Below are 57,671 nucleotides of genomic sequence, written 5' to 3'. Positions count from 1 at the left end.
AATTTTAGTTTTATTTTCTATCTCAAGAATTTCTTTATAAGGCCTATTTTTAAGTTTGATAAAATTCTTTGAAACAGAATTGTAAATTTGAAAAATACTTTTACTTTTTAACATTGCAGAACTTTCTGCTTGATTTTTCATCCAAATGCTTGGAGTTATAAAATAAATATTTTCATAATTTTTGAAAATATTTATTTTTTTGTTGAATAATATTTTTGCTCTATCTATCAACTCCGATTTTTGCAAAATCTGACATTGGCTACATTCAGTTTTGAATTTAGTACAGCCAAACGTGTAATGACAACCACCTGTAAATGTAAATAGATCATGTAAGATAAAGACGATTGGTTTTCCTGTTTGTGCCAAAAACTCCCAGCCTTCTACATTTAAAAATCCCCCTAACGCCCAATGAATATAAATTATGTCAGATTCTTGAACTAAAGGGTGATTAGAAATATTTGTTCCAAGCAAAGGAAATGTAAACCCTCCATAAGCAAAATTTATATTTCTGTTCAGAAAAGCTTGGATTTTTATATCAATTTCCGATTTAACCTTAGAATATTTTCCCTTTATCCCATGTATGCTATCATCTTTCAAATCCTTACTTCTATGCAAGGACAATATTTTTGAATCAATTCCATGAGATCTCATCAAATCATGTAAAGTCTTGGTATAATTACCAGAATTAGTCGTTGCATATTGAAGATGTAATATTTTCATTTATAAATATTTACTTTATCCAGATTCCTTTTTTCTTTTTTTCTATTATCATAAAGTATTGAAGCGGTGCCAATATAGCTCCATTAACATTTGCAATTATTGCAGCTACAAAAAGAGAATAAACCCCCCAATTCAATACATTGATAAAATATATCGCAACTACAACATACAAAAAAGGACTGAAAATACTTGACCAAAATTGTATTTTGAGTGCACTTATTCCATTTAAAAATGAAACATATGTGTTTCCGAAAAGAAACAAACTGAAAAAAGCCAACCCCCAAAGTGACAGTTCAAAATCAATTTCCAAAGTCCCTTCTCCTAACCATAAATCATAAACATGTTGGGCAAAGTAAAGCATAATCATACCTATTAAAACCAAGAACAAATTGAGATAATTGTACTTTTTCACACTATTTTTTATCCATTCAATATCTCTTTTCATGAACGCCTCCGTCGAGGCAGACCAAAAAGGTGTCAAAAATATTGCAAATGCCATATTTAGGACGCCGAAATAACGATAGACAATGTTGAAGGCTGTCACATCGGTCGTAGAAAAGTTTCTGGCTATTATGATATTTGCTGATTCATACTGTACAATTGCTGCTATCTGAATGATAAAAAACTTGCCCCCCAACTGAAACAAACTCTTGGCGTGCTTGAAATCCACTAAAGATAGACTGGGCTTGAAATCTTTATATTTCCCACTAAACAAAATGTAATTAGCTACCACCAACACCAATATTGGGCTTATACAAAGCGCCAAACCTAGGTTGATCAATGAACCTTCTGTAAATAGCACCAAAAGTATAATTGAAATCAAGGACATCAACTGACCAATAAGCTCAATAAAGCTGGCTTTCGCTGGTTGCTGGTCTGCTGTCAGAATTGAAGTTATCGTCTTCAGGATAAATTGTAGGCAGAAATATGTAAACACTATCACCACGAGCATAGATAGCTCTGATACCATTGCAGAATCTACTTTCAATATCGCGGTCCAGTCCAGAAAACTATTCGTGAACAGAAAAACCAGCCATACAGCGAAGAAAATAAGTGCCAAAGCTGCATATGTCGTAGACACATAGATTTTGGCCTGCTTGGTATCCCCTTCTGCCAAAGCTTCCGCAAATTTATTCCTGAGCCCTTGAGTAAGGCCAATATCAAAAAAAGCAAACCAACCGACTATGGAACTAAGTGTCAGCCAAATACCATATCTTGAAGGATTTACATAATCAATCGTTAGGGGAACCATCGCCAAGCTCATCAAAATGCTCGAACCCTTGATAAGTATGGATCCTATGATATTTTTCTTTGCTTTTACACTCCTAGCCTGCCCATTGTTGATATAAGCCAGTGCTTTCTGATATCCCAAACTAATTCTATGAATCATCTTATCTTAAATCAATTGATAGCTGGTGCATAATCATAACCATAGCCATATCCGTTGACTACATTTACTCCATTGAGGACGAGAACAGGGTTTTTTAATTTTTCTTTCACTCCATAATTTGAAAGAAAACCTAAATGTTCTGAGGTAGTATAATTTGATTTCAAAACATACAAAGTAACATCAGCATATTTGCTCAATGAAAATGCATCTGGAACCATCCCAACGGGAGATGAATCTATGATAACATAATCAAATTGTCCTTTTAATTCTTCGATCATTGTCCTCAATTTTGGTAAACTCATCACCTCTGCTGGGTTTGAGACAAGCTTTCCTGCTCCTATATACCAAAAGTTTTCTTGATTTGGGTGTTTCTTGATTACTTTACCCAAATCTGTACATTCTCCCGTAAGGTATTCTATGATTCCTTCATTTTCTTTTGGCATTTTCAAACTTTTCAGCAAAGAAGGTTTTCTCAAATCAAACTCCAATACAACCACTCTTTTACCAATCAAATTCAAGCTGGCTCCGAGATTCAGGCTACAGAAAGTCTTCCCCTCTCCTGCGACAGTTGAGGTTACCAAAATTACCCCCTCACTTCTTTCATCGTTCAAAGCAAAAATATTTGCCCTAAGCAACCTAAACTGCTCAGCGACAGGTGATTTTATATTCTTCGAAAAAACCATGTTTTCATCAAACTCGTTTATCGAAATTTCTGCTATTACGGGAAGTTTGGTCAAGTTCTCTGCTTCGGATTTACCTTCTATCTTATTATTGAAGAGATTCTTTACAAAAACATACATAAATGGAATCCCAAATCCCATTATAACCGCAAACATCATTATAATTATCCTGTTGGGTTTGACAGGACCATAAGAAGCTTTCGCTGTGTCAATTATTCTCAAAAAAGAATTAGAGGTAGCTGTCAATGACATTTGAGCTTCTTCATTCTTTTTGTTCAAATATTGAAATTGCTCAAGTTTGGTCAACCTAAGCCTGGTGATTTCCTGTAGCTCTCTTTCAATCTGGGGAATCCTTGAAGATCGTCCTTCGTATCTCGAAGAATTAGCCTCCAAATTTCTTACGGCAATCTGCAAACTAGATTTGAGATTGTTGAGGTTTTCATTGATTGATGCTTTTTGACTTGCAATCCTATCGTTGATTGATACTACCAAAGGACTCGTCGGCTGAACATCCCTCAAAAGCCTTTCTTTGTCTCTCTGTAGCGAGTTATAACTTTCTATTGCACTCACCAATGCCGCGTCATTTAAAGTCATTGCACTTGGGATTGTCCTAGTGTCATCATTCGCATTGTTTCTCAGCAAACCTTGGATAGACTCTACTACTTGGATCTGCGTTCTGTAATTGGATATTTGGTTTCTGTTTTCATTGGAACCTTCCAAATACAATCTTGCTTCCGTTCCTATATCACTTACTTGATTTTGACTTTTCAGTCTTTCAATACTATTTTCGATAGAATCTATTTCCATCGCCAATGCATCCAATTGCTTAGACAAAAAGGAGACAGCAGTATTTGCTGAATTATTTTTTTCTTCTTCAGTTTGGGAATTATATTTTTTGATTAAGTCATCTATGATTGCAACTCCTCTCTCAGGAATATTGTCCAAAGTTGAAATCTGCAGTACACTCGACTGCTTGTTGGTAGGCTCTACATTTAATCCTTGGCTATAATTCCTTGCCAAAGCTTCTGAACTATGAAAATAAATGCTAAAATCTTTGCTATCAAGTGAATCTACACTAACAGTATTATTAAGTTTTACCGAAAAATCCCCAAAATGGCCTGAGATCAAACTCCCAAATTTATAATCCTTTGTCTCACCACCGACTGTCAGTCTGAATTTTTCACGGTCAATAACCTTTATATTATATTCATCATCTTTCAGTTCATAACGCCATTCTCTATTGGCCCAATTGACTAACAGTGGGCTGTTGTCTTTAAAATACTCTACCTTCTTACCAATTGAGTTTTTGGAATATACAGAAACTAAAATATCCAAATCTTCGATAACACTCTTCATCAGCTGAACTGACTTGAATACTTCGATCTCGTTTTCGATTATTTTTGATGATCTAAAATTATCCAACTCTTGCATGAGAGGATTGTCAGAGAAATCGACTCCTTTCTCTCTATCCCTAATTACGACTTTACTTGATATTTGGTATTGTGGCGTAGTATATACCAAGTACAGGACTGCCAACATAACCGATATCAATACCCCGCTTATGAAGAACCACTTGTATTTCAAATAATGCCTGACAGTCTTTCTAGGATTAAGCCCATTTTCAAGACCAAAACCATCTAATAAAACATCCGATACTTTCATTGTTAATTGAATAAATTTTGGTAATTAAATATTACAGCAACCAAAACTGATGAAGCTACCGAAATCACGGTTATCAATGTTGTATTGTTTTTCGTATCTTTTATTTTCTGGCCGTCTGGCTCTACATAGACAATATCATTTTGCTCCAAATAATAATATGGTGAATTTAAAACATCCTTTTTGTTCAGATTGACACGGTATACGTTTCGCACACCATCCACTTCTCTCATCACTAGCACATTTTCTCGCTTTCCATATGGAGTAAGGTCTCCTGCTAGTCCCAAAGCCTCAAAAATATTGATCCGCTCAGATCCAACCAAAAAATTGGAAGGTCTATTCACTTCACCGATCACTGTCACCCTAAAGTTATTGATCATTAAATTGACACTTGGTTCTTTCACATGGGATTTCAAAAGAAATTTCATTTCCTCCCTTGCCTCTTCAAGATTAAGGCCGCCAAGTTTTATTTGTCCCAAAATCGGAAACTCAATAGTCCCGTCTCTATTGACTAAATATACATTCTGATCTCCAGTATCTGGTCTTGACTCCAAGCCATTTACAGTCTCTATGTTTTCGGTTACAACACCTCTATTAAAAAGTAAATTAGATTCAGCACTGGGACTGTTTACTGTTATTCTTAACCTATCATATGGCTTAATCTTAACCTCTGAAATCTCATCTACTTTCATTGAAAAATCCGAATTGGATTCTATATCACTGAAATAGGTAAGATTCCTCTTGGCACAACTGCTAATTAAAACCATCAATAATATCAATGGAAGAATTGTTCTTTTCATTTTACACCTAAATTATACCTGTAAGATTTAATATACTCTAATTATGATGTAAACGTAATACATTTAAATGTATTTAAAAAGCATTTCATTATATTTGTTTTGTCTGTCGAGGCAAGATTTCAATCTTTATTTAAAAAATCAATCTTATGTTGCTTGTACTATAAGAATGCTCTGTATACCTATTCGGACAACCAATCTCAATAAACTTACAGCCATCAAGTCAAGTCAACAATTGTCCGTACCAAATCAGTTTTTCTGAAAAGTATTTTGACTTTTAGCTCTTCTAAGAAAAATTAAATATATTCAAACTAAGTGAGCAAATTCATACGCAATGGTTTTGAGCAAAATCAGTCAAATACAAATAACAATTGATTTTAGAAGCATTTATCCTTATCATTCTTAAAAGAAGTCATCACCATAATCTTTCTATCGCTATAAGATATATTAACTATGCCCAACCTAGAAATCAACCAATTAATAGACCATACCTTCTCCCTTCAAAAATCCAAGTCAATTTCACTGAGAGAGAGCTCTTCACAACACAGAATCAAGCAACTTGAAAATCTTTCTGGATGGATTAAAAACCACCATGAGGACATCAGAAAGGCCATACATGCTGATTTTAAAAAGCCTTATCCGGAGATTGATATTACGGAGATTTTTGTAGTCACTTCCGAAATCAAAAATGCAATCAAAAACCTCCAGGACTGGATGAAACCCAAAAAAGTATCAACACCACTGACACTCTTGGGTACTTCTTCTTATATACAGTATGAACCGAAAGGTACTTCATTGATAATTGCTCCATGGAACTATCCTTTCAATCTGGCTATTGGCCCTTTGATATCTGCATTGGCTGCTGGATGTAATGCCATCATCAAGCCTTCTGAAATGACTCCCCATGCGTCAGCATTGATCAGAAGAATGATAGAAGAATTGTTTGAACCTGACACAGTAGCTGTTTTTGAAGGGGATCTTGAAGTATCTCAACATTTACTTTCTAAGCCTTTTGACCACATATTCTTCACTGGTAGTCCATCTGTCGGCAAAATCATCATGAAAGCCGCTGCAGAAAACCTAACTTCGGTAACTTTAGAATTAGGAGGCAAATCTCCTGCTATCATTGACAAAGATATTGATCTACAAGATGCCGCTGCCAAAGTTGCTTGGGGGAAATTTGTCAACTGTGGACAAACATGCATTGCACCTGATTATATCTTGGTTCATAGCGATGTACAAAGTGAGTTTGTAAATGCTCTTAGAAATGAACTGCACAAAATGTATGATCCTCACAAAAAAGGTATAGAAAACTCTAGCGACTATGCAAGGATTGTAAATGATAAACACCTCAACAGATTGTCATACCTTCTTTCTGATGCCATTTCTAAAGGAGCCAAAATTGATTTTGGAGGTAGAATCCTCCCGAAAGACAATTATTTTGAACCTACCCTATTGACAGCTATCACTGAAAACATGGATGTGTCACAAGAGGAGATTTTTGGCCCAATATTACCAATTATCGCATATAACAAAACCGATGATGCTATTTCTTATCTAAACAGTAGGCCAAAGCCTTTGGCATTATATGCATTCTCAAATAACCAAGAGGTGATTGATTCTATTTTATTGCAGACTTCCTCTGGAGGTGTAGTTGCCAATGATTGCGTAATTCATTTCCTTCACCACGACCTCCCGTTTGGTGGTGTCAATAATTCAGGAATAGGAAAAGCACATGGCCATCATGGCTTTTTAGCATTTAGCAATGAAAAAGCGATACTTAAACAAAGAAAAGGACTAACTTCCTCAAAATCTCTTTACCCACCTTACGGTTTTGCAGGAAAAAAAATTACTGAGGCACTCTTAAAATGGTTCTAAATGAAAAAACAATTATTGCCTATCATTATATTTCTATTTCTTGGAATCCAACCGATTTTCTCACAAGGAAAACTTAGGGACTATGGAATCGAAATCGGGGTAATGCAACCCGGAATCCAAAATTCCATCCTTGATGTGACTGGGATCAAAGTAGGACATGTTACAAAAATCGAGGGGGAAGCTATCCGCACCGGGGTTACGGCTATCCTTCCTCACCATGGAAATCTTTTTCAGCTCAAAACACCAGCAGCAGTTTTTGTAGGAAACGGATTTGGAAAATTAGCTGGATCTACACAAATCGAGGAATTGGGAAATATAGAATCCCCAATAATATTGACCAATACACTTAGTGTAGCAGCTGGAATCGAAGGAATAATCCAATACACACTCGCGCAAAAAGGAAATCAGGATGTCCAATCTGTCAATGCAATAGTCGGCGAGACAAATGATGGACTTCTCAATGACATTCGAGGAATGCATGTTTCCAAAACAGATGTACTCCAAGCCATCGAAAATGCAAATGATGAATTCCTAGCAGAAGGTAACGTTGGTGCAGGCACCGGAACTGTCTGCTTTGGATTCAAAGGTGGAATCGGAACTGCCTCACGAAAATTACCACCATCTTTGGGAGAATATACAGTTGGGGTTCTTGTTCAGACGAACTTTGGTGGTGTTTTGCAAATCAACGGCGCTCAAATAGGCAAAGAACTGGGCCAATATTCATTCAAAAACCAATTGGAATCTGCGGATGGATCATGCATGATCGTAGTCGCTACTGATGCTCCCGTAGGAGAAAGAAACCTCAAAAGAATCGCGCAAAGAGCAATGATGGGACTAGCCAAAACAGGTGGAATCGCATCCAATGGTTCTGGAGATTATGTCATAGCTTTTTCAAATTTTGAAGAAAACCTTATCCCACACCCACAAAAATCATTGACACTTTTGGAGCAAAAAGAACTTCGAAATGATGACATGACGGCTTTGTTTTTGGCAACCATTGAGGCTACCGAGGAAGCTATCTTGAATTCCCTTTTTGCAGCTGAAGACATGGAAGGCAAAGGAGGCAGATCCGTGAAGGCACTTCCATTAAAGGAAGTGATGAAAATTTTGAACAAATAGATCTTTCTGAAACAGTCTACTTCAACCTTATTTCTCTCATCTTTAAACAAAAAAATCACAACTCCTCTAATCTGTCAAGATATGATTCTGCCTGCTTGAGAATTGCATCCTTATCTTTCATTTTCGCCAAAGTCTTGTAAGCCATTCCTATTCGAGGATTTTTAGCTAATTTTTCTTCGTTTCTTGCATAAAAATGCCAGTACAGACTGTTAAAAGGACATGACTTATCGCCAACTTTCTGTGATTTCTTGTAAAAACAGGAACTACAATAATCACTCATTTTATCAATGTAATTGGCTGAAGATACATAGGGTTTTGTACCGACAATCCCTCCATCTGCATATTGGCTCATGCCTCTGGTGTTGGTGATTTCTACCCATTCGATCGCATCGATATAGATCCCTAGATACCATTCATCTACTTGGTCGGGATGAATCCCGGCAAGAAGCATAAAATTACCCGTCACCATTAGCCTTTGAATATGGTGCGCATATGCAGAATCCAAAGACTGGCCTATGGCATGTTTCAAGCAGTTCATCTTGGTCTTTCCTGTCCAAAAGTAGGATGGCAAATCCCTTTCGTGTCCGAAAAAATTAAGTTCTTTATAAGATGGCATTTTCGCCCAATAAACGCCTCTCATATACTCTCTCCACCCGATAATTTGTCTGACAAACCCTTCTACTTGTGCTATGGAAACACTTTCTTGATTTCCCAACCAGTACTTTTCCACTTTTTGGACTACCTCCAGTGGCGATATCATTTTGGTATTCAATGCAAAGCTCAGCCTACTATGAAAAAGAAATTTATCCCTTGTAAACATCGCATCCTGATACTCCCCAAAATTAGAAAGGAGTTTCTTGCAGAAATAATCAATTAAGCCCAAACCCTCAGCTCTTGTGACTGGCCAATCAAATTTATTTTCATCAATTTTCCCGATGGTTTTGATCTTGTTCTTTTCCAAGAGATCAACTATCCCTGACACATTCTTTCGGAAAATTTTCGGCTCAACCAACAGCAATGGATCCTTGAATTTATTTCTGTTATCATGGTCATAGTTCCATTTTCCAGTGATCGGTTCTTTTCCTTCCATCAATATATCATATTCCTTGCGCATCTCTCGATAGAAAGTCTCCATAAGGTAGGTTTTCTTTCCTTTGAAAAACTCCTCCAAATATCCTCTTTCAGTCAAAAAATGTTCAGAATCATAACTTTTGCTTTCAACTTTCAGTTCTTCGCAAAGTTTTGACAATTGTAAATCCAACCTGTACTCATCAGGCAATTGATATTCAAATCTCTCAAAACCCTCAGAATCTAATAGGTTCCTGATGTTTTCTGATAAATCCTGTTTGTTGTCTTTGTCCTCTAAACTCAAATAGATTACTCGGTGACCTTGCTCAGAGAGTAAATCGGAAAAATTTCTCATTGCCAGAAAAAAACCTACAACCTTCTGAATATGGTGAGTGACATAATCTGTCTCCTGTTTCATTTCCATCAAGACATATGTGATGTTGTCATTGACTTTATCATACCAAGAATGCTCGCTGTTCAGCTGATCTCCAAGTATCAGTCTCAAAGTTTTGGACATGGATTGTTAATTAGGTTGCTTTATTACTAAGTCCAAGAACCATCAATTTGTTTTTGAATGAAAAAAAATTACCCCTGAAAAAATTTTCAGGGGCAAGCCAATAAATTAAAAAACCTAACCTAACCTAACCTATGTTTTAATATTTGAAGCAAGGCATGCTGCTTGCTTTTCTTCCCTTTTGATTTGAGTCTCCTGCCAAAAATGAGAATCTCATCGAAATCTCATGTGCTCCACCTGTATTTGCTTGGCCCAATTTGGAAAGGGTGTAATCATAGCTATATCCTATGTCCAATCCAGAAGCCAGCGAAATACCAAACACACCTATTAAAGATTCGTTGTTTGGAAGCGCACTGCCAACTGCAGGTAAGCCCCTATACCACAACCCAAACACCAATGGCTGCAAATTCACTTGAGCTCCCAAATCCAGTTGATTGAATGGATCTTGTCTTTTATAATTGAAGGCTAAGACCAATTCTCTTGCTCCTTTTGAATTGTTGTAAAAATTTTGTGCTAGTCCATTTGCCAAATCAAATTTGACTCCGCCATGTGCTGAAAGTTTCATTGGTAGTTGGCTTAACTCACCTTGAATAAAAGACACATTTGGCTGCGTCACATGATGTGCAGAAACCCCTAACCAAACATGCTCATTATTGAATAAAACCCCAAAATTATAGTCTACAAATCTATGCTTGGCATCAGAGCCAAGATTTTCACCACTAAAATCCCCAATAATACCATCAGGATCTATTTGGCTTCCAAAAACCAAATTATCAAAATTAGCATCTCTGGAAACAAAGCTTGCTTGCCCTCCAAACCTTACAAAGCTTCTAAAACCCAATTGCAACCTGTAGGAATATGCAGCCCCGACTTCCATGGTACTGAGGTTTGCCATAGATTCTTGGGTTCCATTGACGATCAAGCCAATCCCACTATTCAAATTGAACAGGTAATGATCGATGTATGCAGCGTAAGAATTGAGTGTTTGTCCCATTCCAGGCCACTGATTCCTGTAATTCACCCCTATTCTTGTCATTTCAGATGACCCTGCAAATGCCGGGTTCAAGTAAATTGGAGCTGCATAGAATTGTGAATACTGCATATCCTGAGCGCTTGCTCCAAGCGTCAAAAATAAAATGGCGATGATAGTCAAGATAGTTTTCATAGGCTTATCTAATCAAGGCGACACCACCTGTTTTATTAATGATTTCCCCATCAGGAAGTGTGTATGTCACTTTGTAGACATAATTTCCCTGAGGCAATAAGCTCCCTTTGAAAAAACCATCCCAGCCGTTGATTTCAAGGCCTGCCTCTCCATAAATGTGTTCCCCCCAATGATTGAAAATATTCATTTCAAATGAAGATATACCTTTCATAACAGGGACAAATTTATCATTGAGGCCATCTCCATTTGGGCTGAATGCATTTGGCATTACCAATAGCTCCGTCTGTGCATCTACCTGGATAGAATTCACTTCCACCGTAGCACAACCGAAAATATTATAGGCAGTCAACTTAACATCAAACAACCCGGAATTTTCAAAAGTATGGACAGGAGATCTTTCTACACTGGTTGTCCCATCTCCGAAATCCCAATCCCAGGTGATAAACTCATCACCAATCTTGCTTTCAAATTGAACAGGATCATTTGTAAATACATCAGAATCTAAATGAAACTCCAATTTCCTATAACTAAAATCTAACCTTGAGAGAGGTGTAGACCCTGGAAAAATAACATCAACTTCTTCGGTTGTTTTACATCCATTTGCATCAGTAATTTCTACTGAAAGAAATCCACTTGAAAAAAAGTTTGTTTCCAACCCAATCTCACCAGTATTCCACTTGATACTGTATGGGGACTCACCACCTGAAATCAGAACCCAAGCACTGCCTTTGACCTCTCCTGTTGCACAATTGATATCCAATGTATTGTCTATTCTAGCTTTGAGCTTCTCTGATTCTTGAATCACAACCTCTTGCGATACCGTACAGCCGAAATCATCTTTGACAAACAAAGTATAAACACCTGCTTTTAAATTTTCTCTTTTCAAGACATCTTCTACACCATCAGACCAATTAACTTGGAATGGTGGCTGCCCTCCAATAATCGCCACTTCTATTGCCCCTTCATTTCCTCCATGACATCCTGGATGGATTACCTCCAACAACTCTAGTCTTAATGGCTCTGAAGTGCTTTTTTGGTTTACAACAAAACTCTTCCTAAGAGTACAGCCTTTTGAATCTTGAACATTGACCGTATATTCTCCTGCAGTTAGATTGAAAATGTCTTTTGTGATCTGACCGTTTGACCACTTGTAGGTAAATGGAGCTTGACCACCTGAGATATCAAGCTGAATACTCCCCTTTTGATCTTCCCCGCATCCCGAATCAAGTATATTTTCCGAAATATCAATGGGCTCGCTTTCTGATGTTATTCTAAATGAAAGGCTGGTACTACAATTAAAAACATCATAAACTGTCACCGAATAATCTCCTGCAGGTAGATTCCATGCTTCCATTTTATTTGTGAGGCCGTGACTCCATTCTACTTTATAAGGTTCTCCTCTCCCTATTTTCACATTGATCTTTGCCGAACCCAGATTATTATTTTCACAAGTACCATGAATAATATCAGCCATTTCAATAATCAAAGGAAATGGAGGCTGAATGACTATTCTTTCCGCATGCTCAGTACCTCTACTATCCTTTATATAGACAGTATAAGTCCCAGAAAGTAGCCCTTCTCGATTTTTTGTTGTTTCGTTATTGTTCCAGCGATATGTGTAAGGTTCAATACCTCCTTGCACGTCCAATACTATATTCCCCCTTTCTCCATGGCTACAGAGTGCCAATTTTCCAGATACATTGACTATTATATTTCCAACCGATGCCTCTGGACTGGTCAATTCTTTGGGGGGTTTACTTGTAAACAGGTGCGCTTCATTATCGGCCTGGGCAAGAATATCCAATGAAAATAATGCATGGAATGCCCCCAAAAGAACCAACAGGAAGGTTCCTTTCAAAAGGGTTACACCATATTTTCTTGAATTATTCTTCATCAGTAAACAAAACAGTTTTGGATTCTTTATTGGAATTTCAATCTGAAATTTTGCTATTCAAACACATAAATTTGTCTTACATTATTTAGAATAATATTTTATGTATTTTAAATTTATCAAAATGAAATTCTTTTAAAGAGCGATATATACTTAATAAAGAGAATTTTTTAAGCATATCCAAAATTTTAAAAAATATGAAGCACAAACATGACATCTAAAAAAAATACCATTTTTCTTATTTTAATTCAATGTTCAATAATTTAGTGAGGAGGTGCTTTTAATTGGTGGTTAAAATTATATTTCACTGAAAAAATAAAATAAAAAAACCCGATAAAATTATCGGGTCTTTATAAAGTAATTACTACTACTAGGGATTATAAATTTAGGATATTCACCCCAGACAAAGGTACTAATTATAACATTTTGTTCAAAAGATATAGCTTAAATAAATCAAACATATAACTGATGATAAGTAACTTATATTAGAGACCTATATCGATCTGGTGTTTCAATATATCTTCAAAAGTCTCCCGCTCCCTGATCAGATAATCTTTACCACCCAAGATCAAGACCTCAGCTGGTTTCAATCTAGAATTATAATTGGAAGCCATGCTAAAACCATAGGCACCTGCATTTCTTATTGCAATGATGTCTCCCTCTTTTACATCGTTCATTTTTCTATCGGCAGCTATTGTATCTGTCTCACAGATATAACCTACCACACTGTAGATATGTTGCTCTCCGGTTGGATTGGAGATATTTACCACACCATGATAAGCATCATACATCATTGGGCGAATCAAATGGTTCAGCCCAGAATCTACCCCTACAAAGGTGGAAGCAGGCGTTGATTTGATTACGTTGGTCCGTACAAGTAAATAGCCACTTTCACTTACTAAAAACTTACCCGGCTCAAACCACAATTCCAATTTTCGTCCGTATTCCAAGCAAAACTGCTTGAAAGCTGCGGAGACTTTTTGCCCAACATCCAGAATATTAGTTGAAATGTCTCCTTCCTTGTATGCTACTTTGAAACCTCCACCAAAGTCCAGGAATTTCAAATCCCTGAATTCTCTTGCTGCATCAAAGAGTATTTCTGCACCTTTAAGAAAAACCTCAGCCTCCAAAATATCCGAACCAGTATGGACATGAAGACCTATCACATTCAAGCCATATGCTTCAACTACTTTTAGGATATGCTTTAATTGAAGAATAGAAATACCAAATTTACTGTCGATGTGCCCTACTGAAATCTTAGCATTACCTCCAGCCATGATATGCGGATTGAGTCTAACGCATATTGGCACACTATTACCATAGACTTTACCAAAATGCTCCAGCATTGGGATATTGTCTATATTGATCATTACTCCTAGCTCTACAGCATCTTGAATTTCCTCAAAAGAGACACAGTTTGGGGTATACATAATCTCACTTGGCTCAAATCCCGCATGCATCCCAAGCTTTACTTCCTCAATAGAAACAGCATCGATCCCTGTTCCAGCCTTTTTCAGTAGCTTCAAAATATTTATGTTGGAAAGTGCCTTAGTTGCATATTTGATCTTTAGGTCAACACTCGAAAAAGCCTCTTGCAACAGCTTCACTTGACTCAAAATTTTCTCACCATCATAAACATACAAAGGTGTTCCATATTTTTTCGTCAGTTCGATCATTTCCAGACCTTGGATCTGATAGGATTGATTGTTTAGTTCCATAGCGATAATTTGAGTCGCAAAGATAAGAATTGAAAAACAAAAAAAAAGGAAGACAAAAGCCTTCCTTTTTCGGTATTATATTAAGCTTTCGCTTTATTTAAGAAACAATTAAACAACGATCAAAAATAGGAAAGGTTTTTCTCATTTATGCTTTTTTCACAATTAAATCGCTGTTAAAATATGTTAACCGTCCTTAAGACACGATTATAAACTTTAAATTTGCAACATGTCCAAATCAAAGATGAAGTTAATCATTGTGCTCATGACACTCGCAAGCTTTGGCTTGATCGGGTTTCAGTTTTATTGGGTGAGCAATGCACTTCGGATAAATGAAGAGAGATTTGAGCAAAATATCTATCAGGCATTAAATGCTACAATAGAACAAATAGACAAGGGCGAAACGAGTGATATATTCCTGAGCCACCTTGCGAAGGACACCTTACTACAGCAATCTTTATTTGAGAAAATAGACCCGATAGAGATTCAAGTACTTCAAAGACCGATCATGAGAAGAAGACCTTCGCTTGCGGACTCGGTGATGCAGCAGCCCATTCCTCAATTCAGTCAACGCTTCAAAAGGATTATTGAAGCTTCGGGATTTAGTATAGAGATTTTGGCTGATTTGGATAATTTTCTAAACAACCTCACGCCTGAGACTGCCTCTACTATTTTGACCCCGGATGAGATGCAAGTCCTTTTGCAGGAAAGAGAGAGACAATATGCTTATTTGAATCAAATTGAAATCACTTACAGGGGAAGAAGGCCTGCAAGAATCGAAATAGAAAGGGAGTATGAAATCCCAAAAGATTTTTTTGAAAAAATCAGACGAACCAACGAAAAAATCGAAGCCATGAATAGGGCAATGGAAGAGCTTTTGGAAGGACAAAAAGATGTCTTTAGTCGGATGGACACGAGCCAGGTTAGAAAATTTCTCACAGCCTCTCTCAGTGAAAGGGCGATAAACCAATCGTTTGACCTTGCCATTAGGAATGACCAAGGTGTAGTCATCCCTATCACACCAATCGATGATATCTTCAAACTTATCAAGGACGGACAGCAAGCTAGGTTGTTTCCAAGTGACATAGTAGGTAAGGAAAATTATCTCTTGATAAATTTTCCAAACAAGAGAATCTATGTCCTTCAACAAATCTGGTTGCCTGTATTGAGTTCGCTGGCATTTATTGGAATAATCATTTTCTGTTTTATCTATGCCATCAGAGTCATTATCAAACAAAAAAACCTGTCGGAAATCAAAAATGATTTTATCAACAACATGACACACGAGTTCAAAACGCCAATAGCTACAGTTAGCTTGGCGATAGAAGCTTTGCAAGATCCTGAACTCGCAAATAGAGATACTTTCCGAAACAGATACCTTAACATTATCAAAGATGAAAACAAACGACTTGGAGCACAAGTAGAAAAAGTACTTCAATCAGCTACATTAGACAAAAAAGACTTTAAACTAAAATTGGAATCTATTAATATCAAAGAGCTTTTGGAAGCAACCAAAAAACAATTTGAACTTCAAATAGAGAATAAAGAAGGGGAAATCAAGCTAGTTAATGATTTGAGAGACCCATATATGGAAGGGGATTATTTTCATATCTCACATATGATCAATAACCTCTTGGATAATGCCAATAAATATGCGAAAGACCATCCGATTATTTCAATCAAAACATGGGACAAAGGCGACTCAGTTTTTATTTCAATAGAAGATAATGGCATCGGAATGTCTAAAGAGGCCGTGAAAAAAATATTTGATAAATTTTATAGAGTACCTACAGGTAATCTTCATGATGTCAAAGGGTTTGGACTTGGACTTTCTTATGTAAAAACCATGCTAGAAGCACATCATGGAGAGATCCAAGTGAATAGCGAACCAGGAAAAGGAAGTATTTTCACCTTAAAACTACCAAAAAAACAATGAGCAAGCCTAAACTTTTGATCGTAGAAGATGACCCAAATTTGGGTGATATCCTCAATGAATACCTAACTATGAAAGGCTATGAGGCAACTCTATGCAGAGATGGAGACGAAGGATGGTCCAAGTTCAAAAAAGACAAATTCAACCTCTGCATCTTGGACATAATGATGCCAAAAAAAGATGGGTTTACTCTTGGGAAAGAAATCAAAAAAGTACAAGAAGACCTTCCAATCATCTATCTATCTGCAAAAAACCTTAAAGAGGATGTCATAGAAGGACTCAAAATCGGTGCTGATGATTACATCACTAAGCCGTTTAGCATGGAGGAGCTTTTGCTAAGAATCTCAGCAATCCTCAAAAGAACGCTAAAAAGCGAGGAGACAAATAATTTAAAGACGCTAACATTCGGAGACTTCACACTTCACTACGACGAGCAACAGATAGAAGGACCTTCAGGAAAACACAAATTGACTTCCAAGGAAAATGAATTGATAAGACTACTTGCTTCGGAAATGAACAAGCTGGTAAACAGAAGCCATGCCCTCAAGCAAATTTGGGGGGATGATAGCTATTTCAATGCTCGAAGTATGGATGTCTATTTGAGCAAAATCAGGAAAATACTGAAAGAAGATCCAAAAGTACAGATCATCACCATCCATGGCGAAGGTTTCAAAATGGTGGTGACTGAATGATCTCCATTTTGAACCGAAACAGTAAAAGGAAAAACTGCGAACCTTTTATATTTCTTTCAAGATTTTTTTTCTATTTAAAAAAGTCGAGAATACCTAATGCTGCCCTTCGAAGATAAGGAGTCTTAGAAGGGCAGCTTTTTTACTATCATATAGACAACAAGGGTTAATCTTCCTTACCAGCGCCTTTAAAATGGTCTTTTTTGTCAGCAAAAAGAACATTGAATGTCTGATTTGACTTCCTATACCCAAATCCAATAGTGACATAGTTTTAAGTTTAAATAAACAATTGTCTAATTCATACTGCCAAATTAGCAATCCCAAAGCAAAACACAAGTCAAACTATGCTTATTCTAAGGCAAGGTTTCATCTATCTAAGGGATTCTTAAGACAGAGGAAATTTAGAACAATATTTCACTCCAATGGAATGATATTTGTTATTCTATACGGAAATGTACAAAAACATGATTTTATAAAATTAAATTTTGATTATTATAAATTCATCTGTTTTTAAATCAATCTTCTCATCAAACCACCAATAACATGCAATCTCTAAAGCTTCTCATCAAATACGGTGGGAACGCAATGATCAACAAAGAACTCAAACAACAAATTGCACAGGCACTTTTTCTCCTCAAAAAAGCAGGACACCAGATCACCCTAGTCCATGGAGGAGGTCCATTTATTAATAATGCACTAGAAAAGGCAAAAATAGCCTCCGAGTTTATTGAAGGACAACGCCAAACTAGCCCTGAGGCTCTTGAAGAAATACAAAAAACCCTTATTGGAGAAGTCAATTCAGACTTAACACACCTTTTTTCACAGCACCAACTTTCAGCAGTAGGCCTATCTGGTCTAGACTGTGAAATGGTACGAGTAGAAAAGAAAAAACTCCAAAAAACTACCGAAAACGGAATAATCGACGAAATTGATCTCGGTAGGGTCGGACAGGTTAAGTCAGTTGATACCTCACTCATCAATACGCTTTTAAATCAAAATTTCACTCCAGTCATCGCTTGTCTCGGTGCAGACGAAGATGGTTTAGTGTATAATATCAACGCAGATGATTTTGCCGGAGAAATCGGCGCAGCCCTTGATGTTGATTACTATGTCTCTTTGACGGATGTAGATGGGCTCTATAGAAACTACCCCGACCCAGCATCTTTGATTTCAAATATTTCTTTGGAAGACCTTCCTAAATATTACGGATCAATAATCCAAGGTGGTATGATTCCAAAAATCCAATCTTGTGAACTTGCCCTGAAAAAAGGGGTTAAAAACGCCTTGATTCTCAATGGCACCAAACCCAAGCAACTATTGGATTTTTTCGAAAACAAACTTAAATCAGGAACAACAATTTCACAAAAATAAATGGAAAATAAAGACTTACATCTTATTGACAAACAATACTATCTACCGACTTTCAATAGAATCCCCATCACGTTTGTGAGGGGAAAAGGAAGTAGACTGTGGGACATTGAAGACAAAGAGTATATCGATATGCTTGCAGGAATCGCTGTGACAAATGTTGGACACTGTCATCCGAAAGTTGTAAAAGCAATTCAGGATCAAGCAGCGGAATTAATGCACATCAGCAATTTTTTCGTCAGCCCAATTCAAGTTGCCTTGTCGGAGTTGCTTGTCAAAATATCTGGCTTAGACAGGGTATTTTTCACCAATAGTGGTGCAGAATCTGTAGAAGGAGCAATCAAAATCGCAAGACGATATGCACACAGCATAGGAAGAGGAGGAAAAATCATCTCCATGAAAAACTCCTTTCATGGCAGAACACTCGCCACAATCGCTACAGGACAACCCAAATACCAAGAAGGTTTCGGTCCTATTCCACATGGCTTCTCACAAGTACCTTTCAATGATCTGGATGCAATCAAAGCAGAGATTTCTGATGAAGTGGCGGGAATCATCGTCGAACCAATACAAGGTGAAGGAGGAATTAGACTTGCTGACAAGACCTATCTGGAAGGCTTAAGGAAGATTTGTGATGAAAACAACATCGCTTTGATATTTGATGAGATCCAATCCGGAATCGGAAGAACTGGCAATTGGTTTGCCAAAGATCATTACGAAGTGCAGCCGGATATTCTAACTTCTGCCAAAGGGCTTGGAGGTGGAATGCCTATTGGAGCTTTCCTTTGCAATGAGAAAATCGCCGGAGCGATTCAATTCGGAGATCATGGAACTACTTTCGGAGGCAATCCTTTGGCTGCTTCCGCATCTATGGCTACGCTCAAAGTTATTGTAGAAGAAAATCTCACCAAAGCCGCAAAAGAGAAAGGCGAATGGCTGATAACTAAACTAAATCATCTTAAAGAAAAATATACCACTATCACTGAAGTCCGTGGAATGGGTCTTATGATAGGAATAGAACTTGATGAACCCGCTCTCCCATTCATGCAGCTCTTACTAAAAGAAGGATTTGTAGCCAATGCGACTGCTGTAAATGTTTTGCGCTTGGTACCTGCATTGAATATTAGCCAAGAGGAGCTAGAATCTTTCCTGCTTGCTTTGGAAAAGGTATTCATTATCAAAAAAGAAATGACAAATGCATAATAAGAAATATAGAATTGGAATAATTGGAGCAACAGGGTTTACTGGATCTGAATTGGCCCGATTACTCTGTCAGCACCCTGAGATTACGATCAAGCATATCACTTCAGAAACGCATAAAGGAAAGTTGTTTTCTGACCTGCATCCGCAGTTTCTTGGTATTCTGGATCAGCAATTGGAAAGTGCCGATGTAATAGAAAATTCAGAAGTGGATGTACTATTTTTGGCACTCCCACATGGGATTTCAATGGATTTTGTAAAGAAATGGGAACATAAAAATTGCAAAATCATCGATTTATCTGGTGATTTCAGACTTTCAAGTCCTGAAGTGTACAAATCTTGGTATCAAAAAGACCACGTATTCACTAAGGGTTTTGAAAACGCAGTCTATGGGCAACCAGAGCTGTTTTCAGATCAGATCAAAAATAGCACGCTAGTCGCCAACCCTGGCTGCTATCCAACAGCGTCTATCTTGAGTCTTGCACCACTTTTTCAAAGTGGCTTGATCGTAGAAGATTCTGTGATCATTGATGCCAAGTCTGGATTGACTGGAGCTGGTGTGAAAGCAAGCGATACCACACATTTTTCCAATGTAAATGAAAACTTCAAAGCTTACGGGCTTGGAGTACATAGACATACTGTGGAGATCGAGGAGCAATTTTCTATCCTCGGCAAACAAAACATCCAAGTCCAGTTCACTCCCCACTTATTGCCGGTAGATAGAGGAATTTTGGTGACAGCTTATGCTAAGACCAACCAAAAACTTGATCAAGAAAGCATCACCAAAATCTATCAAGATTTCTACAAAGAAAAGCCGTTTGTACGCTTACGCAAAATGGCTCCGGGAATCAAAGATGTCCGAGGAAGCCACTATTGTGATATATTCCCATTTTGGGATGAGCGTACCCAGAGGGTGATTGTCGTTTCGGCAATAGACAATTTACTGAAAGGTGCTGCAAGTCAAGCTGTGCACAATATGAACCTCATGCTAGGATTCGAAGAAAAAACAGGTTTGCAACAAATACCACTAAGACCTTAATAAAAAGTTATGATTAAGAATATTACAAATGTAAGAGGAATCAAATGCTGGGGTGCACACACTGGTGTGAAATCCATGCGAAGAGATTTGGCAATTATTTATTCTGAGGTTCCTGCTGCGGCTGCGGCCGTATTTACCCAAAACAAAGTGAGAGCAGAACCGGTAGAGATCAGTGAAAAAAACCTGATCAATAAACAAGCTCAAGTAATCGTATGTAACGCTGGAAATGCCAATGCATGTACTGGAGAACAAGGCCGATTGGGAGCTGAAGCTATGATGAAAGTCACTGCAGAACTACTTAATATACCAGAGGACGATGTGATTATTGCCTCCACAGGATTGATCGGAGAACGATTTCCTACCGAAGATGTGGTGGAAGGAATCAGAAATAATATCCACAAACTCAGTGATGAACCCAAAGCAGGTTCTTTTGTAGCAAATGCTATCCTTACTACAGACACTTTTGCAAAAGAGGGTTTTGTTGAGTTTGAGCATGACGGGAAAGAAATCAATATGGGAGGAGTAGCCAAAGGCTCTGGCATGATCCATCCAAATATGGCTACCATGCTGAATTTCATAGTTACTGATCTCAATATTGAAAAAAATCTCTTAGATCAAGCTTTGCGATATTGTGTAGATAGGACTTTCAATATGATCACCGTCGATGGAGACACCTCCACGAATGACATGGTAGCGATCATGGCCAATGGCATGGCGGAAAACAAGATAATCTTTACAGAAACCGATCCTGGATATATTATTTTTCGGGGAAAATTACTGGAATTGATGACGCATCTAGCCAAATTGATCGTGTCAGATGGTGAAGGTGCTTCAAAATTCATCGAATATAAAGTGACCAAAGCCAGAACAGAAGAGACAGCCAGAAAACTAGTAAGAGCAATTTCCGATTCTACCTTGGTGAAAACAGCCATGTTTGGTAGAGACCCAAATTGGGGAAGGATTATCGCGGCTTGTGGCAATGCAGGAATAAATTTCAATTACAAAAAAGTAAATCTATTTATCGGCGATTCGGAGCATTTGATCCAAGTATTGGAAAAAGGACAGCCCCTTCCTATAGATAAAAACTACATCAAAAAGCTACTAAGGGAATCTCAGATCAGAATCCACCTAGAAGTCAACAATGGAAGGGAAGAAGGCATGGGCTGGGGTTCTGACCTCACTACAGACTATGTACTCTTCAATTCTGTATATACGACATGATCAGACACTAGTACTATGTCAATCTAGAATTTACATATAAGTTTTATCTAGGTTCCCAGCAAGCATCTGGACAGCATGTTCAATATTAAGCGTTAAAACGTTAAGCGTGCCTCACGTTTAACGTTTTATCTCTTTAAAAAGCACTAGACTATCCAATCAAGGTAATTATCCTGATGGATCACCTGAAAATCCGCGTTTGGGTAAGCTTTGGTCCAAGCAGCTGGCGGTTTTACTTTTTTGCTTAGCTTATACTTAAACTCAACTCCACGAAGCAGATCACCGTCTTCTTCTACCCAATCAAGCTCTTGCTGATCATAAGTTCTCCAAAAGTAATTGTTGTAGTGAAGCAGATGATAGCTTTGGTATTTGAGCCTTTCGGAAGCTAAATAATTTCCCCATAACTCCCCCACATCCATCCTCATATCCAATTTATGGAAGTTTTGGATGATTGCATTTCTGATTCCGTTATCATAAAAATACCATCTACTGCTTTTGGAAACTTCCTTGCGAAGATTTTTGCTGAAACCTCCGACTTTATACAATACAAAAACCTTCGACAAAAGATCCAAGTAGCGCTCTACCGTGTTCTTTGACATTCCCAATTGTCGCCCAATCTCATCCAGAGAAACTTCTTTACCTACTTGGAAAGCTATCAACTTCAGTAATGAAAAAAGCTTGTCAGAACTCCTCAAGCCGTCATAGATTAAAATATCCTTCAGCAAATAATCATTCATGACTTCATTCAGATATGCTATTTTATCTTTCCAGTCAGGATATTGCTCCATTTCCGGATAAGACCCAAATATCAATCTTTCTTCCCTTTTGGCTACTGTTGAGCGAAAATCTTCCTGTTTTCCGATTTCCATTTGTGCCAAAGGGTAAAAGTAAAGTGTACTTTTCCTGCCAACCAATGGTTCTCCTACTTGATGATAGAGATCAAAAGCAGAAGATCCAGAAGCTACCACTTTGATACCATCAATGGCATCGACAATCAACTTTAAGATCATTCCAATATCAGGAATATGCTGTGCCTCGTCAATTATCAAATATTCTTTTCCATCCAAAAGCCGCTGGTAATTGGGTACAGACCTTTCTTTCAACAATGCCACATCCAAGACATCATCCCCGTTGAGGACAAGACATTTTTCTTTTGGTAGAGAATCCAAAAAGCTTTTGATAAACACAGTCTTTCCCACCCTTCTTGGGCCTATTAGTAATACGACCTTGTTGGGTCGAAGCTTTTTTTGAAACAATGGCAATATCGCTCTCGGATAATTCATTCAATAGACTGTTTATCAACACAAAGTAAGCTCAATTTTGAAAAATTAGCAAGTATGCTGACTAAATTTACATTAATTACGTCATAAAACTGACTGATTTTACATTAATTACGTCATCAATCTGACTGAATTTACATTAATTGAGTCATTTATATCTTTAGGAGTAAAGACATGTGATTACAAAATTCTCTTTAACCTCAAACCTTTAAAAGGATATAAAGTTACATATACATGATCGAACACTTTTTCTTTTGCCCATATTGCGGAGCAGAGATATCCATGTTACTGGATCAATCTGTCACAAAGCAACAATACATTGAAGATTGTGAGGTGTGTTGCAACCCAATAAATGTGGATTTTGTGGTAGAAGAAGGTGAGCTAGTTTATTTTGAAGCCAATTCAATAGAACAATAATGTTATTTCACGACCAAGAATCCCTTTCAGAAATATTTCATACCGTCAGGCATGAATTGCATAGAGGTGTTTTGGATAGCAAGCATCCCTTTAGATATGTTTCATTAGCGACACAGACCGACGAAGACCTAGATTTGAGATGTGTGGTATTAAGAGAAATAGATGATGATCTGAATTTTTACATATTCAGTGATGCTAGGACTAGAAAAGTGTTGCATGCTGACACAAATCCAAAAGTTGCATTGCTAATGTACCACCCTTCAAAACGAGTTCAGGTTAGGATCAAAGGATTGGCGACAATTCACAGAAAAGATGAATTAAGCAGTAAGATGTGGTCAAAAGTCCAAGGTGAGGCAAAAAAAGCATATACCCCACAGATTGCACCTGGAAGCAGAATAGCAAATCCAGAAGCCGCCCATCAATGGCCAGAAACCATGGATGACGAAAATTTCACCGTCATCAAGATCTCCCCATACTACATAGATGCCTTGCAACTCAATGCACAGGAGCACCTGCGTGTAGAATTTTCCAAATCAGAAGGAGAGTGGGACATGAATTGGATCGCTCCGTAAATAACTGTTTTCAAAACTTCATGAAATACCAACTTCCATTCGGGAGAACCTCCTTTAGTCGATGGTATCAGCCCAAGATTGTGAAGTCTGAGCCTTTTTTCAAGATCATTCGTTGACCTAACATAGTATCGATCAGTCTTGGTTGAAGATAAAACATATACAAAATACATTATTGAGAAAAAATAAAAACCTAACTATTTTAAAATAAGACAGTTAATGACTTAATTGTGGAGTCCCGAAGGATTTCGGGACGAACCGGCGGCCTCCCCGATGCCTATCGGGACGATCTAGCCAATTGACCTATTTTCTATAAGCCAAAGAATGTACTTTCTACTCTTCTTTTTTTTGATTTCCAGCTCTCTTTTCAAAGCCGTCGTCCTGTTAGCCAAAACTTCATGATAAACCAATTCCCAACTTGGAGAACCTGACTTTGTAGATGGCGTCAGGCCAAGATTGTGATGTCTGAGCCTTTTTTCAAGATCATTCGTTGACCCTACATAATAACGGTCGGTCTTGGCCGAATATAAAATATATACAAAATACATTATTGAGAAAAAAGTAAAAAAACTTAACTATCTTAAAACAAGAAAATTAAGCACTTAATTGTGGAGAATACCGGATTCGAACCGGTGGCCTCTACACTGCCAGTGTAGCGCTCTAGCCAACTGAGCTAATCCCCCTTTATTTTTATTAATTTAACGAGTAACCCGTGGTCTTCCCGACGCCTGTCGGGACGCTCTAGCCAACTGAGCTAATCCCCCTTCTTTATTTATATTAATTTAACGAATAACCCGTGATCTTCCCGACTCCTGTCGGGACGCTCTAGTCCCGAAGCATTTCGGGAAGCTAATCCCCCATTAATCGGAGTGCAAATATAGAAAGGCTTTTCTATTCACCAAAGGAAATATCTACTCGGCTGAATAATTTATCCTTGTCAGGATACTTCTACCCAAAGTCACTTCATCTGTATATTCCAATTCACCTCCCACAGGAATGCCTCTTGCAATCGTACTTACGGATACACCGAGCTCTTTGAGTTTTCTGGTGATAAAAAATGCAGTGGTATCACCTTCCATAGTTGTAGGCAATGCCAAAATTACTTCCTGCACTTTTTCTCCATCTTTGGGATTCTCGATTCTTTTCAGAAGTGATTCTATTTTCAATTCATCAGGCCCTATTCCTTGGATGGGGGAAATCACGCCCCCCAGCACATGGTATAATCCATTGTATTGGGATGTGTTTTCTATTGCCAATACATCTGGGATCTCTTCTACCAAGCAGATTATTCTTCGATCTCTCCTTTGACTGGTACAGATACTGCATTCCAATGCGTCAGAAACATTGTGGCATATCTCACAGTATTTGATCTCTGACCTCAGCTTCATAATAGAAGATGATAGGGATTCTGTAACCGATTCTTTCTGCTTTAGCAAATGTAATGCAAGCCTCAATGCAGTTTTCTTTCCAATACCTGGAAGTCGGCTGATCTCATTGACAGCATCTTCTATTAACTTTGAGGGAAAATTCACTTATCTGCAATTTAAAGAATGGCTGCTTGGATCCCTGCATCAAGGATCGCTTGACACATCGGTTTTAATTTTTCTTTGCTGCCTTTTTTGACAGCACATTTACCTTTGTAATGGATAATCAGCGTACATTGCTCTGCCTGCTCTGTGGTATGCTGGCAAACCTTTACCAAAATCTTGGTAACATGTTCGAATGTATTGAAATCATCATTGAATACAACAAGGTCACTCTCCTCAATATCTATCAAATCCTCGAGCAGAATTTCGACCTCGTCTAACTCCGGATGTGCTTGTGTTTGTTGATTCATTTTGCAAATTTAATTATTATAGACAATTTAGCATGCTAATTACCTAGATTCTCTATGGATTCAAATTTAGTTCTTATCGTCATAACATCATACTTTGGGCTGTTGTTTTTGATATCGTGGTTTACTTCAAGAAACATTTCCAAAGATACCTTTTTCACGGGAGACAGACAGTCCCCTTGGTTTTTGGTTGCTTTTGGGATGATCGGAGCCTCTCTTTCTGGGGTCACTTTTATCTCTGTGCCGGGTGAAGTAGGCAACAGCAACTTTTATTACTTCCAAGTAGTCATGGGTTACACCCTAGGGTATTTTGTAATTGCCAAAGTATTACTGCCTCTCTACTACAGACTAAACTTGGTCTCCATTTATGCCTATCTTGAAGACAGATTTGGGTTTTGGTCCTATAAATCTGGTGCATTTTTCTTTATACTTTCCCGTACATTAGGATCTTCAATAAGAGTCTTCTTGGTCGCTGGTGTACTTCAATTGATATTATTCGACCGTTGGGAAATTCCATTTTGGGTTTCTGTCTTGATCACCGTGTCTCTCATTTGGCTTTACACACATCGAGGTGGAATCAAAACTGTGGTATGGACCGATACCTTACAAACGTTCTTTATGCTTGCCGCAGTATTGACCAGCATCTATCTTATTGGAAAAGACTTGGGTATCGATACAATTTCGGAGTACATTGGGGTAATTGCTACTGATTCAAGATCAGAAATCTTCAACTGGAATTGGCAATCTGGCCAGAACTTCTTCAAGCAGTTTGTTTCTGGAGCATTTATCACAATCGTGATGACTGGTCTAGACCAAGATATGATGCAGAAAAACCTGACATGTAAGAATATCGGAGATGCACAGAAGAATATGCTTTGGTTTACAATAATATTGGTATTTGTAAACCTCTTGTTTCTTTCCTTAGGCATTCTGTTGTATCTGTATGCCGAAACCAATGGAATAGCTATTCCAACCAGAACAGATGATTTGTACCCATTTTTGGCGACTACAGAATTTACAGCTTTTGCAGGGATTGTATTTGTACTAGGGATCACTGCCGCAGCCTATTCCAGTGCTGATTCCACTTTGACGGCACTTACCACTTCATTTTGTTATGATTTCTTGGAAATTGAAAAAAAATACCCAAAAGCCCAACAAGTAAATTTGAGAAAGAAAGTGCATTTGGGGTTTACATTTCTGATGTTTCTCGTGATCATCATGTTTCGGTGGATCAATGACCAAAGTGTAATTAATGCAGTTTTTGTAATTGCAGGATACACATATGGCCCTTTACTCGGATTGTACGCCTTTGGCTTATTTACCAAACACCAAGTAAAGGACATTTTTGTGCCATTTCTTGCAGTTTCCGCACCAGTTCTTACATTCATCATCAGCCAAAATTCAGAAGCCCTTTTTTGGGGTTATAAATTTGGCTTTGAAGCACTCATTCTCAATGGAATATTGATGTTTATGGGACTCTATCTGATTAGAAAAAGATAATCAAATCTCCTGCTTTGCCAGCAAGTCATTGATTCTTTTCAACTTGTTGATATTGCTTTCCAATGTGTTGCTAGAACCATCCAAATCAACTAAGATAGATACAGAACCGCTGTTTTTTCTTGGATTCTCCGTAAAGGAAGAAACAGATGGTGTAACAGAAATCAATTCCTGTACATCTACTTCATATAGATTGGCAAGCTTGATAGCATCTTCCATTTTGAGATTAGATCTTCCTTGCTCATATCTTGAATATGCAGTGTAATCTCTTTTCCCTAAATACTCAGCGATATACTCCTGAGTATAACCTCTTAAAACCCTGTGTTTTCTAAGGTTCTCTGCGATGTGACTTTTTAATTCAGTTTCCATACTTATTTATCATTTGTGGTACTTTTTGCAAAAAGCATACTCAAAAATCAAAAACTGTAAAAAAATGTCGAAAAAAAAATAATTTTATATTTATTTTTCAATAAAACGGTCTTTTTTACTTATAAAAGGCACTTTGTTGGATCCCAAAAAACTTTGTCAAAATTAACAATTTTATCATTTTGTAGTAAAATCCCCTCTTTTTCTAGTAAGTCTTGCATTTGGTGGGGATATTGGAAATGATGTTTCCCCGTCAACATCCCATTTCTGTTGACCACCCTATGTGCCGGTATATCATTTTGTGAGTGGGAAGCATTCATTGCATACCCTACCATTCTAGCTCCGCTTTTTAACCCTAGATAATTTGCAATGGCTCCATAAGAAGTGACTCTACCATAAGGAATCAACCTTACGACCTGAAAAACTTGGTCAAAATAATTCTCACTTTTTGATTTCATCTATATATAACAACAAAGCTTCCTTTATGATCCTCTCTATTTTCTGTTCTTCAGAAGGTTTTGTATGGACTTTGATCTCAAATTTCTTACAATCTTTCAATAGATCTGATAAAATTACAGAAAGATTGAGCTGAGCCACATCATCAACTTTCTCCAATAAATAAGAAGATATCGCTTCCTCTATTTCATTTGTAGATAGAATAGTACCCAATGGAACTTCAAAGAATATTTGAACTTTCTTTTTTGAGGGGTTTTGATTGATAACTTGAGCAGAGAGCACTAGGTTATTTGGAATTATGATCAAGTCATCATTATCATTTTTCAAAACCAAATTAAGTAAAGTAATATCTGAAATTGTTCCAATATTATCACCTATTTTGATTTTGTCTCCCAAAGAAAATTGATCTGTAAACATGATGATCAAACCATTAATCATATTTGTCACATATTCTTTACTCAAGATTGCAATTGCTGCAGCTACTATCGTAAGACTGGTTAGAAATTCCAGTGGATTGATGGCAAAAAGGAACATGATTGCAATAATGAAGACAATAGCATTGAGAATGTTTGAAATCCAAGTAATTCCCAAAAGGAAATTTCCATGCACCCTATCCTCTTTGATTTTCCGCATGTAAAATCTAGCCGTTATCATTCTAGCAAGAGAAATAATCAAGTTAGACCCCAATAAAAATAGCAGTGAAGCAAACAATTGCTTGATAAAGTAATTATCTAAAACAAATGTCTGAAAGATGGGAATTAAAATTAATAATAGCAGAAAAATGGCCAATTTGATTAAAAACACCCTTCTCTTTTTATTTTCTATGACTTGGGCAGCTGATTTTTTTAAATTCATAAGGCTTTCGAGAAATTTACCTTTAATTTTAGATTATAATGCAAACATAATAATAAACTAGATATATGGATCGGAATATAATCATTACCGGAGGTGCCGGAAATCTTGGAAGTGCAGTTATTGAAAAATTCAAAAGAGAAGGGTATAAAATCATAGCTACGGTTCTTCCTGGTTCGGGTGACGAGATCGAAGAAGCAGATGATGTATATGAAGTCGATGTGACAGATGAAAAATCAGCCTCAGATTTTGCCAAAGAATATATCATGCAATATGGAGAAGTAGAAGCTATCATCTTACTGGTAGGTGGATACAGCGGCGGAAACATCGAAAACACTTCTACAGATGATATCAATAAAATGGTAAAACTGAATTTTTTCTCAACTTTCAACTTGGTAAAAAACTTCCTTCCAATGATGAAAAAAGCAAATAAAGGCAACTTCCTCTTCGTAGGAGCACGACCTGCACTTCAGCCAGAAGACGGCAAAGAAGTTGTGGCATACGCTTTGAGTAAAGGAATGGTGGTCAATCTAGCAGACTTTGTTGCAGAAGAATCCAAGGGCAGTAAAATAAGGTCACACATATTTGTACCCAGTATTATCGATACACCTGAGAATAGGGATTCTATGCCAGATGCCGATTTCTCTGAATGGGTTCATCCTTCGGAAATAGCAGAAGCTATGCATTATGCTGTAAACAACCCTGATCTGCGAAATATGACCTTTAAACTATATGGAGGTGTATAAAAAAACAATCATGAAAAAACTAAAAGTATTATTTGCCTTTCTTTTCTCAATCTCGGCAATCTTTTCCTTCGCACAAACAAATAAGGAAACACGGGATTTAAGGAATTTTTCGAGTGTCAAAGTTGCCAATTCAATCGAAGCAGAATTAGTAAAAGGCGACAAAAACTCCATTTCTATTGTCGCTTCAGGAGTGGAATTGGATAAAGTGGAGACGAATGTGTCAGAGGATGCGCTTGAAGTAAAACTCGGTAGGGGAAACTTTAGGTCAAGTTCTGTAAAAGTCACCATAACTTATATAGATATTGACGAAGTTCAAGCCACGACTAGCTCAAAGGTTTTTGTGAAAAATGAATTAGCTGGCAACCAAGTCTATCTATATGCGGCTTCCAATGCATACATTGAAGCTTCTGTTGAGGCTTCAAATCTATTTATAGAAGCTAATACCAATTCAAAAATTGCAGTAAAAGGATCAAGTGAGAACTTCGACCTTAAAGCATATACTAATGCGACAGTGGACGCTGCAAAACTTACCGTCACCCATTCTGAAGTGTTGGCCAATACTGCAGCCAAAGCTGAGTTTAATGTGACAGAATCTATCAAAGGCTCTGCTGCCACAGGTGCAAAAATCACATACACAGGAGACCCTACTTTGATAGATGTCAAAACAAATACTGGTGGAGACATCAAAAAGAAATGAGAAATTCACTCATCGTTTTAACCCTGATATTTTCACAGATTTTATTTGCAAATGCACAGTCTGAAGAAAATGAAGTAGAAATAGTAATTGCTTCTCTTTTTGAAGGAATGAAAACAAAAAATCAGGATCTTTTGGAAAAAGCTTTCTTAAAAGATGCTATTATGCAAACAACCATCGACGGATCTGACGGTGCGACTATTAGTAGCAATTCTGTCCAAGATTTTCTAAATAGAATTGCCACAACGCCGGACAATACCATCTTGGATGAGCAAATTCTTGACTATCAAATCAAGATAGATGGCAACATGGCTTCTGCATGGACTCCATACGAATTTTATGTCAATGAAGGATTTAGCCATTGTGGTGTCAACTCTTTCCAATTGATCAAAACATCAGAGGGTTGGAAAATCACATATATTATAGATACCAGACACAAAGTAGGGTGCAAATGATAAAAGAGGATATTTAATAAGTATTCTTAAAAAAAATTGAATGGCTACCTAATTTTACTGGGTAGCCATTTTTTCTTTAACTCAAAATTGATATTTACTTTTTTCATTCTCATTTTTACTATTCTTATATTCAGAATCATAACAATGCAAAAAACGATCATTGATATATTAAAAAGTCTACCTCTAGACGAGCCTCACATATTTAGGAAGGAAGATTTTGAAGGATGGCAAGCCAATGCTAACTATTCAAAGTTGGTTGTGTTGGAAGGAGCAGGTCGCAATATTAGCTTTGCATCTGGAAATGATTACCCAATAGAGGTAGTTCATCGCAATCATACAGCTGAATTTTGCGGGTATAAGGAGAGTTTTTTACAATTAGGCACTGACCTAATAGCAATGACCTTGCGTCAAGAGAAAGTACTGGAAATTGAATTACCCCATCCCAAGTCGGGCATAAAAAAACTATTCGTGTATCTAGATGATTTTAATCCTTAAACAATGAAAAAAATGTTTTTATCAATAGCTGTACTTGTCTTGTTAGCAACTGGGTTTTTTATTTATCAGCTCAACAAGCACAAAGTGGAAAACTCGATGTGGGAAAAATGGAACTTTCCCTATCTCGACCAGATCAATGATTCACGCACTTTCGAAGTTTCAGGATATGAATTTATCAAAATAACCGATCAAGATTTAGGGTTGAAAAACAGAATGTCAATATACCCCAGTGAAGATTGGAACAATAAAGAGATAAGTGATGACCCATATTTCTGGACACAGGAATCAAGGGTCTTTTATAATAAAGACAAAGCGCTATTTGGTGTAGGATTGAATTACGAAGAAGTTTGGATATTTTTTAATGCAAAGGGTGAGATTTTAGAGGATATTGCAGAAGAAGATTATCCAACCGAGAATTATCAATCTTGGGTAATGGTCAATAATCTGGATAATTATTACCGATTTGCCGATCAAAACACTGGTATTGATGTTGCTTTTTTTGCAAAGCAGCGGTACAACTGGTCACGACATAATCCGCTGGCGAATATTGGCAGCCCCACAGCCGGACATGGAAGCTATTGGTGGTGGTTTGGTAATGCCTTTATGAAAATACCATTAGAAAAAGAAGCCTTCGTGTTTAAAACTGATGGGCAAATGGTGGGCTACACCTCAGACACTCCAGACTATAAAGTGATGATCGATTTTTACAAAATTCCCAAGGAATATACCAATGGAAAAAAGGTTGTGCTAATCTATCAAGGGAAGTCTTTTGGAAATATGAATGATGGCCTTTTTATGATAAAAGAAAAAGATTAATATGATTAGCCGCAATGAATCCAGAAGGTAAACTTCAAATAAAATCATGCGGATAATCGATGTTGGCTACACTAGAGGGATACTCTGATGAATGGAGGTCATAGTATTTCAGGACAATATTTGAGTCTTGTTTTTCCAGACATCAGAATGACAATTTAGGATTAACAAAAAAAGCTACCCGAGAAATCAGGTAGCCATGTATTTAAAAAGGACTTATCAAACAGCCTTTTTTCGTTGAATCTACTATTTCAAATTTCCCGAAACAGGAAATTCGAAATTAAACCCCTTGTTATTTCGCTTGCGGAACAAAACTCATAAGCTCTTTTGCACCATCAAATAGTGTCAATTTATCTTTGGCTACTTTCATGTTTTTGGCTTGTGAAAGCAAAGAAACAAATTGATTTTCCCCATTTCCGTCTCCGCAGGCTTTTTTGGTCATTGCTCCTGGATCCAGATTCAAGGATGTTCCATCTAATTTAAAGTTTCCTGAGAAATTATTACATCCAGCAAAACCTGATAGTTTGCCTCCATCCATAAAATTCAAAAATGGAAGTCCCGCTGTAAATTTACTAGCATCTAAACCTCCACCCAAAATAGAGGACAATACCCAGTTATTTCCTGTTAGCATACTTAGCGGGTTCATTTTACTGATCGAATCACACGACGAAAATGATAAGAAGACAAGAAGGAACAATACATTCGATAATTTTTTCATGATTGAATAATTTAAATGGTCATTTTTATAAAAGAATTTAGTTAAATTGGTATTTACTTTTTGATCAGCTACTTTGAAGCCTACTTGTAAATTCATTGAAGTATTTAAAGCGTTTGGCTAAATCATTGGTAATTTGAAGTTGATAAAATAAAGAAGCTCGCACCAATTTAATAAAATTCTAAAATAAATCAGTCTTTTTTAAATTTTCCATTACTTACAACTTGAGCATAAGTTATAATAGACTTTTCGAAAAATAGAAAAATTACCATAATCAAGTCTCAAAATGATTTATTTTAGAACAATCTTTAAAATATAATTAACAAAACCAAATTTAAATCTGAAATAAGCAGTTACAATACGTAATAAAAGCAATGAAAAATTAATAAATCCTTAACAGATGAAGTGTTAATTTAAAAAAACAACAAATTTATTTTTGGTTTTTGGAAAAATGTAACTAGAATTGTGTCATCAAAAAATAACTCATGCATTTCTCGGCAAAAAACATATCCAAAACAGTAATTTCAGTAGCTTGTACTGAGGGTGACTGCATTTTTGGCATGAGCACATCTACTTTTACTACTACCACTACCACCATTACGGGTTAATCCCGTGATCCCTTATACATATAGCCCTTTCTATCAAGGTCCGATTTATTGGATCTTACTATCATATTATATTATTCATCATAAAGCAATCAATTTTTATGAAAATCTTAAAATTCGGAGGATCCTCAGTCGCAAACCAAGAGAATATCAAAAAGGTATTTGAAATCATTAGAAAAAGTCAATCAGAAGGAAATATAGCTGTAGTTTTCTCAGCATTCGGAGGCGTGACGGAAGTTTTGCTCAATAGTGCTGCTGCTGCAAAAAATGGTGATAAATCTTATACAGAAGATATTAAAGTACTGGAAGATCGTCACATAGAATTGGTAAGACAGCTTTTCCCGATTCATTTGCAATCTCCTGTTCTCACTTATGTAAAAGTCCGTTTCAATGAATTGGAAGACCTTTTTCACGGAATATTTTTAATAAAAGAATGTTCCCCTCGTACCTTGGACTATGTGGCAAGTTTTGGAGAAAGATTATCAGCATTCGTATTGGCAGAAGCACTCAAAGTAGAAGGCTTCAACTCAAAATATCTGGATGCAAGGGATGTCATCCGTACCAATGATAGATTTGGAAATGCCAAAGTTGATTTTCCTGCTACCAATGATTTGATCCTGGACTATTTCCATAACAATAACACTATCCAAATCATAACTGGATTTGTAGCATCTACTTCCAAAGGTGAAACCACGACTTTGGGAAGAAGTGGCTCTGATTACACCGCTTCTATCTTTGCCTCTGCCCTACATGCTGAGAGTTTGGAGATTTGGACAGATGTATCTGGAGTAATGACTTCTGATCCAAGGTTGGTATATACTGCATTCACTATTCCTCAATTGAGTTACAGTGAAGCGATGGAGCTGTCGCATTTTGGAGCCAAGGTGATTTTCCCTTCTACCATGATGCCTGCGATGAAAAAAGGGATTCCGATCTACATCAAAAACACTTTTGAACCTTCAAATCCTGGCACTTTGATCAATGGTGATGCTCCTTCGGGCAAGTTGATCAAGGGGATTTCTTCCATGTCTGACATATCCCTACTCAATATCCAAGGTGCAGGCATATTGGATGTGATAGATGTCAACAGAAGGATATTTACCGCTTTGGCAAGTGTGAACATCAATGTGATCTTGATCTCTCAGGCATCATCAGAGCAGATTACCTGTCTGGCAATCAGATCATTTGAAGTAACCTTGGCCAAAGAAGCAATAGAAAAGGAATTTTTCCATGAAATCAGAAATGGAGAAATCGATGTGGTCCATGTGATCTCTGACTTGGCAATCGTAGCCGTGGTGGGAGAAAATATGAAACAAAATCCAGGAGCAAGTGGAAGGATGTTCCAAGCTTTGGGAAGAAACAACGTGAACGTTTATGCTATTGCACAAGGAAGTTCTGAGTTGAATATTTCTGCTGTAGTGTCAAAATCCGATTTGCAAAAAGCACTCAATGCATTGCATGAAGCATTTTTCCTATCTGACAATAAAGTACTTCACGTATTCTTGGTTGGTGTAGGTCTGATTGGTCAGGCATTGACCAAAATGATCGCAACTCAGCAGCAAAAGCTCCAAAAAGAAAACCTACTTGACATACAAATTCACGGAATTGCCAATTCCAGGTTTATGGCATTCAATGAAGATGGATTCGATTTGAAAAATTGTCCCCTTCCTGAGAATGCTGATGGAGCTATGGAAATGGATTTGGATAAATTCATTACCCAAATGGAATCCATGAACTTCTCCAATTCAGTTTTTGTGGACTGTACTGCCAGCCAAGATGTGGCGGATTTCTATGAGAGAGTCTTGGAAGCAAAAGTGGCTATAGTCACACCTAACAAAAAGGCAAATTCAAGTTCATTGGAAAAATATAAGAACCTCAAGAAACTGGCTGGAAAAAGAAGTGTGAAGTTTCTTTATGAAACCAATGTAGCTGCCGGACTTCCAGTCATCAACACACTACAAGATCTCATGCTAAGTGGTGATAAAGTGATCAAAATTGAGGCTGTATTGAGTGGATCGATGAATTATATTTTCAGTGAATTGGAAAAAGGTGCTCCATTTAGTGAAGTGGTGAAACTTGCAAAAGAGAAAGGATACACAGAACCAGATCCTAGAGACGACTTGAGCGGAATGGATGTTGCCAGAAAAATATTGATCTTGGGAAGAGAAGCCGAGCAGGATTTGCATTTTGAAGACATCAGCATACAGAGTATGGTGCCAGAGGACTGTGTTGAAGCTAAATCTGTCGATGAATTCTTCCAAAAGCTTCAAGGTCATGATGGCGAATTTGCGCAGCTTCTTGCCGAAGCAGCAGAAAGAGGTGAAAAACTCCGCTTCATGGCAACCCTTGAAAATGGAAAAGCTAAAGTTGGCTTGAAATCACTGGATAATTCGCATCCATTCAGCACATTGAAGGGAAGTGATAATATGATTCTTTTCACAACTGAAAGGTACCATGATTTCCCAATGATCATCAGAGGTCCTGGAGCAGGTGCGGATGTGACTGCGGCAGGTGTATTTGCAGATGTTATCCGACTAGGAAATTATACAAGATCATGAAAAAATCGATAAGGGCATTTGCCCCAGCAACCGTCGCCAATGTTTCATGTGGTTTCGACATCTTAGGTTTCGCTATAGATGAATTGGGAGATCAGGTGGAAGTTTCCCTGTGTGAGACTCCCGGTCTTAGGGTAGTCAATATCGAAGGAGATGGAGGAAGATTGCCTTATGAAGCAGAAAAGAATACATGCACTGTAGCAATCCAAGCCATGTTGGATCAGTTGGATTATAAAAAAGGTATGGAAATATCTTTGTATAAAGGTCTTCCTCTTGGTTCTGGAATGGGCTCTTCGGCAGCCAGTGCAGCTGCAGCGCTCGTAGCTGCTAATGCACTCTTGGGTTATCCATTTGACAAAAAGCAACTGGTAGATTTTGCTGTCAAGGCAGAGCTAATCGCATGCGGGGCAGCACATGCTGACAATGTCGCACCTTCCTTGCTTGGAGGATTTGTATTGATCAGGGATTACGAACCACTCGATGTCATCAAACTCCCTGTTCCCAACGGGCTTTATTGTACACTTTTGCATCCCCATCTCGAACTCAACACATCTGATTCTAGATCTGTATTGAGAAAACAGATTTCCCTCAAAGATTCTACTATCCAGTCTGGAAATATTGCAGGTTTGATCGCAGGTTTGTTCCAAAAAGATTTCGATCTGATCAGCAGATCGCTTAAGGATGTTATTGCAGAACCAACAAGGGCACTTTTGATCCCAGGATTTTATGAATTGAGAGATGCCATCAAATCTATCGGAGCATTGGGTTCAGGAATCTCAGGCTCAGGCCCAACGATTTTCGTCCTGTCACCATCCAAAAAGATCGCTACAGCAGTAGGTACAAAAGGCAGCGAAGTTTTCAAAAAAATAGGGCTCGATGTGGATGTTTACATTTCTGAAGTCAATGACAGAGGCGCCTACGTAATTTGATACATCATAAAAAATCTGATTTTACAAAATCATGTCAATATTCAAAGCATTAACTCCAGTTTTATCCATTTCGATCCACCAGAAGCGGACAAGTTATTTATTGATACATGATACTTGTTGATATTAAACAAAAACTATAATTAACACTTGTAATTCGGGGTGGAACAAATACTGAAATTACTGGCGGAAAAGCATATATTCATAATAAAATCATCACAATGAATTTTTACAGTACAAATAACCCAGAGCATAGAGTAAGCCTCAAGGAAGCTGTGATCAAAGGTCTTGCACCCGATCAAGGGCTTTATATGCCAGAAAAAATCCCTACACTTCCTCAGGATTTTTTTGATAAGTTACCAGACCTTAGCTTTCAGGAAATTGGCTATGAAGTTATCACAGCATTGTTTGGTGAGGATTTGTCGGTGGAGCAGATCAAAGAACTCGTCGACCACACTTTAACCTTTGATGCTCCTTTGGTAAAAATTGAGGAGGGAGTCTATACTTTGGAATTATTTCATGGCCCAACATTGGCGTTCAAAGATTTTGGGGCTAGGTTCTGCTCAAAATTGATGTCGATTTTGATGGAAGGCGAAGACAGGCAAGTAAGAGTGCTTGTGGCCACTTCAGGTGATACAGGCAGTGCTGTCGCCAATGGTTTCTACAAAGTACCTGGAGTAGAAGTCATCATTCTCTATCCTAAGGGGAAAGTAAGTGAACTACAAGAAAAGCAATTTACCACGCTCGGAGAAAACATCTCAACTTTGGAAGTCGATGGTGTATTTGATGATTGTCAAAAAATGGTCAAAGAGGCATTTTTGGATAAGGAACTGAATGAAAAAATGCTCCTGACCTCAGCCAACTCTATCAATATAGCAAGATGGATTCCACAATGCCTGTATTATTTCTATGCTTATTCCAGACTTCCGAAAACTGACAAAAAGCTGGCGATATCTGTTCCTAGCGGGAATTTCGGGAATCTTGGCGCAGGAATCTTGGCTGAGAGAATGGGCTTACCTATTGACACTTTCATCGCTTCCACAAATGTAAACAGGGTCGTTCCCAATTATTTGGCAGGAAATCCATTTACTACCGAGTCCTCACTACAAACTATCAGCAATAGCATGGACGTAGGTAATCCCAGCAATTTCTACAGACTACTGGCATTGTTTGGCAATGATGAAGCACTTTTCAGGCAAAAGGTGAAGGGTTTTTACTTTGATGATCAAGATACTATCAATGGAATGAAAAATGTCAAACAAAACAGCAACTACATCATGGATCCGCATGGTGCAGTGGGATATTTGGGTTTAAGAAATTTCCGAAACATATCACCAGATGAATATGTGGGGATTTTCTTGGAAACCGCACATCCTGGCAAATTCAGAAATGTAGTAGAAGAAGTCTTGGAATTGAAGCTTGAACTCCCAGAAAGACTTGCAAAGTTTTTGGAAGGAGAAAAGAAAACTATAGCATTGAAAAATGATTATCAGGAGTTTAAGAAGTATCTCTGTAATTAGTTTTTCGTAAAATAAATAGGCTATCCAGATTTGGATAGCCTATTTATTTTAATTTTTTTTTTTAAACTCAACCAATCATCTGTTTTAAACTTTAATGTTAACTCTGAGCTCAAAAGAATCAATTCATCATTGACATCATAATGATTTTTTTCAATCAAAAACCTACCCGTGTCAAAGAAAATTGGAATTTTTAACTGAGATAGATATGGATTATTGAGGTACGTTTTAATACTTGGACTGATGATCACCAACGAACCATTTTCTAATTTTTCATCAGAGAGTTGCTTAAACAAAATATCCAAACACCCTTTGCAAGCAGATGGGTTGACCACCAAAATCCACTCTGAAGATTGAGGAATATCAAACTGCTCCTTAACAAAATCGAAATCATTCCGCTCTGGCTTAGTGCAAGCAGTCAAAAGCAAAACCATGCCCAACAATACCAGTACATTAATCTTCATAATCCAAACCTTCAAACCTGATAACATCATAAATGAGGTAGTTTTCATCAAAATCTATATTGTTTTGATTGTTCCTTGAAACATACAAACCTTTCCTTCCAACAAACAACTCTCTTTGATCTGCTGAGTAGTTCTTAAACAAAACTTCACCCCTGTATTCAAAATTAGAATCCAATACGAAGACTTTAAAGTCAGGTCTATTTGAGTATAACTGCAATAAGCTTAATTGATATAATTCAGGATTTGTAGGGAGTTCAAAAATTACGTAATAAACATTTCTGTATTTATCAAATACCATCCCTTTTATAACCCCATTTTCCAATCCTTTTATGACACCTTCATCCCCATAAGGCCTTTCTTGATATTTAGCAAATTCCATTTTTTCAGGGGTGTCAAGGTCTAATGTGCTTATAATTTTATTTTGGGATTTTGAAAAAACATTAATCCTAAGATCTCTACTAAAAACAGTAACTATAGAATCCCCTTTTGATATCAGGCTAAATTCAGGTGAAAATATTCCGCTATCCCAAAAACCAACTGGAAGTGAATAATTCAGCCATTTTATAGTCGATTTAACTAGATCATATTCAAATAAATGTTGGTATTTTGACACATCTTTTAAAGACGTTTCCCAATGTTTGGTGATAAAAGGGTAAGCTCCATAAATTTTTTGATTTTCAATAATCAATGGTCGATAATTGCTAGAGGAAATAGTTTGTACATACTGATCTGACCCTTCTATTTTAATATCTCTTGCCTTTTTGCCATTGATATCAAATATTGAAACAATCGCAGGAACAGATGTGATTAATACGGTATCTGCACTCTGAATAAAGAAACCATTTGATACTCCAACTTTATCAATACCATCAGATGACAATTTTATTTGATGAGCTTTCTTCTTTGTTTCCAGATTATAAATATTTATCCCAAAGGGAGTCCTGCCCATTGTTGCCACAAATCTACATGAGTCAGTTTCTAAAAGTTGCACACAATAATTAATTGGGGTAGAAACACTATCTAAGTCAATTTTGATTTGTTCTTCAATAGAATATTTCAAATTAATTACTTTTGTCTCCTTAGGACTACTACAGGCTACAAAAAAGAATAAAGCAATAATGAAAAGTAAGCTATTTGACATTGTATAAAATAATTGATTGCTAGATAAAATGATAATACTTGGCTTGATAGGCCCTTAATTTGTCTGTTACTTAACAAGGTAAATGAATTTCTAAAAATAGTCAATCAAAGAAAGAAAAGTAGGATTAACTTTGGTAAAGCATTTTTTAAAAAAGTAATATGATTATCCCCAATCATGCCACTAATCAATTAAACGATTGTTTTTTGGCAAACTGATACTAATAGATATTGGATATTTATTGATATTGGTTCGAAATCACAGGTTAATTCAATTATTTAGATTCTACTGGTATGAAAAAGGATATACATAAAAAGGAAAAATCAAATTTAGATTTTTCCTTTACATAATTCTAAAGAAAGCTGAACTTAAAACATGGATAAGCTTTAGTTTAAATATTTTTTACTCTCTAAGATTCTATGATTATAAAATTTTTTAACCTTAAATCATCTAACCCAGAATTAATTCAACACCTCTGAATGTGTTTTTGTGTCAGAAGTCTTTACTTTTCTTCTTGGATTTGGTTTTTTCTTTTTCATTTTGTTGATCCAAATCAGCGTCCCGGTGACAGGTAAGCTAGTGGCTATCAAACAAGCAATGAAATACAACAACTTTGAAAATTGCCCATAAACATCACCTAAATGTAGCGCTTTAATCGAACTGGAAACCCTCTCATTGAAAGGTTTGTCTCTAAAGATATCCTTCTCTATGACTTCCAAGTTGGCAGAATTCAAAACGACTTTGTCACCAGCAGATGGTGCAAAAAAACCTGTCCTTCCTTTTTGGATATTCACTGGATCTCCAGCTTTTTGTGGCAAATTCACTCTGTAATTCCCTTCATACTGTAAGTGATGGTCAACCACTGCTATGTAATCCATAATGGAATGAATTGGCACATTGACTTCTTCTTGGGTCGAATCTCCCTGTTTTCCATCATCAGCTCCCCTTTTTTGGCCTTCTCTTCCTTGCCCTCTTTCAGCACCTGGAGCAGGTCTTTCCTGGTAAGTGCCCAATGATTTTTGCAATGCTTCCCTATACCATGGAAATGACCAGAATGGGCCAGTGACACCCATCAAAAAAAGTATTATAATCGAATAAAAAGCCAAGGTATTGTGCAAATCATGGTTTGTCCGTTTCCAGCTTTTCCCAAATTTGACTTTCAATCCTTGTCGCCAATTTTTGATTCTTTGGGGAAACCAGATGATCATTCCCGTAATCACTCCGATGGTAAACAAAATAGTACATGCACCTGTAATATAACTCCCCAGAGTCCTGTTTGGCAAATCCCCAATCAATGGTTCCTCGATTTTGTCCAACAACAACCATCGGTGAAGACTAAACATATAACCCATGAATTCTGCCACCTGATTGGGCTCATCACTTTTGCCCAAGATTTGACCGGTGTAGGGATTTACAAAATAGGTTACTCCAAACCTACTATTGCCGCCTTCTGGCCTTGTATTTACTTGAAATGGTCGACTTGCAGATTTTTCAATGCTAATTCCTGTAATAGGTGCATCCGTCTCAGCTTTGACAAGTTCAATAACCTTGTCAGGACTGAGTTTTCTTGTATCCTGCGGCACTTCTACTTTATACAGATGTGATGCTCCCATCTCCCTGATTTCCGTATTATAAACATAAATAGTCCCTGTCAGGCAAACTACAAGAATTACCAACCCACTAATCAAGCCTGCCCATAAATGGACATCATTGAAGAATTTCCTGGTTTTCTGCCAGAGACCTTTTGTTTGATTTACATTTGCCATATTAGAATATTTATATGTTTCCTTTTTACTATTTGATAATATTGCCTAGTCTTAGAAATTGGACAAACTTTATCCTCTGATCTGTGAGTGCGACTCTCTACAACTATCTTGGTAAAATGTTCAATGTTAAGCGTTAAAACGTTAAAAGCACTTAACAATTAACGTTTTAACGCTTAACACTTTTTTATTTAGGCCACAGGTTAATATGGTTATTAGTTGTTAGTGCATCAATTGACTTAAAACAAATCAATTTGTTTGACTACTGATAAGTAAGCGGATATACACATTCTTTATAAAAGGATGCACTAACCAAAAACCTAATCAACCAATAACTCAATCAACTAATCTCTTGACAGTTGACTCTTTCCTTACGGCATCCACCATATTTTTGCAGTCAGCATTTCGTCATTTCCTTGGGCTACGACCTCTTCATTGTTTGTTCCTCTTTCTGTTTCTGGGTACATCAATCTCAAAGGTATTCCGGTCACGCCACTAGCTGCTGTTCTTGGATAATTTGGAATTCCCAACCTTCTGAAATCATTCCATGCTTCTATGCTGCTTACGCTGTTTAGTGCCAACCATTTCTGCTCTATGATTCTTTCTAGACGATTGGGACCTGAAGTGATCGCCACTGATTCTTGATCTAGGTAACTGCTCAATGCGGCTGCTGGGACTTTAGTGTAAGAAAATGACTGCGCAATTGCCTGATTGTACAGCAACGCTACATCTTGGGAAACCCAACCTCTGTGTGCAGCTTCAGCTTGCAAAAACAAACTTTCAAAATCACTCAGAATCACACTGGATTGATTCAGTGCATGAAAAATGCCAGTCGCTTGACCTCCATTTTCATTTGGTCCTCTAAATGCCGATGTTGCATTCCTTTCAAAGTCCGGATTTCCTGCTTCAGAATTTCCAAACACCACACCTTTGTAACTACCATCCACCGCTACATACAATCGCTCCAACCTTGGATCATTTTTACTTTCCAATTGACTTAGCAAGTAATTTGTAGGACGAATATTCTGGTAGTTGGCAGTAGTATTTCCCTGAACATCCCTATAGTAGGACGCCCAAAATGGATTCATTTTCCCATTGGAATTCAGATATCCTGGATTGACAGCGGCAGTTTCACCTGCTGACAAAAACCCACTTCCTTCTGCGCTTATTTTTTGGATTTCTGAAGAAATATAACCTGCATCAGCTTTTTCGCTTTGCCTAATCAAAGCCCTTAGCTTCAAGGTATTTCCAAATTTTGCCCAAAGCACTTTATCACCATTGAACAATACATCTCCGTGATTTTGGGGAATTACTCCAGAAGCTTTCACATCGTCAATCCCAGCTGAGATCAAATCGATAGATTTCTGATAGACAACATTTCCCGGTTCGTACTTAGGGTTGATTAATTCACTTCCCTGCGCAGCATCGTCAAAAGGGATATTGTTATACATATCTACCAATCTCAAAAACAGCATTCCCTGCATTATTTTCGAAGTGCCGGCATAAAATAATTGCCCATTCTCTTCGGCTTCTTCCTGAATCAATCTGAAGTAAAGGATGTTGTTGAAGCCATTTTCCCAAACAGGAATACCTTCTCTTTGACTTCTGATATTTTGGCCATTGTAGGTTTTCAAATCAAAAAACTGATTGATTCCTTCATTGTTCGTCCCCCAATAACCTCCCCAGAATGAACCTATTTGATTTAGTTGGAGTGTTTCCTGGTTGGCCACTGACACCAATGCCCCAGGTAGCTTAGCGCTCAGTGGAAGGTTGTCACCAATTGGGCTGTTAGGATTGCTATTCACGTCCAGAAATTCGTCGCAAGAAGACAGGGCAAATAGTGAAAGTGCAAAAAGGGTATTTAAAATATATCTTTTCATTTTTGAATTCGATTGGAGATTTATAATGTTAGAAAGAAGCATTCACAGTGAAGCCAATTGTTCGCATCGGAGGAACTTGCCTAAAACTGTAATACCCATCTGTGTTGTTGTATAAATACTCTGGGTCACCGATATTATTACTTGAATGAGTTATGATAAATAAATTCGTAGCAACCACTCCTACTGAAGCTTCGCGGAAAATTTTCTGACCCTGCAATAGTGTCGCAGGAACAGTATAGCTAAGGCTCAATTCACGAAGCTTGAAGAAGTCAGCTTTTGCAGCAGTATTACTCTGAACAGCGCCTTGTCTCGTCCAAAACTCCTTTCCTCCACCTGATGTGGTCAGACTTGTGTTTTCTACAAACACTCCTGGTGAAGTTTCTATCACTGAATTTGGCCATACGAAAGCTTCCCTTCCATAAGCTGCTGTGATTGGGTGTGTTCCGAATTCGTACATCGGTGGAATTGTCTCAGAGTAGAACCATCCTCCCATTCTCCAATCAAACTGTGCTGCTAGGGAAAAACCTTTGTAATCTATCCTAGAGTTGATTCCCATCATGTAAGGAGGAACCATCGGGCCCAACTTCACATTATCCGGTGCTACTAATGGATCACCTGTTTCGGCATCTACCACTACCCTTCCATCTAGAGTTCTTTGGTAGTCACTCACCCATAGCATTGGAAATTGGTCTCCGACAAAAGCATAAGATTGTCTGAAATTCTGACGAAACTCAGCTCCTCCATAAAGTTCCCGAACCACATTGTTGGTATAGGTGAAATTGAAACCTAGATTGAAATTCCAATCCATGGTCCTCACCACATCTCCACTTACACTCAATTCTATAATATTATTCGTCATTCTACCTGAATTGACCAACATGGCATTGTATCCTGTAGCCCTGGAGATGTTGGCATTTGAAATCTGCCCGTCTGCATCAGAATATACATAAGCACCGTCCACGTACAATCTATGGTTGAACATTCCCAATTGGAATCCTGCTTCAAAGGAAGTCACAAACTCAGGTTGAATATTTGGATTTGGATTGGTCAGGCCAGGTAAGAATCCTATTGAGTTCCCAAATGGAAAACCATTACTTTGACTATAGGCATTGTTCAATTGATAAGGAGAAAGGGTTACGTTTCCAGTCTTATTCCATGAAGTGTAGATTTTAGCAAATGATAATTTCCTAACCTGTCTCAATGCCGGGATCGCTTCAGAAGCTACCAAGGATGCACTTACGCCTGGATAGAAATATGATCTGTTTTCCTTGCTTAATGTAGAAATCCAATCATTTCGACCTGTAAATGTCACAAACAAGAGATCCTTGTATCCAGCAACATACTCACCATACACAGCAAGTGATCTTTGCTCCGTAATCCCAGATCCACCGCCCAACTCACCTTGCCTACTGTCTGGATTGATGATGTCAGTATATAGCAAGTTGCTTGCCGATACATTTTGAGTTTTTCTATAATCAGTTCTGATATTCTGTCCAAGGAGCAATCTATTGCTGAAGTCACCAAAATCTTTCTTCAAGCTAATGATCAAGTCAGAATTCAACCTTCTATAAAAGAGACTTTGATCACTTACTGATCCAGGTGTATTTCTTGTACCTTCTGCTTGATATTTATTGGTAAAATTCCGCACTTCATCTGTGGAAGAATACATCCCCACTCGGTACAAAACATCCATCCAAGGAGCTACGGCATAATTCAGTTCAATCTTTCCGTTTAGGATTTGCTGATTGTTTTGATTTCTAATATTATCAATCAAAAAATATGGATTTCTAAGCCAGCTTCCATTGGGTATAAAGTAGTTATTGGGGTTCCCCGGAGAATTGAGATCCTCCCAGTTTCTGATCATGTCATAGTCAAAATTGGCAGGCATTCTATAGGAACTGATCCAAGGTCCATCAGGGGTAATATCTTTTTTGTTGTTAATAAAATTTATATTGTAGGAAGTTTTCAGTTTTCCGAAATCTCTGGATCCATTGAATCTCAAATTGACTCTATTGTTTTTATCTTCAGGAATTATCCCTGTTTGTGTTACGTATTGGGCAGAAAGGAAATAGGTACTTACATCATCTCCTCCAGAAAAAGAGACATCATTCTGAACATTGACACCAGTTTGGAATAAGTTCAGTCTATTGTCTCTAGATGGAGCTGCATAAGTCAGCATAGGTTGAGTTCCGTCAGGTAAGGGATTTCCAAATGGTCTAGAAGTACCATCAAATGCCGGCCCCCATGACTCGAAAGTTGTTGGACTATAGACACCATTGTTTCCTTGTCCATACAAGGTCTGCGCTTCAGGAAGAAAATAGACATTTGAGAATGTCGTGGTGTTACTGATCCTCACGATACCCTCACCTTTTCTTCCTCTCTTTGTTGTGATCATCAAGGCACCATTTACACCTTCAGATCCATATAGTGCGGCAGCATTTGCACCTTTGAGAACAGTGATGCTTTCTATGTCATTGGGATTCAATCTGCTGATATCAGGAATAGGAACACCATCTACAACATAAATTGGTTCATTTGGATTTCTTCCATCGATGCCCGAAGATCTTTGCAAAGACCGATTTCCCCTCAACACAACTTGAGCTGCAGGATCTACTTTGCTGTCATACATATTGATCCTCAGACCAGCCACTTTACTTGACAAACCAAACAAAGGGTTCACAGTCTTGCCTTGATTCAAATTCTCAGAATCCACAATTTGGGCAGAACTGCCCAATTCTTTTGCTGGTCTGGAAAATCCCAATGCAGCAGTAACCTCCACTTCTGACAATTCTGTCACATTCTCTTTAAGATAAATAGTTACATTCTGTTCATCTTCGGAAGCTAAAATCTCCTGAGATTTGAAACCTACAAACTTGATCAGCAAGATATCTCCAACTTCTGCATACATCCTGAACCTTCCTTCAGCATCAGTAACAGCTGTAGCGGGGCTGTCCTTTACTTGAATAGTAGCTCCAGGAAGCGATTCTCTAGAATAACTATCCAACACCTGTCCATTCACATGGATTCTTTGTGCCAAGATTTCATTCGAAATCAACATGAGAATCAGAATAGGAAAGAGTTTAAAGCAACTTGTTTTTAATGTATGTAAATTTTTCTTCATCGATTTATTTAGATTAAGTCTAAAAAAGAATTAATTTTGTGATGCAAAAGTAAAAGATGAATTACTTGATTAATGACCCTTAAGGGAATTAAAATGACGAAAGAGGGAGAAAAAGAAACAAAGCAATTTGAACGACTTTTAGATAAAATTGATCCAAAAGGTCAGGAAAAGAGCGAGTATTGGCAAGTCTCTACCGATACTTCGTCTAACAAACTTCTATTTAAAGAGATAAAAGAAGAAGGTGTAATTGGTCAGGAATTTTTGTCCGAGAAAATATATTATTGCTACGCCAAAAGCATAACCAATAAACAAAACACTATAATTATAAAAACACGACCTGATTATATACAGGTTAACTTTTGTCTGAAGGGCAAATTAAGGTACAACTTAAAGGAAAACAATAAAACCATCTACCAAATCAATCCACTCACTGCCAATTTCATTTATTATAAATGTGATGAAATTGCCATAGAAAACGAATCAGTAGATGGTTTTGAGGTTTTAGTTTTCAATATTCATTTAGGTTTTTTGGAAAAAAACTTTCCTGATTTCTATTTGAGGATTGCTGATTTCATAGAAAAAATCAAACATGGCCAAGGCGAGTCATTTTCTCCAAACAACATTTCGATCAGTACTACTTTGCGAGCCATGATCCAAGACTTTACCACAAAAAGATACTCAGGCTGTTTTTTGAGTCATTATGTAGAGTTGAAAACCTTGGAATTCGTCATCTTATTGATGAATGAATTTGACAACATCCATGACTTCAAAAAATCTCCTTTGAGCGAAATGGATCTAGAAAAAATGAACTTGGCAAAAGAAATCTTAATCCAAAGAATGTCTAATCCCCCTAGTCTGAAAGACTTGGCGAACATGGTAGGGACGAATGAATTTGATCTTAAGAAAAAATTCAAAGAAGCTTTTGGCATGACCGCTTTTGCACTTTTGCAAGATTATAAAATGGAGCTGGCACGAAAAAAGCTCATGGAAACTGACCTGAAAATTGTAGAAATCGCCGAGGAATTGGGCTATAATCACGCGACCCATTTCACCTCTGCTTTCAAAAAAGCCTTCGGGATATTGCCAAAGGATATTAAGAAATAGCTTTTCCTTCTTGAGTGATAAATTTTTATGAGTATCCGCAATGTTGCACGTAGGGTAAGAAGAGGTATTATGTGTTGCGGATTCTCGTCACCGGAAAATTGTCAACAGTCAACATAACATACAAATCGATCCTCCAAAAATCTATTGTTTGGCTACGTGCAAGAAAGCGGATACACATATAATTTTTTTTTTATTTTCCCCCAACCAATGACGGACATCGCCTGCTTCCAATCTCGTTTTTTAAAATTAACATAGAAATTTGCCAATCGGCCCCATACTGTATCGATCATCCCTACGGGACTTCTGGTTTGGATGACATCTCCTTGTCATGGATTGAAATCCATGACTAATAGATCGGTCGCTCCTATGGAGCTGATGTATATTTTCCAGCAGCTAGCTATCTTGGTCTAAATCAAACATCAAAATGCTTGCCTCATAGTGCCAGCGGCACAAACGATCTAGTAACAGTGGGTTTCAACCCACTGACTTAGAAATCCCAAGATTGACAAAAGTCTCGTAGGGACGGACGATTATTTTCAAAGACAAAGACAGTTTTGATTTACACTAGCTTGACTTAGCTGTGGATTAACTTAGTTTAAAACCCTAACGAGAATTGACAAAATTGGGGTGAATAAAAAAAAGCAGGAAAACATAGCTTGAAACTACCTCTCCCTGCTCTAATTTTGATAATCTTGCTATTTGGAGCAAGAAAAAAATTGTTAGATATGTAGTGCCCTATTATCCGTAGCGGCCAAACATGCTTCTTTGAATGCTTCTGTGTAGGTAGGATGTGCGTGCGACATTCTGGAAATATCCTCTGCTGAGGCTCTGAATTCCATGGCGACAACTGCTTCAGCAATCATATCTGCTGTTCTTGGGCCAATCATGTGCACGCCCAAGATTTCGTCTGTCTCAGCATCTGCCAATACTTTTACCAATCCATCAATATCCATAGAAGCTCTTGCCCTTCCAGATGCCATGAATGGGAACTTGCCGGTTTTATATTTAATACCTTTTTCCTTCAATTGCTCTTCAGTAAAACCTACTGCAGCCACTTCAGGCCAAGTGTAAACTACTCCTGGAATAAGATTGTAATTGATATGTGGTTTCTGTCCTGCAATAACTTCAGCTACAAAAGTACCTTCTTCCTCAGCTTTGTGAGCAAGCATTGCACCTTTCACTACATCTCCTATAGCATAGATGTTCGATACATTCGTTCTCAAATGGTCGTCAACTTCCACTTGACCACGATCTGTGATTTTCACTCCAGCAGCTTCTGCATTCAAGCCATCAGTGTAAGGTCTTCTACCAATAGAAACCAACACATAATCAGCTTTCAGCTCTACAGTTTCTCCTTTAGAGTTCTCCGCTTTGACTACTACTTCTTTCCCTTTGTTTTCTACCTCCACCACTTTGTGTTTCAAGTAGAATTCAAAGCCTAATTTCTTCAAAGACTTTTGTAATTCCTTACCCATTGTTCTATCCATAGTTGGGATAAGTGAATCCATGTACTCGACTACAGAAACTTTCGCTCCCATTCTGCCATACACAGACCCCAATTCCATTCCAATCACACCACCACCGATTACGATCATGTTTTTTGGAATTTCTTTCAAGTTCAAGGCTTCTGTAGAAGTAATGACTCTCTTCTTGTCCAACTTGATAAAAGGAAGTGTAGAAGGTTTAGAACCCGTTGCAATGATGATGTTTTTGCCTTGGATATTCTCGGAAGAGCCATCATCTTTGGTTACTTTGATGGTGGATTTATCTACAAAGGAACCCAAACCTTGATGTACATCAATTTTGTTTTTCTTCATCAAATACTGAATACCATCGACATTCTGCTTTACAACATCATCTTTTCTGGCAATCATCTGTTTGATATCAACTTTCAAGCTGCTCAGATTGATCCCGTGGGTTTTGAAAGTATGGGCAGCGTTGTGATAATGTTCGGAGGAATCCAAAAGTGCTTTTGAAGGAATGCATCCAACGTTCAAGCATGTCCCTCCAAGTGTTGGGTATTTCTCTACTATGGCAGTTTTCAACCCCAATTGGGCTGCTCTGATAGCAGCAACATATCCTCCTGGACCGGAGCCGATTACGATTACGTCGTACATATTTTTAGACATTAGATGTGAGACTCAAGAAACAAGACTTGCATCTCCCAAATTAAAACTTGATTTTATAATAAAAAGGTAGAGGAGCTATTCATCCCTCTACCCTCCTAATTCATCCTTTTTTAAACTCCAAACAACAATCTCGTTGGATCTTCCAATAGTTGTTTTACTCTTACCAGGAAGCTAACGGATTCTCTGCCATCGATGATTCTGTGGTCATAGGAAAGTGCCAAGTACATCATCGGTAAAATTTTCACTTCACCATTTACTGCCATCGGTCTTTCTACGATATTGTGCATCCCTAGGATAGCAGACTGAGGTGCGTTGATGATTGGAGTGGACATCATGGATCCGAAGATACCTCCATTGGTCAATGTGAATGTACCTCCTGTCATTTCCTCAATTGACAATTTGTTGTCTCTTGCCTTTGTAGCCAATCTCACTACTTCCTTCTCGATTTCCTCAAAGCTCATTGCCTCTGCATTTCTGATTACAGGCACGACAAGTCCTTTTGGCGCAGACACGGCAATGGAAATATCACAGAAATCATTGTAAACGATTTCATTTCCGTCAATCTGTGCATTCACTGCTGGCCATTCCTGCAATCCCACGCAAACTGCTTTGGTAAAGAATGACATAAAACCAAGGTTTACACCATGCTTTTCCTTAAACTGATCTTTGAATTTCTTTCTCATTTCCATGATTGGCCCCATATTCACTTCATTGAAAGTGGTCAACATGGCTGTTTCATTTTTCACAGAAACCAATCTTCTGGAAACAGTTTTTCTAAGGGAAGTCATTTTCTCCCTTCTGCTATCTCTTGATCCGGCTACTTTAGGTGCAGCTTCAGGTTTTTCTTCTTTTTTGGATTCAGCTTGCTTAGCTGCTGGCTTTGGAGCTGATTTTTCAGCTTTCTCGGCATCTTCTTTTGTAATTCTTCCGTCCTTGCCAGTACCTTTGATTTCGTTGGCGCTGATTCCTTTTTCTGCAAGGATCTTTGCAGCTGCCGGAGAAGCATGGCCTGTAGCGTAGGTTTCGTTTCCAGAAGGACTAGAACTACCTGCTGATTCCTTTGCACTTGATTCAGGAGTATCTTCAGAAGCTGGTGCTCCACCTTCCATTACTTCAATCTTACAGATCAAACCACCGATTTCCAAAGTATCGCCTTCTTGGGCAACATGTCTCAAAATACCATTTGCTTCAGCAGGAAGTTCAAAAGTAGCTTTATCAGAATCAACCTCAGCGATGATTTCATCCAACTCAACATAATCCCCATCAGCTTTCAGCCAATTTGCTAAAGTCACCTCAGTGATTGATTCTCCAACTGTAGGTACAATCATATCTTTGACCTCACCAGTTTTGCCTCCTCCAGAAGAAGAAGACGATGATTCAGCTGGTTTGTCTGACTTTTCGATTTTTCCTCCAGCTTGTCCGTCGGTGTTGATTTCGCAGATCACTGCTCCGATTTCTAAAGTATCGCCTTCAGCTGCTTTGGTTTTCAATATTCCAGCAGCCTCTGCTGCCAATTCAAAAGTTGCTTTATCGGACTCCAGTTCACAGATCACTTCGTCCATTTCTACGAAGTCACCGTCTTTTTTGAACCACTGTCCAATTGTCACTTCACTAATAGATTCCCCAACGGTAGGGACTTTGATTTCTAGGCTCATTGTGTTTTCTTTTTTACCCCCAAATTCAATTGCAGAATTTAAGGTTAATTTAACATGAATAAATTTAAATTAAACCTAAGCCAGCTTTTCTTTAAAAGCTGGCTAGGGGTTTTATGAAAGTTTTAATGCTTTTCTTACGATATTGGATTGTTCTTCCACATGGACTTTATTGTATCCTGTAGCAGGGGAAGCACTCATTTTCCTTGCAATCACATCCATTGGAAGCTCTTTGTAGAGCATTCTCAAGATATAATTCCAGTATCCCATATTTTCAGGTTCTTCTTGTACCCAAACTACTTCAGCATCTTTGTATTTGGCGATGGCATCAAGCATTTGTTTTTTAGGAAGTGGGTGAAGTTGCTCTATTCTGATGATAGCTACATCTTTTACTTTTTCCTTTTCCCTTACTTCTTCTAGGTCATAGAAAATTTTACCTGAACAAAGAATCACTCGCTTCACATCTTTTGCTTTGACTGTACTATCAAGAATAATCTCTTTGAAACCTCCCGATGTAAACTCTTCAATAGGAGAAACAACCTTAGGATGTCTCAAAAGTGATTTTGGAGACATTACTATACATGGTTTTCTAAATTCCCAAGCCACTTGTCTTCTCAGCAAATGGAAGAAGTTGGAAGGCTCTGTGATGTTAGCTACCACCATATTGTATTCAGCAGAAAGCTGCAAGAATCTTTCTGGTCTGGCATTGGAATGCTCAGGGCCTTGACCTTCATATCCGTGAGGAAGCAACATGACCAAGCCATTCATTTTTTGCCACTTGGATTCTCCAGAAGAGATAAACTGATCAATCATGGTCTGTGCACCATTGGCGAAATCACCAAACTGAGCTTCCCAGATAACCAAGGAGTTTGGACTAGCCATTGCATATCCATATTCAAATCCCAAAACAGCATATTCCGAGAGCAAGGAATTGTAAATGCTAAATTGACCTTTGCTATCCTTCATTTCCTTTAGGAAATTGTAAGGCTTATTGGTAGTGGAATCATGAACTACAGCATGTCTATGGGAGAATGTACCTCTTTGAACATCTTGTCCTGTGATCCTAACTGTTTTTTCTTCCAATAGCAAAGACCCGTAAGCAAGCAACTCAGCAGATGCCCAGTTTAATGATTTTGCATTGAAAAACATCTCTTTTCTTTGCTTCAGCTGAATATCAATTTGCTTGATAGGTTTGAAACCTTTTGGTACTTGAGTGATTGCGTCTGCTACTTTTTTGATTGCTTCTTCAGAAATGAAAGTTTCAGGTGATTTGTCAAAATCCTCTGGCGTTGACCTTCTCAGTGATTGCCATTCCTTTTCAAATTTTGTGAATTGATATGGAAGTGGCTTTTCCTTTACCAAATTCAACCTGTCTTGTAGCAATTGTCTAAACTCAGCATCCATTTGCTTAGCGATTTTGGCATCAAGATCTCCCCTTTCAGAAAGTCTTTTTACATAAATCTCCCTTGGATTTGGGTGCTTCGAAATGATATTGTAAAGTTCAGGTTGCGTGAATTTAGGTTCATCAGATTCGTTGTGCCCGTGACGACGATAGCACACCATATCGACAAAAATATCCTTATTGAATTTCTGACGGAATTCTGCTGCAAGTCTTGCCGCAAAAACCACCGCCTCGGCATCATCACCATTTACGTGGATGACCGGTGCATCAATGATCTTGGCAACATCTGTACAATAGATAGAAGATCTTGCGTCGTCAAAATCAGTAGTAAATCCAACTTGATTGTTGATCACAAAATGGATAGTCCCTCCGGTATTATAACCTTTCAAACCAGCCATCTGTGTAACTTCATACACAATCCCCTGTCCAGCAACTGCCGCATCTCCATGGATCAATATCGGTAGGGCTTTGGTAGAATCTCCTTTGTGCTGAGAATCAATTTTTGCTCTTAAAAAACCTTCAACTACTGGGTTTACAGCTTCCAAGTGAGAAGGGTTTGGCGCTAGTTTGAGGTTTACTTTCTTGTCGTCAATAGTAGTAATATCACTAGAATAACCCATGTGGTACTTTACATCACCATCACCCATTGTCAGGTCAGGCTTTGCTGTACCTTCAAACTCAGAAAAAATCTGCTCGTAAGTTTTGCCCATGATGTTGGCAAGGACATTTAACCTTCCTCTGTGCGCCATTCCAATCATGACCTCCTCTACTCCAAGTTCAGCACCTTTATTGATGACAGCATCCAAAAATGGAATTGTGCTTTCTCCACCTTCTAGGGAAAATCTTTTCTGGCCGAGGTATTTTGTATGCAAAAAGTTTTCGAAAACCACCGCCTCATTCAATTTGGATAGAATTCTTTTCTTTTCTTCTGTCGGAGGGTTGAAGGAAAGTGCTTCTTTCTCAATTTTTGTTTTCAACCAATCGAGCATTTCGGGATCCCTAATGTAGAGATACTCGAAGCCCATAGGCCCTTCATAAATAGTTTTTAGAGAATCGATGATTTTGGAAAGCTTTGCTGCACCGATTCCGATCTCGTTTCCAGCTTGAAATTCAGTATTCAGATCATTTTGGTCCAAACCGAAATCTTCCAAATCGATCAAGGCCTTTCTATCTCTTCTTTCCCTTACAGGGTTTGTTTTTGAGCGAAGATGGGCTCTGGATCTATGCGCATGAATCAAAGCACGAACTTTGATTTCCTTTGGCAGTTGTTCCATGTCCATAATGGTACCTCTAGTAGCAAGGGCACCATTCGCAGCAGGTTTTGTTTGATTGGAAGCAGAAGATACTTGGGCACCTCCGTTTTCGTCCTCACCATATTGCGTTATGGCAAATTCAAATCCATCAAAAAATGTCTTCCAGCTAGGGTCTATTGCCTCTGGGTTGTTTTTGTAATCTGCGTATAGCTCATCGATGTAAGCTACATGTGCATTGGCGATATAGGAATATTTATCCATGATTGAGTTTTTGCTAATGTTACAAATGTACTTAGGATTGTTTTTATTAGAAAACTGTTTATTCGTTTATACGAATATATCTTATTGTCTTATAGATAAGGTTTATTTATGAATCAGAATAAACTTGACATCTTTAATTAAATGACCCTTTCAATCAAAATATAATACTGAAAAATTTAAAAGGACAAATTTTTAGAAATGCTATTTTGCTAAACATTTAAAATATATCAAAGTTATTAATTTTTAAAAAATGAATTTAATTTTGACCAAGGCCAAGGTTAGCTGAGAAAGTAGGTAAAATAATCTTAAATTTCCAATTAAACTCACATTAAACCTTCTGTTAAGCACCTTCTCTCTGCTTGTAAAAATTAAAGACCCTAATTAATCCAAGCTCCTCTTTTATATTTACATTGTACCTATTGATGAATTTTCTTATTTCACTTTTTCGATCTTCAAAAATTTCCAAAAAGTCTTTCATTTTTGAGGGAATTAAAGTGACTACGTCGTTTGAAATAAAATAAAAAGTATCTCTTTTAACAATCCTATCATTTTTCTCTCCCATCATCAATGCCGTGTTGTAATTAGAATTTCTATAAATGGCTGTTGTTAATTTGACTAGAGTAATATCTCCTTCAACTAGCAATTCAAAAAAGCCAACTAAATTATCTTCATCTTTACGAAAATTCGCTTGATTCATGAAAATTCGTTTTGCCTTTGTCACAGAATCGACGCTCACAAAACTCTTTACTTTATCTCCATTTATTTTCACAACTCGCCCATCTTCAAAAGCCATAACCTCGATCTGATTTTCATCAATTTGATATCTGATAAAATAATCAATCAACAACTCATCGTTTTCGTAAAGAAAGATCGACCCTCTTTTCCAATTTGGATCCAAAAAGTAAGTACCTTCCACCCATTTCGGTGTCTCTGCAATTCCATAAATTGAATTCCCACCTACAAAATTGGGCCTATTTCTAAACATTTCCTGAATATTGGTCGCTCTCACGATTTTCTGAACGGACTCATGTTGAGCAAAAGAATATTCGAAAGCACAAGTTAAGATGCCAAATACAAAGAACATTAACCTGTATTTTTTAAAAATTTTATTTATCTGCATTAATTGAACATTATGTGGAATAATTTTAAACGATAAATCTACAAAAACTCCATTGGGATATTGATCCACTCAATTTATTCATCATAAAATAATAAAGAGACTATTCGTTTAAGAATAGCCTCTTTGAGTTTTGAATGAATTCTAATTTGTTCTCAAGTTATCAGGAAAAACGAAATCCTCATCATCTGCTGTCAAGGTAGTAGTTCCTCCATCTCCATATGCATTTACCCAATTAAACGTTAGGCTTGCCCCATCATTGCTGACAATTGTGATAGTATAAGGATCTCCGTATTTGTCAGTACCTGTAAACTGCAACAAACCACAAGCATCCGTTAACCTCAAGCTACCTGCGGGCGGATCATCGTTCCAAGCACAACCAAATACTCCAAAAGAAGCATCTGATAAAGAATATTGTGCAGCACTTGTTTGCTCAAGCACAACTTTTCCAGATACAGTTCCTCCGCATGCACCAGCATTCCCCCCAGTTCCTGCCGAGATGTTGGTCGTAGTAAAATTAAAGGTTCCATCTAAATTAGAAGGACATACTACAGTCACATTGTAGAAAAATGGCGAAGCATAGAAGTTTCCTCCCGCTACATCAGAACTTCTATTGTGATTACTGAATACTCTACCTTTATTATCTGTCAAAACCAATCTAAATTCAAAAACATCTCCTTGCTCTATATCTTCTTCAGACAATCCAACAGCGGTAATTGCATCAGCTGCAGGTATAGAAAAAGTTGCTCTTGTAAATCTAGATTCTGAATTTGGTGAAAAATCATTTTCTGACAAGGTCAATACCAAACGGTCTTCATCTCCGATCTCTGGCAAATATTCCAAGCCAACATCAGGAATCAACCTTCGATGTCTCACTCTGATTTCCACACTTCGTAAGTTCAAACCATCATTCCCATCTACTGACTCCAAAATCAACGCAAAATTAGAACTAGGCAAATCAAAGAAATTAAATGAATCACTCGTTCTTTCTATAGTTCTTAGATAAGCCCCTGTATCAAAATCCTTATAAGGAATCACAGGATCTACAAAATCGGTACAGCCACTGATCAATAATACCAAGAGTGCACCCTTTCCAAATATTTTATTTATGTTTTTCATATCTTTCTTTTCTAGTAAATGAATCCTGCTGGATTGTTATCCCAAAAAACCCTATCGGTAAATGCTCTTTGATTAGCATTGATATTTGTCACCATATAATCATTTGGATACAAATAAGATCTTGGGAATTGGCCGGCGTCCTGAAGTAAGCCTGGCTGCATACCATTTGGCTGCCCTGTTCTTCTGTATAGATTATAAGATTCAATACCATTTCCATACAAAGACAACCAGTATTCTCTTCCTATTATCCGCATTGGCGTTGAGGAACTTTCAAATTCGCTTTCTATGTAAGCCAAATACTCTTCAACTTTTTCGTCATACTCTTCTCTTGGATCAAACGCTTCTATTGTCCCTGCTTCATTTGACCCTTCAGCAAAATCTCTAACATAATTCAAATGCTTTGATATTCCGGAAAGCAACAATTCTTTAGCAT

General features: G+C 37.6%; 48 protein-coding genes and 1 tRNA gene (2 of these 49 running past the window's edge). 20 read left to right on the top strand and 29 right to left on the bottom strand.

Features of this window, described 5'->3' with window-relative positions:
• The 4 genes in view from MM236_RS11520 to MM236_RS11505 are tightly spaced (at most 11 nt apart) and all read right to left on the bottom strand, a layout consistent with a single transcriptional unit that may run on beyond the window.
• Window positions 1-720, bottom strand: partial view of a glycosyltransferase gene (locus MM236_RS11520; protein WP_241275136.1) — the 5' portion only. It extends 516 nt beyond the left edge of the window; the window shows 720 of its 1,236 coding nt (coding positions 1-720); the start codon lies at window positions 718-720; its stop codon lies off the left edge, out of view.
• A 10-nt stretch (window positions 721-730) separates the two neighbouring features.
• On the bottom strand, window positions 731-2,110 hold the full coding sequence (locus MM236_RS11515; protein WP_241275135.1) for an MATE family efflux transporter: 1,380 nt from the start codon (window positions 2,108-2,110) through the stop codon (window positions 731-733).
• An 11-nt stretch (window positions 2,111-2,121) separates the two neighbouring features.
• On the bottom strand, window positions 2,122-4,452 hold the full coding sequence (locus MM236_RS11510) for a GumC family protein (protein WP_241275134.1): 2,331 nt from the start codon (window positions 4,450-4,452) through the stop codon (window positions 2,122-2,124).
• A 2-nt stretch (window positions 4,453-4,454) separates the two neighbouring features.
• Window positions 4,455-5,249: a polysaccharide biosynthesis/export family protein gene (locus MM236_RS11505; protein WP_241275133.1), complete on the bottom strand. Its 795-nt coding sequence runs from the start codon at window positions 5,247-5,249 to the stop codon at window positions 4,455-4,457.
• 450 nt (window positions 5,250-5,699) lie between these two features.
• Between MM236_RS11505 and MM236_RS11500 the strand changes: the two genes are divergently transcribed.
• Window positions 5,700-7,124, top strand: a complete 1,425-nt coding sequence (locus tag MM236_RS11500) for an aldehyde dehydrogenase family protein (protein ID WP_241275132.1) — start codon at window positions 5,700-5,702, stop codon at window positions 7,122-7,124.
• Window positions 7,125-8,243 (top strand): P1 family peptidase, encoded by a 1,119-nt coding sequence (locus tag MM236_RS11495; RefSeq protein WP_241275131.1) that lies wholly within the window; start codon window positions 7,125-7,127, stop codon window positions 8,241-8,243.
• Between the two features lie 55 nt (window positions 8,244-8,298).
• Here the strand turns inward: MM236_RS11495 and MM236_RS11490 are convergent, their stop codons facing one another.
• The 4 genes from MM236_RS11490 to lysA all read right to left on the bottom strand — a co-directional run bounded on the left by MM236_RS11490 (window position 8,299) and on the right by lysA (window position 14,599).
• On the bottom strand, window positions 8,299-9,828 hold the full coding sequence (locus MM236_RS11490) for a cryptochrome/photolyase family protein (RefSeq protein ID WP_241275130.1): 1,530 nt from the start codon (window positions 9,826-9,828) through the stop codon (window positions 8,299-8,301).
• A gap of 136 nt (window positions 9,829-9,964) precedes the next feature.
• The gene (locus MM236_RS11485) at window positions 9,965-10,990 is read right to left on the bottom strand and encodes a PorP/SprF family type IX secretion system membrane protein (protein ID WP_241275129.1); all 1,026 of its coding nucleotides are present in this window, start codon (window positions 10,988-10,990) and stop codon (window positions 9,965-9,967) included.
• Between the two features lie 4 nt (window positions 10,991-10,994).
• Entirely contained in the window at window positions 10,995-12,884 is a 1,890-nt protein-coding gene (locus MM236_RS11480) for a T9SS type B sorting domain-containing protein (protein WP_241275128.1), read from the bottom strand.
• Between the two features lie 482 nt (window positions 12,885-13,366).
• The gene (gene lysA / locus MM236_RS11475) at window positions 13,367-14,599 is read right to left on the bottom strand and encodes a diaminopimelate decarboxylase (protein WP_241275127.1); all 1,233 of its coding nucleotides are present in this window, start codon (window positions 14,597-14,599) and stop codon (window positions 13,367-13,369) included.
• A 226-nt stretch (window positions 14,600-14,825) separates the two neighbouring features.
• Between lysA and MM236_RS11470 the strand changes: the two genes are divergently transcribed.
• From MM236_RS11470 to argJ, 6 genes are all read left to right on the top strand, one after another.
• Complete coding sequence (locus tag MM236_RS11470) at window positions 14,826-16,532, top strand: sensor histidine kinase (protein WP_241275126.1); 1,707 nt, start codon at window positions 14,826-14,828, stop codon at window positions 16,530-16,532.
• The gene (locus MM236_RS11465) at window positions 16,529-17,221 is read left to right on the top strand and encodes a response regulator transcription factor (protein ID WP_241275125.1); all 693 of its coding nucleotides are present in this window, start codon (window positions 16,529-16,531) and stop codon (window positions 17,219-17,221) included. Before MM236_RS11470 ends, MM236_RS11465 begins: the two co-directional genes overlap by 4 nt.
• A 540-nt stretch (window positions 17,222-17,761) precedes the next feature.
• Entirely contained in the window at window positions 17,762-18,589 is an 828-nt protein-coding gene (gene argB, locus MM236_RS11460; protein WP_241275124.1) for an acetylglutamate kinase, read from the top strand.
• Complete coding sequence (locus MM236_RS11455; RefSeq protein WP_241275123.1) at window positions 18,590-19,789, top strand: aspartate aminotransferase family protein; 1,200 nt, start codon at window positions 18,590-18,592, stop codon at window positions 19,787-19,789.
• Window positions 19,782-20,825: an N-acetyl-gamma-glutamyl-phosphate reductase gene (argC, locus tag MM236_RS11450; RefSeq protein WP_241275122.1), complete on the top strand. Its 1,044-nt coding sequence runs from the start codon at window positions 19,782-19,784 to the stop codon at window positions 20,823-20,825. The genes MM236_RS11455 and argC overlap by 8 nt, the downstream gene beginning before the upstream one ends.
• 9 nt (window positions 20,826-20,834) lie before the next feature.
• Entirely contained in the window at window positions 20,835-22,046 is a 1,212-nt protein-coding gene (gene argJ, locus MM236_RS11445) for a bifunctional glutamate N-acetyltransferase/amino-acid acetyltransferase ArgJ (RefSeq protein WP_241275121.1), read from the top strand.
• Window positions 22,047-22,189: 143 nt separating this feature from the next.
• Here the strand turns inward: argJ and MM236_RS11440 are convergent, their stop codons facing one another.
• On the bottom strand, window positions 22,190-23,326 hold the full coding sequence (locus MM236_RS11440) for an ATP-binding protein (RefSeq protein ID WP_241275120.1): 1,137 nt from the start codon (window positions 23,324-23,326) through the stop codon (window positions 22,190-22,192).
• Window positions 23,327-23,557: 231 nt separating this feature from the next.
• Between MM236_RS11440 and MM236_RS11435 the strand changes: the two genes are divergently transcribed.
• Together MM236_RS11435 and MM236_RS11430 are read left to right on the top strand one after the other, a co-directional pair.
• Window positions 23,558-23,740, top strand: coding sequence for a CPXCG motif-containing cysteine-rich protein (locus tag MM236_RS11435; protein ID WP_241275119.1), 183 nt, complete (start codon window positions 23,558-23,560; stop codon window positions 23,738-23,740).
• On the top strand, window positions 23,740-24,312 hold the full coding sequence (locus MM236_RS11430; protein WP_241275118.1) for a pyridoxamine 5'-phosphate oxidase family protein: 573 nt from the start codon (window positions 23,740-23,742) through the stop codon (window positions 24,310-24,312). Before MM236_RS11435 ends, MM236_RS11430 begins: the two co-directional genes overlap by 1 nt.
• Here MM236_RS11430 and MM236_RS11425 read toward each other — a convergent pair.
• From MM236_RS11425 to MM236_RS11405, 5 genes are all read right to left on the bottom strand, one after another.
• A complete protein-coding gene (locus tag MM236_RS11425; protein WP_241275117.1) occupies window positions 24,216-24,482 on the bottom strand; it encodes a GIY-YIG nuclease family protein in 267 nt (88 codons plus the stop codon). The genes MM236_RS11430 and MM236_RS11425 overlap by 97 nt on opposite strands.
• A 117-nt stretch (window positions 24,483-24,599) precedes the next feature.
• Window positions 24,600-24,857, bottom strand: coding sequence for a GIY-YIG nuclease family protein (locus tag MM236_RS11420; protein WP_241275116.1), 258 nt, complete (start codon window positions 24,855-24,857; stop codon window positions 24,600-24,602).
• Window positions 24,858-24,918: 61 nt separating this feature from the next.
• Window positions 24,919-24,992: transfer RNA gene (locus tag MM236_RS11415), tRNA-Ala, on the bottom strand.
• A 228-nt stretch (window positions 24,993-25,220) separates the two neighbouring features.
• Window positions 25,221-25,841 (bottom strand): recombination mediator RecR, encoded by a 621-nt coding sequence (gene recR / locus MM236_RS11410; RefSeq protein ID WP_241275115.1) that lies wholly within the window; start codon window positions 25,839-25,841, stop codon window positions 25,221-25,223.
• Window positions 25,842-25,852: 11 nt separating this feature from the next.
• Window positions 25,853-26,146 (bottom strand): ATP-dependent Clp protease adaptor ClpS, encoded by a 294-nt coding sequence (locus tag MM236_RS11405; RefSeq protein ID WP_241275114.1) that lies wholly within the window; start codon window positions 26,144-26,146, stop codon window positions 25,853-25,855.
• A gap of 54 nt (window positions 26,147-26,200) precedes the next feature.
• Here MM236_RS11405 and MM236_RS11400 point away from each other — a divergent pair, with 54 nt between their 5' ends.
• Complete coding sequence (locus MM236_RS11400) at window positions 26,201-27,643, top strand: sodium:solute symporter (RefSeq protein ID WP_241275113.1); 1,443 nt, start codon at window positions 26,201-26,203, stop codon at window positions 27,641-27,643.
• Here the strand turns inward: MM236_RS11400 and MM236_RS11395 are convergent, their stop codons facing one another.
• From MM236_RS11395 to MM236_RS11385, 3 genes are all read right to left on the bottom strand, one after another.
• Window positions 27,644-28,009, bottom strand: coding sequence for a helix-turn-helix domain-containing protein (locus tag MM236_RS11395; protein ID WP_241275112.1), 366 nt, complete (start codon window positions 28,007-28,009; stop codon window positions 27,644-27,646).
• Between the two features lie 119 nt (window positions 28,010-28,128).
• Window positions 28,129-28,464, bottom strand: a complete 336-nt coding sequence (locus tag MM236_RS11390; protein WP_241275111.1) for an MGMT family protein — start codon at window positions 28,462-28,464, stop codon at window positions 28,129-28,131.
• Window positions 28,448-29,317 (bottom strand): mechanosensitive ion channel family protein, encoded by an 870-nt coding sequence (locus MM236_RS11385; RefSeq protein ID WP_241275110.1) that lies wholly within the window; start codon window positions 29,315-29,317, stop codon window positions 28,448-28,450. Before MM236_RS11385 ends, MM236_RS11390 begins: the two co-directional genes overlap by 17 nt.
• Window positions 29,318-29,382: 65 nt before the next feature.
• On the opposite strand from MM236_RS11385, the gene MM236_RS11380 reads away from it, so the two are divergent.
• From MM236_RS11380 to MM236_RS11360, 5 genes are all read left to right on the top strand, one after another.
• Window positions 29,383-30,060, top strand: a complete 678-nt coding sequence (locus MM236_RS11380) for an SDR family NAD(P)-dependent oxidoreductase (protein ID WP_241275109.1) — start codon at window positions 29,383-29,385, stop codon at window positions 30,058-30,060.
• Between the two features lie 10 nt (window positions 30,061-30,070).
• Window positions 30,071-30,757, top strand: a complete 687-nt coding sequence (locus MM236_RS11375) for a head GIN domain-containing protein (protein ID WP_241275108.1) — start codon at window positions 30,071-30,073, stop codon at window positions 30,755-30,757.
• Window positions 30,754-31,209, top strand: coding sequence for a nuclear transport factor 2 family protein (locus tag MM236_RS11370; RefSeq protein WP_241275107.1), 456 nt, complete (start codon window positions 30,754-30,756; stop codon window positions 31,207-31,209). The genes MM236_RS11375 and MM236_RS11370 overlap by 4 nt, the downstream gene beginning before the upstream one ends.
• A gap of 144 nt (window positions 31,210-31,353) precedes the next feature.
• Window positions 31,354-31,704: a hypothetical protein gene (locus MM236_RS11365; protein WP_241275106.1), complete on the top strand. Its 351-nt coding sequence runs from the start codon at window positions 31,354-31,356 to the stop codon at window positions 31,702-31,704.
• Between the two features lie 12 nt (window positions 31,705-31,716).
• Window positions 31,717-32,520: a hypothetical protein gene (locus tag MM236_RS11360; RefSeq protein ID WP_241275105.1), complete on the top strand. Its 804-nt coding sequence runs from the start codon at window positions 31,717-31,719 to the stop codon at window positions 32,518-32,520.
• 289 nt (window positions 32,521-32,809) lie between these two features.
• Here MM236_RS11360 and MM236_RS11355 read toward each other — a convergent pair whose 3' ends face one another.
• Window positions 32,810-33,235 carry an META domain-containing protein gene (locus tag MM236_RS11355; protein WP_241275104.1) on the bottom strand — a complete coding sequence of 142 codons (426 nt, stop codon included), beginning with the start codon at window positions 33,233-33,235 and terminating at the stop codon, window positions 32,810-32,812.
• 703 nt (window positions 33,236-33,938) lie between these two features.
• On the opposite strand from MM236_RS11355, the gene thrA reads away from it, so the two are divergent.
• The 3 genes from thrA (at window position 33,939) to thrC (ending at window position 38,838) form a co-directional block, all read left to right on the top strand.
• Complete coding sequence (gene thrA / locus MM236_RS11350) at window positions 33,939-36,395, top strand: bifunctional aspartate kinase/homoserine dehydrogenase I (protein ID WP_241275103.1); 2,457 nt, start codon at window positions 33,939-33,941, stop codon at window positions 36,393-36,395.
• A complete protein-coding gene (locus tag MM236_RS11345; protein WP_241275102.1) occupies window positions 36,392-37,321 on the top strand; it encodes a homoserine kinase in 930 nt (309 codons plus the stop codon). Before thrA ends, MM236_RS11345 begins: the two co-directional genes overlap by 4 nt.
• Window positions 37,322-37,539: 218 nt before the next feature.
• Entirely contained in the window at window positions 37,540-38,838 is a 1,299-nt protein-coding gene (gene thrC, locus MM236_RS11340; RefSeq protein WP_241275101.1) for a threonine synthase, read from the top strand.
• Between the two features lie 20 nt (window positions 38,839-38,858).
• Here thrC and MM236_RS11335 read toward each other — a convergent pair whose 3' ends face one another.
• The 5 genes from MM236_RS11335 to MM236_RS11315 form a co-directional block, all read right to left on the bottom strand.
• Entirely contained in the window at window positions 38,859-39,299 is a 441-nt protein-coding gene (locus MM236_RS11335) for a hypothetical protein (RefSeq protein WP_241275100.1), read from the bottom strand.
• Window positions 39,289-40,440, bottom strand: a complete 1,152-nt coding sequence (locus tag MM236_RS11330; protein ID WP_241275099.1) for a DUF4221 family protein — start codon at window positions 40,438-40,440, stop codon at window positions 39,289-39,291. The genes MM236_RS11335 and MM236_RS11330 overlap by 11 nt, the downstream gene beginning before the upstream one ends.
• 458 nt (window positions 40,441-40,898) lie before the next feature.
• Window positions 40,899-42,203, bottom strand: a complete 1,305-nt coding sequence (locus MM236_RS11325) for a PepSY-associated TM helix domain-containing protein (protein ID WP_241275098.1) — start codon at window positions 42,201-42,203, stop codon at window positions 40,899-40,901.
• Between the two features lie 368 nt (window positions 42,204-42,571).
• Window positions 42,572-44,080, bottom strand: a complete 1,509-nt coding sequence (locus tag MM236_RS11320) for a SusD/RagB family nutrient-binding outer membrane lipoprotein (RefSeq protein WP_241275097.1) — start codon at window positions 44,078-44,080, stop codon at window positions 42,572-42,574.
• Window positions 44,081-44,108: 28 nt separating this feature from the next.
• Window positions 44,109-47,201: a SusC/RagA family TonB-linked outer membrane protein gene (locus MM236_RS11315; RefSeq protein ID WP_241275096.1), complete on the bottom strand. Its 3,093-nt coding sequence runs from the start codon at window positions 47,199-47,201 to the stop codon at window positions 44,109-44,111.
• A gap of 72 nt (window positions 47,202-47,273) precedes the next feature.
• Between MM236_RS11315 and MM236_RS11310 the strand changes: the two genes are divergently transcribed.
• On the top strand, window positions 47,274-48,305 hold the full coding sequence (locus MM236_RS11310) for a helix-turn-helix transcriptional regulator (protein ID WP_241275095.1): 1,032 nt from the start codon (window positions 47,274-47,276) through the stop codon (window positions 48,303-48,305).
• Between the two features lie 719 nt (window positions 48,306-49,024).
• Here the strand turns inward: MM236_RS11310 and lpdA are convergent.
• The 6 genes from lpdA to MM236_RS11280 form a co-directional block, all read right to left on the bottom strand.
• Window positions 49,025-50,422: a dihydrolipoyl dehydrogenase gene (gene lpdA / locus MM236_RS11305; RefSeq protein ID WP_241275094.1), complete on the bottom strand. Its 1,398-nt coding sequence runs from the start codon at window positions 50,420-50,422 to the stop codon at window positions 49,025-49,027.
• A gap of 122 nt (window positions 50,423-50,544) precedes the next feature.
• Window positions 50,545-52,089, bottom strand: a complete 1,545-nt coding sequence (gene odhB, locus MM236_RS11300) for a 2-oxoglutarate dehydrogenase complex dihydrolipoyllysine-residue succinyltransferase (protein WP_241275093.1) — start codon at window positions 52,087-52,089, stop codon at window positions 50,545-50,547.
• Window positions 52,090-52,200: 111 nt separating this feature from the next.
• On the bottom strand, window positions 52,201-55,002 hold the full coding sequence (locus MM236_RS11295) for a 2-oxoglutarate dehydrogenase E1 component (RefSeq protein WP_241275092.1): 2,802 nt from the start codon (window positions 55,000-55,002) through the stop codon (window positions 52,201-52,203).
• Window positions 55,003-55,342: 340 nt separating this feature from the next.
• Window positions 55,343-56,086 (bottom strand): hypothetical protein, encoded by a 744-nt coding sequence (locus MM236_RS11290; RefSeq protein WP_241275091.1) that lies wholly within the window; start codon window positions 56,084-56,086, stop codon window positions 55,343-55,345.
• A gap of 177 nt (window positions 56,087-56,263) precedes the next feature.
• The gene (locus tag MM236_RS11285; RefSeq protein ID WP_241275090.1) at window positions 56,264-57,238 is read right to left on the bottom strand and encodes a hypothetical protein; all 975 of its coding nucleotides are present in this window, start codon (window positions 57,236-57,238) and stop codon (window positions 56,264-56,266) included.
• Between the two features lie 11 nt (window positions 57,239-57,249).
• On the bottom strand, window positions 57,250-57,671 hold the final stretch of the coding sequence (locus MM236_RS11280; RefSeq protein ID WP_241275089.1) for a SusD/RagB family nutrient-binding outer membrane lipoprotein. Its footprint extends 1,222 nt past the window's final position; 422 of the gene's 1,644 nt are visible here — the last part of the coding sequence; its start codon lies beyond the right edge, outside the window — the gene reads right to left on this strand; its stop codon occupies window positions 57,250-57,252.

Origin of the sequence: Belliella calami (genome assembly GCF_022549695.1) — a bacterium.
GTDB classification, from domain to species: Bacteria; Bacteroidota; Bacteroidia; order Cytophagales; family Cyclobacteriaceae; genus Belliella; species Belliella calami.
The sequence above is the reverse complement of the archived record's forward strand: the minus strand, read 5'-3'. Positions and strand labels throughout refer to the sequence as shown.

Excerpts from the sequence above, each read along its gene's own strand:
- MM236_RS11515 (WP_241275135.1), bottom strand. The coding sequence starts at position 2,110 with ATGATTCATAGAATTAGTTTGGGATATCAGAAAGCACTGGCTTATATC.
- MM236_RS11510 (WP_241275134.1), bottom strand. The coding sequence starts at position 4,452 with ATGAAAGTATCGGATGTTTTATTAGATGGTTTTGGTCTTGAAAATGGG.
- MM236_RS11505 (WP_241275133.1), bottom strand. The coding sequence starts at position 5,249 with ATGAAAAGAACAATTCTTCCATTGATATTATTGATGGTTTTAATTAGC.
- MM236_RS11500 (WP_241275132.1), top strand. The coding sequence starts at position 5,700 with ATGCCCAACCTAGAAATCAACCAATTAATAGACCATACCTTCTCCCTT.
- MM236_RS11495 (WP_241275131.1), top strand. The coding sequence starts at position 7,125 with ATGAAAAAACAATTATTGCCTATCATTATATTTCTATTTCTTGGAATC.
- MM236_RS11490 (WP_241275130.1), bottom strand. The coding sequence starts at position 9,828 with ATGTCCAAAACTTTGAGACTGATACTTGGAGATCAGCTGAACAGCGAG.
- MM236_RS11485 (WP_241275129.1), bottom strand. The coding sequence starts at position 10,990 with ATGAAAACTATCTTGACTATCATCGCCATTTTATTTTTGACGCTTGGA.
- MM236_RS11480 (WP_241275128.1), bottom strand. The coding sequence starts at position 12,884 with ATGAAGAATAATTCAAGAAAATATGGTGTAACCCTTTTGAAAGGAACC.
- lysA (WP_241275127.1), bottom strand. The coding sequence starts at position 14,599 with ATGGAACTAAACAATCAATCCTATCAGATCCAAGGTCTGGAAATGATC.
- MM236_RS11470 (WP_241275126.1), top strand. The coding sequence starts at position 14,826 with ATGTCCAAATCAAAGATGAAGTTAATCATTGTGCTCATGACACTCGCA.
- MM236_RS11465 (WP_241275125.1), top strand. The coding sequence starts at position 16,529 with ATGAGCAAGCCTAAACTTTTGATCGTAGAAGATGACCCAAATTTGGGT.
- argB (WP_241275124.1), top strand. The coding sequence starts at position 17,762 with ATGCAATCTCTAAAGCTTCTCATCAAATACGGTGGGAACGCAATGATC.
- MM236_RS11455 (WP_241275123.1), top strand. The coding sequence starts at position 18,590 with ATGGAAAATAAAGACTTACATCTTATTGACAAACAATACTATCTACCG.
- argC (WP_241275122.1), top strand. The coding sequence starts at position 19,782 with ATGCATAATAAGAAATATAGAATTGGAATAATTGGAGCAACAGGGTTT.
- argJ (WP_241275121.1), top strand. The coding sequence starts at position 20,835 with ATGATTAAGAATATTACAAATGTAAGAGGAATCAAATGCTGGGGTGCA.
- MM236_RS11440 (WP_241275120.1), bottom strand. The coding sequence starts at position 23,326 with ATGAATTATCCGAGAGCGATATTGCCATTGTTTCAAAAAAAGCTTCGA.
- MM236_RS11435 (WP_241275119.1), top strand. The coding sequence starts at position 23,558 with ATGATCGAACACTTTTTCTTTTGCCCATATTGCGGAGCAGAGATATCC.
- MM236_RS11430 (WP_241275118.1), top strand. The coding sequence starts at position 23,740 with ATGTTATTTCACGACCAAGAATCCCTTTCAGAAATATTTCATACCGTC.
- MM236_RS11425 (WP_241275117.1), bottom strand. The coding sequence starts at position 24,482 with ATGTATTTTGTATATGTTTTATCTTCAACCAAGACTGATCGATACTAT.
- MM236_RS11420 (WP_241275116.1), bottom strand. The coding sequence starts at position 24,857 with ATGTATTTTGTATATATTTTATATTCGGCCAAGACCGACCGTTATTAT.
- MM236_RS11405 (WP_241275114.1), bottom strand. The coding sequence starts at position 26,146 with ATGAATCAACAAACACAAGCACATCCGGAGTTAGACGAGGTCGAAATT.
- MM236_RS11400 (WP_241275113.1), top strand. The coding sequence starts at position 26,201 with ATGGATTCAAATTTAGTTCTTATCGTCATAACATCATACTTTGGGCTG.
- MM236_RS11395 (WP_241275112.1), bottom strand. The coding sequence starts at position 28,009 with ATGGAAACTGAATTAAAAAGTCACATCGCAGAGAACCTTAGAAAACAC.
- MM236_RS11390 (WP_241275111.1), bottom strand. The coding sequence starts at position 28,464 with ATGAAATCAAAAAGTGAGAATTATTTTGACCAAGTTTTTCAGGTCGTA.
- MM236_RS11385 (WP_241275110.1), bottom strand. The coding sequence starts at position 29,317 with ATGAATTTAAAAAAATCAGCTGCCCAAGTCATAGAAAATAAAAAGAGA.
- MM236_RS11380 (WP_241275109.1), top strand. The coding sequence starts at position 29,383 with ATGGATCGGAATATAATCATTACCGGAGGTGCCGGAAATCTTGGAAGT.
- MM236_RS11375 (WP_241275108.1), top strand. The coding sequence starts at position 30,071 with ATGAAAAAACTAAAAGTATTATTTGCCTTTCTTTTCTCAATCTCGGCA.
- MM236_RS11370 (WP_241275107.1), top strand. The coding sequence starts at position 30,754 with ATGAGAAATTCACTCATCGTTTTAACCCTGATATTTTCACAGATTTTA.
- MM236_RS11365 (WP_241275106.1), top strand. The coding sequence starts at position 31,354 with ATGCAAAAAACGATCATTGATATATTAAAAAGTCTACCTCTAGACGAG.
- MM236_RS11360 (WP_241275105.1), top strand. The coding sequence starts at position 31,717 with ATGTTTTTATCAATAGCTGTACTTGTCTTGTTAGCAACTGGGTTTTTT.
- MM236_RS11355 (WP_241275104.1), bottom strand. The coding sequence starts at position 33,235 with ATGAAAAAATTATCGAATGTATTGTTCCTTCTTGTCTTCTTATCATTT.
- thrA (WP_241275103.1), top strand. The coding sequence starts at position 33,939 with ATGAAAATCTTAAAATTCGGAGGATCCTCAGTCGCAAACCAAGAGAAT.
- MM236_RS11345 (WP_241275102.1), top strand. The coding sequence starts at position 36,392 with ATGAAAAAATCGATAAGGGCATTTGCCCCAGCAACCGTCGCCAATGTT.
- thrC (WP_241275101.1), top strand. The coding sequence starts at position 37,540 with ATGAATTTTTACAGTACAAATAACCCAGAGCATAGAGTAAGCCTCAAG.
- MM236_RS11335 (WP_241275100.1), bottom strand. The coding sequence starts at position 39,299 with ATGAAGATTAATGTACTGGTATTGTTGGGCATGGTTTTGCTTTTGACT.
- MM236_RS11330 (WP_241275099.1), bottom strand. The coding sequence starts at position 40,440 with ATGTCAAATAGCTTACTTTTCATTATTGCTTTATTCTTTTTTGTAGCC.
- MM236_RS11325 (WP_241275098.1), bottom strand. The coding sequence starts at position 42,203 with ATGGCAAATGTAAATCAAACAAAAGGTCTCTGGCAGAAAACCAGGAAA.
- MM236_RS11320 (WP_241275097.1), bottom strand. The coding sequence starts at position 44,080 with ATGAAAAGATATATTTTAAATACCCTTTTTGCACTTTCACTATTTGCC.
- MM236_RS11315 (WP_241275096.1), bottom strand. The coding sequence starts at position 47,201 with ATGAAGAAAAATTTACATACATTAAAAACAAGTTGCTTTAAACTCTTT.
- MM236_RS11310 (WP_241275095.1), top strand. The coding sequence starts at position 47,274 with ATGACCCTTAAGGGAATTAAAATGACGAAAGAGGGAGAAAAAGAAACA.
- lpdA (WP_241275094.1), bottom strand. The coding sequence starts at position 50,422 with ATGTACGACGTAATCGTAATCGGCTCCGGTCCAGGAGGATATGTTGCT.
- odhB (WP_241275093.1), bottom strand. The coding sequence starts at position 52,089 with ATGAGCCTAGAAATCAAAGTCCCTACCGTTGGGGAATCTATTAGTGAA.
- MM236_RS11295 (WP_241275092.1), bottom strand. The coding sequence starts at position 55,002 with ATGGATAAATATTCCTATATCGCCAATGCACATGTAGCTTACATCGAT.
- MM236_RS11290 (WP_241275091.1), bottom strand. The coding sequence starts at position 56,086 with ATGTTCTTTGTATTTGGCATCTTAACTTGTGCTTTCGAATATTCTTTT.
- MM236_RS11285 (WP_241275090.1), bottom strand. The coding sequence starts at position 57,238 with ATGAAAAACATAAATAAAATATTTGGAAAGGGTGCACTCTTGGTATTA.